This is a genomic window from Paraburkholderia sp. BR14312, from assembly GCF_040948675.1.
In the GTDB taxonomy this organism is placed as follows: domain Bacteria; phylum Pseudomonadota; class Gammaproteobacteria; order Burkholderiales; family Burkholderiaceae; genus Paraburkholderia; species Paraburkholderia nodosa_A.
Map to the genome: position 1 here is coordinate 1 of NZ_JBFPKI010000009.1, position 57,671 is coordinate 57,671.

A 57,671-nucleotide genomic window follows, 5' to 3' on the forward strand; every position below is an offset into this window, starting at 1 on the left:
TCATCAACGAACTGAAGGGCTCGCTCGAAACCTATAGCGATCGCCAGAAGAAAGGCGCTGGCGCGATCCTCGGTGTGAATCACCAGGGCGTGCTCGAGATCCACCGCGGCATGATCGCGCCACCCGATCCGAAGGCACAGAAGGCGAAGGAAAAGGAAACCGCGCGCGCGGCCGCCGTCGAGCGTGGCGAGCCCGAGCCGTCCGGCTTCAGCGAGGCGCTCATGCGCAAGCTGACGGCAAACCGCACCGCCGCCCTCGCCGCCCATCTGCTCGACTGCCCGCGCGTCGCTCTGGATCTGCTCTGCGCGCAGCTCGCAACACAACTGATCTACCGCGGCGGCTGGTACGGCGCCGCGGGCGTGCACATCAGTCCGACTTCGCAGTCCGCGACGCTGCTCAGCGCAGCCGGCGAGCAACTGGAAACGTCGAAGGCATGGCTCGCGATCGAAGCCAGGCGCGCAGAGCTCCTCAAGCGTCTGCCCGAGAACCCCGCGGACCTGTTCGGCTGGCTCTCCCAGCAGTCCGAGCTTGAGGTAATCGAGATCCTCTGCTTCTGCACAGCGACGTCTCTCAACGCCATCGTGGGAAGCGAGTCCGCCTCGCGCCCGCTCGCAGCCGTCGAGGATGCGATCGGCCTTGATCTGGCGGACTGGTGGCAACCGACGCGCGAGTCGTTCCTCAACCAGGTGCCGAAGGCCGTCACCGTCGCCGCACTGCAGGAAGCCGGCGCGAGTGCAGACGTCGTGAAGGCGGTGGGCGCGGCCAAGAAAACCGAGGCGGCAGAACTGGCCGAAGCGCAGCTGCGCGATTCCGGATGGCTTCCCGCACCGCTGCGCGGCCTGCACTACGCGATGAACACCGCGGCGCGCGCGAAGCGGTCCGCGAAGGAAGCGCCGGCCGCGAAGAAGCGTGCGTCGACGAAACAGCCGGCCACGGCGAAGCAAGGCCTGCCGAAGAAGCGAGCGGCAGTGCGCGTGGTCGCCAAGGCCGCGGCAGTCGGCAACGCGAAGCCGACGTCGAAGCGAAAGCCGCAGGCGACAGAGGCATGGCCCTTCCCGAACACAGGCCGTCCGTGAGCCAAGGTGACCACCATGCAGATCGAAGGTAACCGCAACCCCATAAACGTGAACCATGCAGCCGTCGGCACGACGCTCACCGTCAAGCCACACGAGACGACCTGCACGGTCGCCGGCGTGACGATTTTCGGGGCGGCCGACGACGTTGCCGCCGCGCGCGCTGCGCTCGAGGCCACGCCGCTGCCCGCCTATCCCGATGAACTCACGCCCGAGCTGCGCGAAGTACTCGGCTGGCCGAATTTTAGGTGCGCGCCGGTCGCGCACCTTCTTCAGGCTGCGGGATATCCAATCCCGCGGAGTTCCGAAGACGAGCAGGCGCACGTGCTGCACTGGTTCACGAAGCTCGCGCTGCGACACGGCACCCATTGGCGGAACGCCGTGGGCGAAGAGATCAGCGCGATCCACGAGCGCCTAAAGGCAGAACGCGCACCGCAAGGAAGCAACAATGGCTGAGAACTCAAAAATCGAATGGACCGATCACACGTTCAATCCGTTTATCGGTTGCACAAAGGTATCGCCCGGATGCGATCACTGCTATGCCGAAGCGATGATGGACACGCGCCTCGGTCTCACCCAATGGGGGCCACACGGCAAGCGCGTGCGCACATCCGCCAGCAACTGGCGCAAGCCCCTGCGGTGGAACAAGGCGCACGCTGACTTCTTTGCCGCGCACAACAGGCGCCAGCGCGTGTTCTGCGCGTCGCTCGCCGACGTGTTCGACAACGCTGTCGATCCGGCATGGCGCCGCGATCTGTTCAATCTTATCGAGCTCACGCCGAATCTGGACTGGTTGCTCCTCACGAAGCGCATCGGCAACGTGATGCGCCTGCTTCCCTCACACGACTGGTGTGCCGGCCGTGACAACGTCTGGGTGGGCGCGACGATCGTCAATCAGGAAGAGGCTCTCCGGGATGTGCCGAAGCTCATGCAGGTACCCGCGCGCCGACGGTTCCTGAGCGTCGAGCCGATGCTCGGCCCCATCGACCTCACGGATGTGAACTACACGCACAGCCCGGGCTATTTCGGTGATGCGTTTCAGTGGCATCACTTGCCGTACTGCAACCGTGCCGAGCGATATCCGTCGATCGACTGGGTGATCTGCGGCGGCGAGAGCGGCCCCGGCGCGCGCCCGATGCATCCTTCGTGGCCGCGCGCGCTGCGTGATCAGTGCGCCACCGCGGGAGTTCCCTTTTTCTACAAGCAGTGGGGCGAATGGACGGACAAAGACTGGGGCGAACGACCTGGCTATCAAGACACAGCAGGAGTATTGCCGTCGGGAGAGTTCCGGCTGCTGTCACAGGGATACGTGCCGCCATTCGACACGCACGATCGCCTGGTCGCCGCCGGGAACGTGCGACTCGATGGCCGAATGCTCATGCACCGCGTAGGCAAGGAGAACACCGGGAGGCTGCTCGACGGCCGCACGCACGACGAATTCCCGCCGGTCTGACAAAGAGGAAAGCGAAATGACCCCAGTTGCAATCATCTTTCCGGGTGCCTATACTGCGCGTGTTGCCGATACAAAGGCACACGGGTTTGGCGACCCGGAATCAAAAGGCGCACAGCAGCCGCGCCGTCATTCATTGACTCGCGGCTTTGTTGTTTGTGCGCGCTCGGCAGTTGCTCCTATGGGCGGCCCCGGGCGGGGAGACCTTCGGGTCTGCCGGTTTCCTTTTGGCCGGTTCGCCAACCCCGCTCGGTGGCTGCCCCCCGTTTGGCGACGGAGGGCGGTCAATCAGGCCGTCAAAAGGAGCCTCATCATGAGCAATGCCCAAGGCGCACTCGCGCTCGACCATTCCCGCAATCCGCTCGCCATCGACGCGTTCGAAATCCACGAACTCGACGGTCTTTTTTCGCTTACCGACTTGCACAAGGCCAGCGGCGGCGAGGCGAAGCACGAGCCCAACCGCTTCCTGCGCCTCGACCAAACCCAAGCGCTGATTGCCGAGCTCGGAAAATACCCAGAAATGGGGAATTTCGAGAAAGGTGCGAATTTGCACCTTTTCCTGAAAGTGGTGAGGGGCCGCAACGGCGGCACCTACGCCTGCCGCGAGCTGGTGATCGCCTACGCCGCGTGGATCAGCCCGGCATTCCACCTGAAGGTCATTCGCGTTTTTCTCGCAGTGTCCACGCCCGCGCCGTCTGCGGAAGCGGCCTGGGGGGCAGACTACATTCATATCTCACCGAACCCAGACGGCACGCACACCGTGCGCCGGCGCGGCTGCTTCAAGACGCACACTCAGGCGTGCGGCGTGATGGCGCTTGCCATCGCCGCGCTGGCGAAATACGACGATCCAGTGTCGATCGCAATGCGGCACAGCGCTGAGGCAGTCTATGCTCTCACGTACCCTGATGACGACAGGATGGAGAATCCCATCTTCGATCGGCCTGTCGAAACGCCGGTGGCCGATCCCTGCAGCCAACCGCCTTTCGTCACGACCGGGCCGCGGACCCAGAGCCACCTCGCGTTCTTCAACGAGCGCCGTCAGTTCGACAGCACTCCGGTACCCGATGACGCCGTTTTCGTGCGCCCAGGCCATCTGATCGACTTGCTGCACGCTCATGGGTATGGCGTCGTCAAGCTGGTTGATGTCCTGAACTTCGGGCCGGTGGCGCAAGCAGACGTCCACGCCCCTACCGCCCGCGACATTTAATCGAACCAGTAGAGCGGGTGCTATTCGCATCCCCGGATACGATAAGGACAACTATTGATGGATACGAAACAACTGACCGATGAACAGATCGATGCCTTCGCTAACGAAGGGCGTCGAAACCCGACGGGTGGCATCTATGCCACGCGTGTTCACGAATTCGCCCGAGCAATCGAGGCGGCGGTGCGCACTGCTCTCGCCTCTTCCGATGCAGCGCGAGCGTCTGCAGATGCTAATTTCTTCGCCGGCGTATGCACAGCGCTCCAGGTGATAGCGGTTCACGATCAGGGTGTTTTGTGGAAGGAGATCGTGCGCGCGTGTGGTGTCGACAAGCTGCTTCAATTCGCCTCCCATATCGAACCCGACGAATGGGAACTTGCTGGCTTCGCGAAGTACGCTCGCGGTGAGCTGGGCGCCAAGAAACCCTCGAAGCGTGCCGCTCCCGTCGCCCCTGCTGCGGCAGCCGCGAGCGATGATACGAGATTAGGCGGCACGCTGCTCGCAGTCGTTCGCCTTCTCGGAGAAGCGGGCTATCCGGCCGACACAGATATTCCTGACGCCGTGCGCGATTTGATCGCGAAGGCCAAGACGCCGGCGGCACAGCCCGACGAGCGCGCGGCGTTCGAGGCGTGGAACTTTCGCAATCTGTCAGACGGTCCGCGCGCCGCAGCAATCAAGGGCACGCGCCGTGGCGCCGGCTATCTGGAGGGTACATCGACTGCCTGCAGGTGGGAGGGCTGGCAAGCCCGTGCCGCGCACCCAGCCGAGCAGCGCATGAGCGACGAATTCCCGCGAGGTGCCCAATGAAGACGCACGACGTTCGAGCCGCTCTACGCGCTCGCTTCTGCGCTCCGGAGTGGGCACTCTTTTTCGAGGTCGGAGATGCAACCGGCGGTCGCCACAACCGCTGGGCGGATGCGGTCGCCATGAACCTCTACCCATCCCGCGGACTCGAGACACATGGCTTCGAGATCAAGGTATCGCGCAGCGACTGGCTGCGCGAACTCAAGAACCCGGAGAAGTCGGCACCCGTGCAGCAATATTGCGATCGCTGGTGGATTATCTGTCCGCCAGCAGTTATCGCGCCGGGCGAACTTCCGCCGACGTGGGGACATTACGAGATCCAAACGGCCAACAAGATCCGACAGGTAGCCGCCGCGCCGAAACTCACTGCGCAGCCGGTCACGCGCAACTTCGTTGCGGCGATGCTGCGCCGCGCCAGCGAGGTCGACGAAGGTCTAGTGGAAGCCGCCGTGGCGGCCGAGGTCCTGCGGCTGCGCGAGGGTGATGAGAAACGCATCGCGCGCGAGATCGCGTCGAAGACCTCGCACGCCACAGAACTGCATGAGCAGATCGAAGCAATCGAGCGCGCGAGCGGCGTCAAGATCAGCCGCTGGGGCACCAGCGAGCAAATCGGTAGAGCCGTTCGTGCGGTGATGGCCAGCGGTGTCCTGAACACCTATGGGGGCATGAATGCGGTGCGCGAGCATGCCGCCAGCATCGTGAAGCACTGCGACGAGGCACTAGCCGTTTTCGCGGTCCCGCCAGCACCGGATGAGCCTGGGGCGCCGTCCGTCGAAGAGCCAACCGGGGATCTCGCGTGACGCCCGCCCCGCTCATCTCCTCGCAGCGCTTCCTCGACCCGGCGACGGTCGCGGATAAGGCGGCGCGCTTCCGGATGTTCATCGTCCGGGTCGCGGAGCTCGAGCTGCGCTGCCGCCGCTACCGACTCATCGTCGACGGGCACCACAACCTGGCCGCCGCGCGCGCCGTCGGCGTCGAACCGACCTGGCGTGGTCCACCAGCGAAGTGGCAGCGCATCCAGCGCGCCACGCCGCCAGCCGACTTCGAACGCTTCCTGATCAACAACCTGACCGACTCGGACTACTACTTCGTCGACACCGGCGAGATCGTCACCGAACTTCTCACCTACGAGGGCAATAGCAAATGAGAACACCACTTCCGAGACTGCACCGCATCAAGACCGCCGCGCACATGCTGAGCGTGTCGAAGCCGACGATCTATCGCCTCGTTCGCGCAGGGGAATTGACGCTAGTGAAACTGGGCACGCGCGCATCGGCAATCACAGACGACAGTCTGACCGACTTCATCGCCGCGCGCACGCAACAGGTGGGGAATGGTAGCTAGGCTGGTAGCTGGAGGGGGAACTGCAGAGGGGAACGGTCGGAGAGCCTTATGCAGCAAGGCTCCCCGACTGCAATGCGCTTAACGCGACATCATGTTCATGCTGACGTTGTGCATGACCCACAGCGTACCGACGACCACGATCAGGACCGTCAATACCGTGAAGCCAAATGCCGTCACGTTCCAGCGCTGGCCCGACGACGTGTTCATGTGCAGGAAGAACACGAGGTGAACCAGGATCTGCACGACTGCCAGCACGGCGAGGCCGAGCAGCGCGGTTTCGCGCGAAAAGCCGCCATGCAGCACGAGCCAGAACGAAGCGGCCGTGAGCACCACCGCCAGGACGAAACCAACCAGGTAGCTGCCTACGCTGCCGTGGCTTTCTTCTTCATGGATAGGATGAGCACTCATTTAGATCACGCTCGCAAGATAGACAAAGGAGAACACGCAGATCCAGACGATGTCCAGAAAGTGCCAGAAAAGGCTCAGGCAGGTCAGGCGGCGAATTTCACGCTCGCCCAGAACCGGCGCCTTCAAGGCCTGAACCATCAGGACGACCATCCAGATCATGCCCATCGTCACGTGGATACCGTGGGTGGCAACCAGCGTGAAGAACGACGAGAGAAACGCGCTGCGTTGCGGACCGTTGCCCTCCGCGATCATGTTCGCGAATTCGTGCAGTTCGAAATACAGGAACGTTGCGCCGAGCAGGAAGGTGATCGCCAGCCAGACGAACACTTGACCCTTGCGCTGCTTGTGCGCGCCGATCATCGCGAAACCGTACGTGATGGACGACAGCAGCAGCACTGCCGTTTCCATGGCCACGCCCTGAATGTCGAACAGGTCCTTGCCCGTCGGGCCGCCTGCGAACTGGTTCTGCATCACGGCGAACACTGCGAACAGCGAGCCGAACAGAATACAGTCCGTCATCAGGTACAGCCAGAAGCCGAACACCGAGTGTGACGGCGGGTGATCGTGGTGATCGTGCTCCGCGTGTGCGGCCGCACTAGTATGCGTCGACATCAGTTGGCCTCCAGTGCTGCTTCAACCTTGCCATTGCGTTGCTTGTCGGCGAACGCCTTGACCAGTGCGCGCTCGCGCGCTTCTTCGTCTGCCCGAACCTTGGCGGCCGGGATGTAATAGCCTTCGTTCTTCTGGAAGCTGTAGCCAATAGCCGTCGCGAGAATGCCGACGAAGCCAGCGATCATGAGCCACCAGATGTGCCAGATGCCAGCGAAGCCGAGCACCAGGCTGAAGAGACCGATGAACAGACCCGCGCTCGTGTTCGAGGGCATGTGGATGTCGGTGTACTTCGTGTTCGCGACGTCCACGGTTTCGCGGCCGGTGTCCTTCAGGTGCTGGAACTCGTCGAGTTCGCTCACGTGCGGAATGATCGCGAAGTTATACGACGGCGGCGGCGACGAGATCGCCCACTCCAGCGTACGGCCACCCCACGGATCGCCCGTCAAGTCGCGGTTTTCCGGCAGGTTGCGGTCGCGGATCGAGACGTACAGCTGCAGCAGCTGATGTGCGATACCGATTGCCACGAGCACGGCGCCAACCCACGCGATGATCATCCACGGATGCCATGCCGGATTGTCGTAGTGGTTCAGACGGCGGGTTGCGCCCATGAAGCCCAGCACGTACAGCGGCGTGAAGGCGACATAGAAGCCCGAGAGCCAGAACCAGAACGCGCGCTTGCCGAGCTTTTCGTTGAGCTTGAAGCCGAACGCCTTCGGGAACCAGTAGTTCATGCCGGCGAGATACCCGAACACCACACCGCCGATGATCACGTTGTGGAAGTGCGCGATCAGGAACAGCGAGTTGTGGAGCACGAAGTCCGCACCCGGGATCGCCATCATCACGCCGGTCATGCCGCCGATGGTGAAGGTGACCATGAAGCCGATCGTCCACAGCACCGCCGAGTTGAACTCGAGGCGGCCGCGGTAGATCGTGAACAGCCAGTTGAAGATCTTCACGCCCGTCGGGATCGAAATGATCATCGTGGCGATACCGAAGAACGCGTTCACATCGGCGCCCGAACCCATCGTGAAGAAGTGGTGCAGCCACACGACGAACGCCAGAACCATGATCGCGCAGGTCGCGTAGACCATTGCCTTGTAGCCGAACAGCGGCTTCCTGGCATACGTCGCGACAACTTCCGAGAAGATACCGAACGCCGGCAGGATCAGGATGTACACCTCGGGGTGACCCCAGGCCCAGATCAGGTTCAGGTACAGCATGGCGTTGCCGCCGCCGTCATTCGTGAAGAAGTGCGTGCCGATGTAGCGGTCGAGGCCGAGCAGCGCGAGCGTGACGGTCAGGATCGGGAACGCGGCCATGATCAGCACGTTCGTGCACAGCGCCGTCCACGTGAACACCGGCATCTTCATCATCGTCATGCCGGGGGCACGCATCTTGATGATGGTGACGAAGAAGTTCACGCCGGTCAGCAGCGTGCCGACACCGGAGATCTGCAGCGCCCACAGGTAGTAATCCACCCCTACCCCCGGACTGTACGCAAGCTCCGAAAGCGGCGGATACGCGAGCCAACCCGTCATTGCGAACTCACCCACGACGAGCGAGATCATCAGCAGGATGGCGCCGACTGCGGTCATCCAGAACGACAGCGAGTTCAGGAACGGGAACGCGACGTCGCGTGCGCCGATCTGCAGCGGAACGATGATGTTCATCAGGCCAACCATGAAAGCCATGGCCATGAAGAAGATCATGATCACGCCGTGAGCCGTGAAGATCTGGTCGTAGTGGTGCGGCGGGAGGTAGCCCGGCGCGTTGTACGCAAGCGCAAGCTGGGTACGCATCATGATCGCGTCGGCGAAGCCGCGCAGCAGCATGATGAGGGCGAGCACGATGTACATCACGCCCAGACGCTTGTGGTCGACGCTCGTCAGCCACTCCGTCCACAGATATTTCCACTTACCGAGGTAAGTGATGCCACCGAGCACGAATGCGCCGATGACGGCCATACCGATCATCGTGCCGAGAATAATCGGCTCGTGATACGGAATGGCGTCCAGTGTAAGTTTTCCGAACATGCCTGGTTTACCCCTTGGTCACGCACGACGGGTCACTGAAATTCGTGACGTGGCCGTTGTTGTACTTCGCGATGATGTTGTTGAAGAGCTTCGGGTCGACTGTCGAGAAGTACTCCACCGGAGCCTTCTCGCTCGGCTGTGCGACCGTCGCGTATTGATCCATCGAAAGCTGCGTCTGCGACGCCTTCACCTTCTGGACCCACGCGTCGAAGTCTTGCTGGCTGGTGGCGAGGGTGCGGAACTTCATGTCCGAGAAGCCCTTGCCGCTGAAGTTCGCCGAGAGGCCGGCGTAGTCGCCAGCGTGGTCGGCGATCAGGTGCAGACGCGTCTGCATGCCGGCCATCGCGTAAACCTGGGTGCCAAGCTGCGGGATGAAGAACGAGTTCATCACCGAATCCGACGTGATGCTGAAGTTCACCGGCGTGCCAACGGGCACGGCCAGCTGGTTCACCGTCGCGATACCGAGATCGGGGTAGATGAACAGCCACTTCCAGTCGAGCGCGACAACTTCGACGTTGATCGGCTTGACGTTCGATTCGAGCGGCTTGTAGGGGTCGAGCTCGTGCGTGGTCTTCCACGTGAGCACGGCGAGGAACAGAATGATCAGTGTCGGAATGGTCCAGACGACGACTTCGATCGCCGTCGAGTGCGACCACTTCGGGTCGTACGTGGCGCTACGGTTCGACGCGCGGTAGCGGTACGCAAACCACAGCGTCAGGACGATCACGGGGATCACAACAATCAGCATGGCCCATGTGGAGGTCGCAATCAGCTGCTTTTCCGCCACGCCCACACTTCCCTTGGGGTCAAGGAGCTCCATGTTGCATCCGGAAAGACACAAGGCCAATCCGGCGCTGATGGGAAGCAGTAACCTTTGAAAGGTCGTTCTTTTCATCACGTTTGCCTGAAATTCATTCATTGAATAGTTCCGGACGCGTCCCCTGACATCCGACAAAGGAAGCGCGCCCGCATCATACAGCCGCTTTGATATTTCGCAATCAATGAATGTGGAAAATGACCTTTGTCAAAAGAAGATTGAGACACTTTGTCGCATGTGTTCGCGAGGTTTGTCGCGCCTCGGAAACACACGCACGTCGCGCCCTGCTCTGCCCTTGACAGCGGCCCGCCGCGGCTACTTCTCGAATCTCAAAATTCGAAAACCCTTGGACGCAACAACGCGCCGCAGCGCCCGGAGGCGATGCGGCGCGTTGGTTGCGCCGTCAATCTTCAGCGATCACGTCGGCGAGTGCTGAGCACGAACGTCCGTGCCAGCTCGCACTGCGTCAGCAGGCGCTGCTTCGTCGACGGGTTGCTTGTTGCGACCGGCCTGGGTGACGAGGTTCGCCGCCGACAGTTCGATCGCGTCGGTCATCGGCTTCGGGTAGAGGCCGATTGCCAGCACGAACGCTGCGAGCGAAGCGAAGATCAGCGTTTCGCGGCGGCCGATGTCGGCCAGCTTCGCAACGCCCTTGTTCGCCACAGCGCCGAAGATCACGCGCTTGTACATCCACAGGGTGTACGCCGCGCTCAGAATGACGGTCGTCGCGGCGATCGCGCCGACCCAGAAGTTCACGCGGATCGCGCCCATGATGACCATGAACTCGCCCACGAAGCCCGACGTGCCCGGCAGGCCGAGGTTGGCCATGCAGAACAGCATCATGAAGGTGGCGTAGCGCGGCATCACGTTGACGACGCCGCCGTAAGCCGAGATCGTGCGCGTTTTCGTGCGGTCGAACAGCACGCCAATCGAGAGCAGCATCGCGCCCGAAACGAAACCGTACGAGATCATCTGCACGATCGCGCCTTCGGTGCCGATCTGGTTGAAGAGGAAGAGGCCCAGCGTGACGAGACCCATGTGGGCGACCGTCGAGTACGCGAGCAGCTTGGTCATGTCGGTCTGCGCGAGCGCGAGCAGGCTCGAGTAGACCACGGCCACGAGCGAGAGCGTGATGATCGCCGGCGCGAAGAAGTGCGCAGCGTCGGGCGTGATCGGCAGCGTGAAACGCAGGAAGCCGTAGCCGCCGAGCTTCAGCATGGCCAGCATCACGGTCGCGCCGGTCGGCGCTTCGAGGTGGACGTCGGGCAGCCACGTGTGAAACGGCCACATCGGGACCTTCACCGCGAAGGCCGCGAAGAAGCCGATGAACACGAGGATCTGCGGGATGAAGCCGAGCGTGAGGTTGTGCCACACCGACATGTCGAAGGTGTGCGACTGGCTGTAGAGGTACAGCATCGACACCAGCATCAGCAGCGAGCCGGCGAGCGAGAAGAAGAAGAACTTGACCGCGGCGTAGGTCCGGCGGGCATTGCCCCACGTGCCGATCAACAGGTACAGCGGGATCAGCGTGGCTTCGAAGAACACGAAGAACAGCATGCCGTCGGTCGCGGCGAAGGTGCCGACCATCAGGCCCGAGAGAATCAGGAACGCGCCGAAGTACTGGGCGACGCGCACCGTGATCGATTCCCACGAAGCGATCACGATCACGAGCGTCGTGAACGCGGTGAGCACCACGAGCCACATCGAAATACCATCGATCCCGAGTCGCCACGCCACGCCGAACTCAGGCAGCCAGTCGCGGAATTCGACGAACTGCATGCCGGCCGCGTGGTTGTCGAAGCCGGCGATGAGCGGGAGGGTCAGCAGCAGACCGACGACGGCGCCAACCAGCGACAGCCAACGGGCACGCTGCGGATGACGATCCGACCCGAGGCGCAGCACGGCCACGCCGAACAGGATGGGAATCCAGATCGCCAGACTCAGGAATGGAACGGATTGCATTTCAACAGGACCTCAAAAATGCGGAGCAAATAGCTTCCACGGCGCACGTTCAGGTACGCAAGCAACTTGAAAGATTGACGCGGGGTGAAAATCGAACCAGGCTGGCTGTAATGTATTTGTCAGCGACGAGGCGAAATGCAACACACGTTCAAGGGTTAACGAGGGTAAACGGAATACGGAAGTTTTGCAGCGCAACAACACGGGCCGGATCTAAGATTGACGCAAGTCATTGTTTTTATTCAAGAACGTACTAAGAGAAAAAACAACAAACGGGCTGTTACCACCCATTTTTGATCGCGAAAGCAGCGCTTTCGACCTTCTGGGCGCCATGACGCGCGGCACGCTGTCACGCTGCGCGGCCGAAATAATACCTTACTTGTTTCTTTCGGTTCAATGACTTATGCATCGAAGTCAGGTCCCCGGCGCCCTCCACAACGCGTGCCAGGCCCGCCCCGCGCGCCCTTGCGCGATGCAAAAAAAAGCCCCGGCCTTCATGGGGCCGGGGCCAACTCTCACGTTGCGCCAGAACACTGGAACACGCATGGCCGGCACTTTAACGGCTTGTGTCCCCGCAATTAAGGGCGCTGGATGGAACAGTCCCTTACTGGGTGTGCGAGGCCGCCGTTGCGCAGCGGCTCATTTTTCCAAATGAGAATCATTTGCATTTAGCCACCATTTGTCCCAGAATACAGCCCATGCCGGACGACCCGGCACCACCCGAATGATTTGTGCGGGACCGGAGGCTCCATGAACTACACCACCCCTTTCGCGAGAAATGACACGCTGATCGACGACACCTTCGTCCATCATCCCGACACCGCCGAGCAGACCGTCCTGCGCGCCGTGCGCACCTGGCTGCGACCGCATTGCGACGCCTACGGCAAGGCCGAAAGCTGGCGCGGCGTGCTCGCCGACGCGGGGCTCGGCGGCGAAGGCTTCGGCTACTTCGATCTGCTGATGGGCACCCTGTGCCGCGCCTCGTGCCGTCCGCTCGATACGCGCTGCCGCTGCGCCTCCGAACTCGCGAAGGATGAAGGCTCGCTGCTGCAGGTGATCGCGCTCCTGCAGTCCACGCGCAGCGAGGCCGCCGTGCAACTGCTCAACGACTGGCTGCCGATGCCGAGCGTGAGCGGCATGCTCAAGACCGCGCGCTGGTTCGCCATCGCGCTGCTCGACGCGGGCGTGCGGTTGAGCGACCGCTCGCGCCGCGTCACCTACATGCACTGACACAGGCACTGACTGGGCCGCACGGCATGAATCAATCCCGCTTGCCTGAACGCTCACGCAGATAACGCCGCACGGCACGCGCCATCTTCGGATACTGCTCGCCGGGTACGGCGAACAGCACCAGCGCGCACAGCGCGAGCGCGCCGCAAACAAGAAACGTGCCGCGATAGCCGAACGCCTGCACGAGCATGCCGGAAAGCACGCCCGACAGTATCGAGCCGAGCCGCGACGCGTTGAAGAACAGCGCCGTTGCGCGCCCCGGCGACGACGGCATCAGATCCTGCACGAACGTCATGCCGAGACACGACGTAACGGCCACCACGAAGGCGTTGAGGATCTGCATCGGGATCAGCGCGTGCACGCCCGGCGCCAGCGACATCGCGACGAAGTAGACGGCATGCACCACGGCGCAGGCGGCCAGCCACCATGACTTGTCCAGCACCGAGGCGCGCGCGCCGAGCGCGAGCATCATCGGTATCTCCATGAGCGCGCCGAGGCCGAGCATGATCGACACGTCGATGCGCGTGCCCTGCAGGCCATGGACGATGTAGAGCGGCAGCACGATCATCGTCGCATTGGCGGCCAGGCCGATGAGTGTGAGCGCAACGATCGCGCGCATGATGTCTTTCTGCGAACCCTCGGCGGCGGGCACCGGCGCGCGCGCCGCTCTGACCTTCGCTTTTGCCGTTGCCTTAGCCGCCGGAAGCGTTGCGGGGTCGCGTGGCGCACCCGGCTGCACTTCGGCCTGCGTGAGCGGTTGGCCCTCGTACTGCGCCTCGCTCCGAGCATCGATCTCCTGCGCGACTTCGCCGGCGGTGGGACGCGCCATCAGATGCTGCGTGGCGTGTTCGTCATGGCGCGGCTCGCGCATGCGCCAGACGATCGTGCCGCAAGCCGCGAAGCTCGCCGCCGCGAACAGGAAGAGCCCGTAGAAGTTCGTGGCCGCCAGCACGAGCGCGCCGACCGCGGGCCCGAACACCCACGCGGCGGAAAGGATCGTGCGCAGCGTCGCGCTCGCGAAGGTCCGCTCGGCGTCGTCGCTCGCGGGCAGCGCCGCACGGCTGAACGAGAACACGAGCGAGAGCGCGCAGCCGCCCGCGCCGATGAACGCAATGCCCACGAGCAGCAGAAGCCGGTAATCGCGCACGACGCACAGGCAGAGATAGCCGAGCGTGGCCGCACACAGCGAGACGAGCAGCAGGGTTCGGTGCTTGCCGGTGGCGTCGCTCCAGCGGCCCGCCGCGGTGCTCGCGATCACGCCGCTCGTGGCAATCGCGGTCATGAACACACCGAGCCGGAACGGCGTCATGCCGGCGCGCTCGACGCCGAAGAGCGAGAGATAAGGCGCGGTGAAGGACATCGCCACGCCGAGCATCAGGGTGGCGCCGGCGAGTGGCAGAAAACCAGGAATACGCAGAAGACCGGCAAAGCGCGAGTTTTTGAGCACGGCGCGGCGGGTAGTGGCGAGGAGAGAGTTGCCCGTGCACGCGCGGTCACGCGACGGCCATATCGACGGCGATTATCGGGCCGAACTCCCACACTGTGCAAGGTTGAGCCCGCAGCGATCAACATCTGGGTGCGCTATCCACAACTTTGGGGGACAGCCTTGTGCGTAACCCTGGGACGACTGCACCAAGTGCTTGATGCGATTCGGATTGTGCGCAGCGTTGCCGTTTGTTGCAGCGGCGGCGTTTTGGGGGGAAACGCGCGGAGGGTTTTCCACAGATTTTGTTGAGAGCCCTGTTAGCAAGTTCTGGACATCCGCATCAAGTCCTTGAATGGAAACGGGAAGCTCGCAAACGACATGAAAAATGCATGTTTTTTGCGCAGCAAAGTTGTCCACAGTTTTTGGTGACAAACCTGTTGATAACCGCCTGGCGAGCGCGCCAACTCATTGATCGGATAGAGAGTTCGTCGCTTGTGTCGCGGATGCATCAAATTGCGTTCCGGATGGGCAACCCGGGGCGGCGGCGCAAACGTTTCGCGACGGCCGCCGCCCGTTCTCCCGCGATGCATCCGTGCGTGCAGCACTCAGGCCAAATCGAGTGCCGCCGTGAGATCGCCGGGCGGAGTCTGCTCCCGCGAGAGGAACGTCTGATCGCGCGCGGCCACGCCGTCGAGCGGCGCGAGGCCATGCACGCGGCTGATGAAGCGCAGGATCGAGACCGTGTCGTAGAACGTGTGATCGACATAGCCCTTCTTCGCGAACGGCGCGATCACGAGCGCCGGGATGCGCGAGCCCGGGCCCCAGCGGTCGCCCAAGGGCGGCGCGACCGGGTCCCACCAGCCGCCGTTCTCGTCGTGCGTCACGACGATCATCGTGTTCGCCCATTGCGGGCCGCGCTGGATGTGCTCGATCACGGTCGTGATGTGGCGGTCGCCCGACTCGACGTCCGCATAGCCGGCGTGCATGTTCAGGTTGCCCTGCGGCTTGTAGAACGTCACGGCAGGCAAGCGCCCTGCGTCGATGTCCGCGAGCAGACGGTTGGTCGACGGATCGTCGCCGAGGCCCGCATCGCGCAGGTGACGCGCGCGTGCGGACGTGCCCGGCGCGAAGTTGGCAAAGTAGTTGAACGGCTGGTGGTGATACTGGAAGTCGGGCACCGCGCCCGTGTCCTGATGGTCCAGCGCAAACTGCCAGGCGCCGCTATACCAGGCCCAGTCGACGCCCTTCGCCGATAGCCGGTCGCCGATCGTCGGGTACGTCTGCGGGCGCAGCACGCGCGGATTGGCCGGATCGGCGAGCGCCGGGTTGCCGTCTTCCGACGGGCGCACGTTGCTCGGCTGATACGGCGGCGCCATCGTGTTGACGGCGTAGCCGTCGGGCGTGAAGAGGCCGTCGTTCACGAACTTCGGCGGCCCGTCGAGCGCCGAGGCCGGCGAGTTCGGCGCGACCTTCAGGCGCGTACCGGTGGGATCGTCGCCCTCGACGACGGAGGCGAGATGCCTGGCGGCGCTCGTCTGGATATCGGCGTATTGCGGCACCTGCGCGGAGATCAGGAAGATGTGGTTGAGCCACGAGCCGCCGAACGCGGCCATGAAGAAGTTGTCGCAGAGCGTGTACTGCTGCGCGATATTCCAGAGCCGCAGCGTCTGCGCGGAGTTCTCGTAGAAGCCCATGACGAGGCCGCCCGAGTCGCCCCACGCGGCGAACTGGTCGTTGCGCCCCGCATTGATCTGCATCTGGTTCTGATAGAAGCGATGGATCAGGTCGCGCGTGATGATGCCGTTCGGCAACGGATTGCCGTGCGTATCCACAATCCGGAACGGACGGTTGGACAGACCCGTGAGTTGATGCTCCGCGATCATGTAGCGCTTGCCATCCAGCTCCTGCGCCTGGGGCACGAGGCCGCCCCAGATCTTCGGCAACTGCGGCAACGGCGTCTTGCCGTCGCGATCGAGCTGCGCGTAGCGCTCGGCGCTCACATTCGCGAGCGGCGTCTGCACGCCGGGATAGTTGCCGTACAAATTGACGAAGCTGCGGTTCTCCGCGTAGATCACGACGATCTGGCGCACCTGGTCGCGCAGCGCGGCATCGACGCGCGCGTCGGCAGCGCTGCGCGGCGCGCCCGCCGCACTCTGCGCCGGCGTCTCGCAGCCGCCCAGCGCGAGGCCCACGCCAACCGCCGCCAGCCCGCCGAGCACACGGCGGCGCGCGGGATCGTCCGGACCGGCGGGAATGGAAGGTTCTTCGGGACGCCCGTTCCTGGGTTCGTCGTTCTGCTTCATCAGCCTGCCTCCATTGTCGAGGGGACGCGCATTGCGCGCGGCGTACCGCGAATATTACGCAGCAGGATACCGGTTCCGCAGTTGGCCAGGCAAAATACGAAGCGCTCGAGCCGCCCTTTTAACCGTCGCGCGGCATACGCGGCGCGCTTGCGGCGCCTTGCGGCTGGGCTTGCGCGAGCGTTTGCGCGGGACGCGGTTCGCCCGCGTGCCCCTCATGCGCGGCGCGCGGGGCGCTGGGCAACGTCGCGCGCTCGTGGCGCGGCACATCGCCTTCGTCGGTCCAGAGCGGATCGGGAATCTCACCGAAGACCTGGCGCAGCCGCTCGCCCCACGTCGAATGGATCATCTGGAAATACGCATTCGACTGATCGAGCGACGCATATCGCGTGACACGGAGCGCGTCACGCTCGTACACGAGCAGGTCGAGCGGCAGGCCGACCGAGAGATTCGAGCGCAGCGTCGAGTCCATGGAGATGAGCGCGCACTTCGCGGCCTCGTCGAGCGGCGTGCCCGGCGTCAGCACGCGGTCGATGATCGGCTTGCCGTACTTCGACTCGCCGATCTGGAAATACGGATTGACGCTCGACGTCTCGATGAAATTGCCGGCCGCGTAGATCTGGAACAGCCGCATGGCATGGCCGCCGATCTGGCCGCCGAGAATGAAACTGCAGTTGAAGTCGACGTTGAAGGTCTTGAGCGCTTCCGCGTCGCGCCGGTGCACCTCGCGCACGGCTTCGCCCACCACGCGCGCGGCCTCGACCATGGTCGGGGCGTTCCAGAGCGTGGTGCGCCCCGCGTCCTGCGGTTCGGTCAGGACTTGCAGCGTGGCCTGCGTGATAGCCAGATTGCCCGCGACGAGCAGCACGAGCACGCGCTCGCCGGGCTCTTCGAACACGGCCATCTTGCGCGACGTGCTGACGTGATCGACACCCGCATTCGTGCGCGTGTCCGCGAGAAACACGATCCCCTCATCCACTGCCATTGCCACACAGTACGTCATGCGCCTCCCTGACCTCGCCGCTCTTTTTGTTATAGCGGCAAAACTATTGCTGCGACTGTTGCGCGCTCACGTGCACGCTGACATCGAGCGTTTCACCGGCGCCGCCCACGCGGCGGCCGCGAACCGGCGCGGCTGCGTCATAGTCGCGCCCCACCGCGATCCGGCAATATTTTTCGCTTGCGAAACATGCGTGCGTGACGTCCACCGTCACCCAGCCGTTGTCGAGCCACACGTCGACCCATGCATGGCTCGCCATTTCGGGCACGTCGCCGGGGTCGATATATCCGCTCACGTAGCGCGCCGGTACGCCGCGCGCGCGGCACACCGCCAGCATCACATGCGCATGGTCCTGACACACGCCACGGCCGAGCGCCAGCGCGTCCGCCGCGGTGTGTGTCACATCCGTGACGCCGGATTCGTAGCGCACGCGCTCCGTGATGCGCGACGCCGCGTCGAGTACAGCCGCGGTGTCGTCCAGCGACGGCAGGCTGAACGCGAATTCCGTGAGTGCCTCGTCGGCTTCGGTGAGGCGTGTCGGCGAAGTGAAATGGTGCATCGGCACCATGCCCTCGCCTTCGGGCAGCCGGCCATCGGGCAATGCCACGGTCTCGACTTCGCCGCGCACGCGCAGACGAATTTCCTTGTGCGGACGCGTGAGCACCAGCGTCATCAGCGCGTTGCCGTAGGCGTCGCGGCACGCATCGAGCTTGCCCGGCGCTTCGACCTGCCATTGCTTGACAATCTGCGTGGGCGTGGTGAGCGGCGACAGCCGCAACTGCTGGATCGAATAATGCACGGGCGCTTCGTAGCGGTACACCGTGTCGTGCCGGACCGCGAGTTGCATGACGTCAATCCTCCATCGAGGCGATTGGGAGTTCGATGAGCGCGGGATCGCGCTAACCGACCGGCAACATCAGATAGGTGCGCGCCACCTGATTGCCCAGCTCGTACACGCGCGCGAGAAACTGCGTAAGAAACGTATGCACGCCAAGGGAGAAGATCTGCCGCAGGTCCGCATAAAGCAGCTCGGCGCGCAGCTTGCCCGCAGTACGCTCCACTTCGCGAGAGCCATCGGTGCGCAGCATCGCGAGATTCGTGCAGACGCCATCCAGCGACGCCAGCAGCGAGCGCGGCATTTGCTGGTTGAGGATGAGCAGCTCCACCACGCGCGCGGGCGTCACCACGTCGCGGTAAACCTTGCGATAGATTTCGAGCGCGGAAACCGAGCCGAGAATCGAGGTCCAGTAGTAGAAGTCCTCGAGCTGACGCGCGGCCGAGCGCGAGTCGGCGTTTTCCACGTCGACGAAACGCACGTCGAGAATGCGGGCCGTGTTGTCCGCGCGCTCGAGGAATGTGCCGAGCTGCGTGAAGAAGAGCGCGTCGTCCTGCAGCGCCGTGCCAAGGCGCACGCCGCGCGACAGATGCGAGCGGAACTTCACCCACTCGAACAGCGCATCGGGACGCGCTTCCAGCTCACCGCCGCGCAACAGCTCGACGAATTGCAACCACGTGTCGTTGATTGTTTCCCACCATTCCGTGGTGAGCGTGCCGCGCACCGCGCGCGCGTTCTCGCGCGTCGCCTGCAGGCACGAGTAGATGCTCGACGGGTTCGTTGGGTCCGCAACGAGAAACTTGAGCACGTTGCTGCTGGTCGTTTCCTCGTGTCGCGCATCGAAGGCGGGCTCCAGTTCCGAGATCCGCAGCATCGCGCGATGCGTGCGCGCCTCGGCGTCCGCGCTGCCGGGCAGCAGGAGCGCCTTCAGATTGATGTCCAGCATGCGCGCGGTATTCTCCGCGCGCTCCATGTAGCGGGCCATCCAGAACAGATGATCGGCGGTGCGGCTCAGCATGGTCGAACCTCTTGGTGTGCGTGTGGTAGGGCCAGTGGAATCATTCGAGCACCCATGTGTCCTTGGTCCCGCCGCCCTGCGACGAGTTGACGACGAGCGAGCCCTCCTTGAGCGCCACGCGCGTGAGACCGCCGGCCGCCATCTGGATCGTCTTGCCGGAGAGCACGAAGGGCCGCAAATCGATATGGCGCGGCGCGATGCCCGCTTCGACGAAGGTTGGGCAAGCGGAGAGCGACAGCGTGGGCTGCGCGATGTAATTGCCAGGCCGCGCGAGCAGCCGGGTGCGAAACGCCTCGATCTCCTCGCGAGTGGATGCGGGACCGACCAGCATGCCGTAGCCGCCGGCGCCGTGCACCTCTTTCACGACGAGATCCGGCAGATGTTCGAGCGTCCAGGCGAGATCGTCGGGCCGGCGGCATTGCCACGTCGGCACGTTCTTCAGGATCGGCTTTTCGCCGAGATAGAACTCGATCATGTCGGGCACATACGGATAGATCGACTTGTCGTCTGCCACGCCCGTGCCCATCGCATTGGCGAGTACGACGCGGCCCGCGCGGTAGGCCGTGAGCAGCCCCGGCACGCCGAGCGCGGAGTCGGGGCGAAACGCCAGGGGATCGAGAAAATCGTCGTCCACACGCCGGTAGATCACGTCTACGCGACGCGGCCCTTGCGTCGTGCGCATGAATACGTAGTTATCCTCTACGAATAGATCCTTGCCCTCCACCAGCTCGACGCCCATTTGCTGCGCGAGAAACGTATGCTCGAAATACGCGGAGTTGTACATGCCGGGCGTGAGCAGCACGACGGTCGGATCGTCCACGCCTTCGGGGGCCACCGAGCGCAGCGTATCGAGCAGCAGATCGGGATAATGCGCGACCGGCGCCACCTTGTGCTGAACGAACAACTCAGGAAAGAGCCGCATCATCATCTTGCGGTTCTCGAGCATGTACGAGACGCCGGAGGGCACGCGCAAATTGTCTTCGAGCACGTAGAACGCGCCGTCGCGCCCATCGCGCACGATGTCGATGCCCGCGATATGCGCATACACGCCCAGCGGCAGGTCGATGCCCTGCATCTCCGGCCGGTACTGCGCATTGGTGTAGACCTGCTCGGCCGGAATCACGCCGGCGCGCACGATGTTGCGCTCGTGATAGACGTCGTGCAGGAACAGATTTAGCGCCTGCACGCGCTGGCGCAGTCCGCGCTCGAGCAGAACCCATTCGTCTGCGGGAATGATGCGTGGAATGAGGTCGAAGGGAATGAGCCGTTCGGTGCCGGAGAGGTCGCCGTTCACCGCGAACGTGATGCCGACCCGCCTGAACAACAGGTCCGCCTCGGCGCGCTTGCGCGCCATCGTCTCGCCAGTCTGCCTCTCCAGCCACTGCTGGAAGCGTTCGTAGTGCGGGCGCACCGCGCCCTCGTCGCGCATTTCGTCATGGACTTGCATCGGTTCGTTCTCGCGCGTGAGTGCAACTCGGTCAGCGGGCGCCGCCGCGTTTCGTCTCATGAATGAGGCGAGACGATGCGTTGCGCGCTGCGGTACAGGAAAAAGCAAGGCGTATGCCATCGGCCCTGGAGCGCGTTTCATGCGCTCGATTGGTGCAACGCGGGGCGGTTCGGCGGCGTCGAAACGGGGCATGCCAATGCGGCGCCGATTTTGCGCTTCAAGGTGGTGCAATGCGCTCGCGCGGCACGCTATATGCAGACGCGGCACGCAACTGGAGGGCCTTGAGTTCCAATGACCGAAGCGACCTGCGTGAACGAGCGTCGTACGAAAATTGCTGCGTGGCAAGCGCTTTGCGCAATCGTGCCCGCGCTCGCACTCGGCGCATGTACGAACATGGCCGGTCCCTTGCCCGCCGCGCTCGAACCGGCGGCCCGCGACGGCCCAACGCGCACGTCAGTTGCCGTCGTGCAGCGCGACTGGCATACCGATATCTGCCTGCGGGTGCGCGACGCCGATGCCTGGGTCGACACACTCGCGCGCGGCTTCGACGACGCAACCGTCCTGTGTTTCGGCTTTGGAGAGAGACAGTTCGTGGTGGAACGCCGCCACGATCCGCTGACGATGATCGGCGCACTCATACCGAGTCAGGCTACCGTCCTGATGACAGTACTGCGCGCGGCCCCGGAGGCGGCCTTCGGCCCGCAGAACGTCGTGGAGGTGCCGGTGGGCGACGCCGGACTTGCCAGCGTTCAGCGCTATCTGCGCACTTCGCTGGAAGCCGACGCGGATGGCGCGCCGCGCCGCCTCGCCGACGGACCCTATACGGGCAGCGTCTATTTCGCGGCGTCAGGGACTTACGATGCCTTGCATACCTGCAACACGTGGACCGCGCGAGCGTTGCGCTCGGCGGGTCTCGACGATGTACCGGACGTGCTGTTCGCGGGCAGCCTGATGCGCGAAGTGCGGCACGCGCTGGAGGCGAAAGCGCCGGACGGCGCAATGCACAACGCTGCCGCAGGTCAGTGAATCGATCAGCAAGGCGCAACACAAGCCGCACCCGGCGGGGGTGGCGGCGCCTCGGTGGCCGGCTGCTGCGGCACGACGACGGTACGCGGCGGTGGCGGGTTGGGATCGCTGCTGCTAAACGACAGGCAGCCTGAGAGTGCGAGCGGCAAGAGTAAAGCGAGGACGCTGATTCGATGCATTTGATTCTCCCTGACCGGTTAAAGGCCGGAACCGCGCGCGTGGCGCGGCCCTTTTAACCTGGGAGCAAGTCGAATGCCACGGAAATCAGATCATTGAGACGTCGCGCTCTCGCGGTTGCGCGCCGCCGCCAGCCCGGTGCGGCTCTGCACGCCCCACTTGCGCCGCCCGAGCAGGAAATGCAGCCATCCGAGCGCCGCGCCTCCGTGGCGCATCAACTGGAACGAAAACGGCTCGAAGATGGCGGCAAGAAACGCCATGCCGAAACTCGAGTGCGTGCGGTCGCCGCTCCAGCGCCGGTAAAGATGTACGGAGTACAAATGAAACGCGAGGTCGATCGCGATCTTGCCGACGATTACGCCCAGCACCGGCAGCACGATCGTAAAGCGGCCGTCGAACAAAAAGGCGATCAACAACGCGAACGCCGTCAGTCCATAAATGGGCTGCACGGTGTCGAACGCCTTCACGGGCAGCATCATGAGGCCGAGCTTGCCGTACTTGCGGTTGCCCGTCATGTCGCGATACCAGTACTGCGTTTGCAGGAAGCCCGCGAACCAGCGGCGGCGCTGACGCAGGAAGGTCGTCAGCGTACCGGGCGCATCGGTACGCGCGCGGGCGGTGCCCAGCACACGCACATCCCAGCCCAGGCCCTTGCGCGCCGAATAACGGCGCAAGCGGTGAATCAGTTCGTAGTCCTCCACGAGACAATCCACATCGAAGCCGCCCACGGCCATCACCGCATCGCGGCGAAAGCCCGCAAACGCGCCCGAGATTAGCAGCAGGCTGTCGGCGCGCATCCACGCGAAGCGCGAGATGAAATTGCGGATGTACTCGTAGGTCTGGAACCACTGGAAAAAACGGCCGCTCAACGTATGGTCGCAAACCGGCGTGAGCAGGCCCGCCGCCGCGACGAGGGCCGGCTCGCGGCCAAACGCGCTCGCCATCTCAGCGCATGCGTCGGGTTCGAGCAGCGTATCGGCGTCCACGGTCATGACCGTTTCCGTTGCGATCGCAAGCAAGGCCGCATTGAGCGCGCGCGCCTTGCCGCCGTGCGCGAGCTTCAGCCAGCGCAGATTCGGATACTGCGGCGAAGGCGCGCTCAGCTTGCCGACGCCTGGGTCGGCCAGGCCGTAGCGCTGCGCGAGCAAGGCAGCCGTGCCGTCGGTCGAGCCGTCGTCGGCAATTAAGATCTGCTGCGGCGCGCGGGTTTGCGCGAACAGCGCGTCGAGCGTGATCGGCAGCACGGCCGCTTCGTTGTGCGCGGCGACGATCACGCCGAGCGTCGGCAGCTTCGCCGCGCCTGCGTCCGCGGGTGCTGCCGCAGGCGCAAGCAGCACGCGCGCCTTCCAGGCGACGAACAGCAGCAACACCGTGTCGTAGACGACATAGGCAATGCCCGTGGACCACGCGACCACGCCTTGCAGGAAGAACGCGCGCGCGAACAGCACGAACCAGAGCGCCATGACACCGAGGTGGATGGCGATGCTCGCGAATGGCGTGGGAGGCGGCACGAGGCGCGGCGACGTGCGTGCGAGCGCATCTTCAAGCGTGTTTTTCAAGTCGTACCCTTACCTGTTGCTCACGGCATCATCCGGCGCAGCACCGAATGACGGTCGATCCATTGATGCTTGAGCGCGCCCGCAATATGCAGCGCGAGCACGCCATAAAGCGCATAGCTGCACGCCGTGTGCAGCGCACCGAACTGGCTGTGCAACTGTTCCTTCGTGGCCGGATCGAGATTCATGATGAAGCCCATGCGCGGCCATTGCACGAGGCCGAAGAGATACATCGGATGCGAGGCGGCGGCGACCCAGGCAGAGTCGTGCAGCCAGCCGGAAAGCGGCATCGCGAAGATCAGCACGTAGAGCGCAACGTGCGCTGCGTGCGCCGACGCGCGCTCCCAGCCCGGAAATTCGGCGGGCAGCGCCGGCGGGCGATGCGTAAGACGCCAAAGCACGCGCAGAATGGCCAGTCCGAGCACGGTAATGCCGATCGATTTGTGCGTATCGATCACGAAGCGGATGGCGGTGTCCGAAAGCGCGCCGTCGGGCAGCAGCGCGGCAGTCAGGCCGAGGGCGACGTTCGTGAGGATCAGTAGCGCGATCAACCAGTGCAATAGCACGGCAACGCGCGTGTATTTCTGCGCGCCGGCGTCGGCACCGACAAACGGGGATTCGGCGGAAAGGGAAGTTTTCACGTGGACTTGGCCGTTGCGGATCAGTAGGGATAACGCCCGGCGCGGCATTTTTATTCCCGCCGCACGCGGTCCGCCGGCGGGATTGCGCGATGCTGCCACACGGCGACTCGCGCATTATGCCCCGTCGTCCCTGACGCTGCAGAATCCACCAGATGGCGGTTCTGCCAGTTTGGCGGCGGCCGGCCGCCATGCGGCGCCTCGCAAACGGCCGCGCACAAAAGAAAAACCGGAACGGGCCGTGCAACCCGTTCCGGCTCTCTCGTGGCTTCGACGGCTTACTTGCCGCTGCCCGCCTGCTGTTCGATCTGCGAGCCCACTTCGGCGTCGATCTTCTTCCAGTAGTCGAACACGCGCTCGCGCACGGGGCTGCCCACGCCGCTCAGGCTCGCCACCACCTGCTGGATCACCGCCTCGCGCTGCTTGTCGTTGTACACGTTGCGCACGAGAGCGTGCGCCTGGCCGAAATCGTCGTCTTCCGCATGCAGCGAGTAGGCGCTGCGCACCATGTCGCCGTCGGCTTCCCAGCCGTCGTCCGCCGCGCCCGTCGTATCCGCCCACGGACGGCCGAAGCTGTTCGGCACGTAAGTCGGCGCGTTGCCGCTATGTTCGTAGGCCATGTTGCCGTCGAACATATAGGTCTGCACCGGAACCTTCGGACGATTCACCGGCAACTGATTGAAGTTCGTGCCGATACGCGCGCGCTGCGCGTCGTTATAGGCAAACGCGCGGCCCAGCAGCATCTTGTCCGGCGAGAGGCCGATGCCCGGCACCGTGTTGCCCGGCGAGAACGCGGCCTGCTCGATCTGCGCGAAGAAGTTCTCCGGGTTGCGGTTGAGCGTCATCGTGCCGACCTTGATGAGCGGATAGTCCTTGTGCGACCACGTCTTCGTGAGATCGAACGGATTGAAGCGGTACTTCTTCGCCTCCGCGTACGGCATGACCTGCACGGAGAGCGTCCACGACGGAAACTCGCCGCGCTTGATCGCATCGAACAGATCGCGCCGGTGGAAGTCGGCGTCCTCGCCCGCCATCGCCGCGGCTTCGGCGTTGGTGAAGAACTGCATGCCCTGGTTCGTATGGAAGTGATACTTGACCCAGAACTTCTCGCCCTTCGCGTTCACCCACATATAGGTGTGCGAGCCGTAGCCGTTCATGTGGCGCCACGTTTTCGGCAGGCCGCGCTCGCCCATCAGATAGGCGACCTGGTGCGCGGACTCGGGATTGTTGGTCCAGAAGTCCCACTGCATCTGGCCATTGCGCAGGCCCGAGTCGGGTAGACGCTTCTGGCTGCGGATGAAGTGCGGAAACTTCATCGGGTCGCGCACGAAGAAAACCGGCGTGTTGTTGCCGACGAGGTCGTAGTTGCCCTCGGTCGTGTAGAACTTCAGCGAAAAGCCGCGCACGTCGCGCCAGGTGTCGGGGCTACCCATTTCGCCCGCAACGGTCGAAAAGCGCGCCAGCATTTCCGTGGCCGCGCCCTTCTGGAACAGCGCGGCCTTCGTGTAGCGCGACACATCCTCGGTGGTCTTGAATTCGCCGAACGCGCCGGCGCCCTTCGCGTGCGGCTGGCGCTCGGGCACCTTCTCGCGGTTGAAATGCGCCATCTGCTCGAGGAAATGCACGTCGTGCAGCACGATCGGGCCGTCAGGACCGACCGTGAGCGAGTTACGGTCGCTGACAGCCGGCGCGCCCGTGCTCGTCGTGGAATGACCGGGAGACTTGTCGTTCGATGCACCCATTACCGCTCTCCTGATGGATTCGCGCATGGCGGCTGCGCGCACCGCGCCCGTTCGACTGCGAAAGCAGGTTCGAGCCGCAGTCGGGGCCGCCATTGCTAGATTGGGGGACCAACCCGGGCTGCGCGCCGGTGCCAGCCTTCGGCACCCCGCGCTCGCCCGAGGGAACGGCCATTTTGCGCGCAGACGCAAAGCGCTGCGCTCAAGCGGTTCACGCGCCGCGCAGCCCAGCTTAGGGGCCTCCCGCCATGTTGGAAATTTCCACCCAAAATCAGGCGTTTACATAATTGTTGCGACGCACAAAAAAGTTCTTGACACGTTTTATGGATGCGTTACCATGAACTCGATTGCTGCATCGCACAAAACTTTGTCTGCGCGAACCGGTGATCGAACCGAAAGTTTGTTTTCGTAACCGAAACCGACGCGTAGCGTCCCCAAAGGAAAGAGACATGAACCTGCCGACCCCCGAACAATTCGCCGCCAACCAGAAAGCCGGTCTCGAGGCCCTCTTCGGCCTGACGAGCAAGGCATTCGAAGGCGCGATCAAGCTCGCCGAACTCAACATCGAAACGGCCCGCTCGGCGTTCGCCGAAGGTCAGGAACAAGCTCAGCGCGCGCTCTCCGCCAAGGACCCGCAAGGCTTCTTCGCCGTGCAAGCCGGCTTCGCCCAGCCCGCCGCTGAAAAGGCGCTGGCCTATGGCCGCAGCGTCTACGGCATCGTTTCGACTACGCAAGCCGAATTCGCCACCGCCGCGCAGTCGCAGTACGAAACGCAGCAGCGCGCGCTCGAAACGCTCGTGGACAACGCCGTGAAGAACGCCCCGGCCGGCTCGGAAGCCGCTGTCGCCGCGATCAAGTCGGCGCTGAACGCCGCCAACAACGCGTACACGTCGGTGAACAAGGCTGCGAAGCAGGCTGTGGAATTCGCGGAAAGCAACTTCGACGCCGCCGGCAAGGCCGCGACGAAGGCCGTCGCGCAAGCTTCGGCGCGCGCCACCAAGCAGGCTGCCTAAGCGTTACGCTTTACTTTCCGCTGGCGGAGGCAACCGCTGCCGCCAGCCGGACTGAAGACGGGCGTGGATCTCGTGCAATGCGAGTTCCATGCCCGTTTGCCATTGGGGGGTCCGGCGCAACGCAGCGTGAGCCGTCAAGGCGCGCAGCCAGGCGTATCGAACATCGTCGCCAATGCGCAACTCGACGTGAGCATGCGTGCGCCGTCGTGTCCCACGCCGGGGACGATATGAAACGTCTGGTTCAGGCTATCCGGGTGGCGGGTTTGCAGGTAGCGGTAGAAGCCTTGCGCGCGGGCCACGCGCTGCGCGCCCTGCGCCCGTGCAGCACAACGCTTGTCGAGCGAGGCCGAGGCCGGGTCGTCGTCGTTACCGCCCGCCAGGTAGACGATGCGCCGCTTCACGTAGTCCGCTTCGAGCTGTGCGGGCGTGCGCCCGGCGATGGATGCCGGCCGGTTCTCCATCCCGTATTTCCAGTGGTCGAAATCTGCGCAGCGCGAGGCGTCGAATGGCGCCGGCGCGCCGTTCGCGCCGGGGCGCTGCGCGTCGAAATACGCGTACGACGACGGACTCGCCACCACGAAACGCACGTCGATTCCCGCGGCGGCGAGCGCATCCGTATGCGAAGCGATCGCGTAGCGCTGCAGCACCTGGGCGCCGCCCGAATGCCCCGCGAACACGATCGTTTTCAGATTGGGAAACAGACGCCGGTCGGCGAGATGCCGCGCAATGTCGTCGAGCACGGCGTATGAACTCACCGGCACGCCGCTCGCGGCGTCCGCGCCGCCCATCCACGCGTTGCCGCGCCAGCTCAGAAGGTCGCCCGGTGCGTGGTGCGCGCTCACGTCGGCGGTGGCGAGAAACTGTGGGGCGACGAGCAGCGTGGCCGCCGGATCGACGCCCGCCAGCTCGCGCGCATGCTGCGCGGTGCGAAAGTAGGTATCGGCGTTACGCAGCCGTCCGTGCACGATGACCACCGCGCGCTGGACGGCGGGCCGCGGCACGTTCCAGTCCGCGCTCACATAGAGCGGGAATTGTGCGTGGCCTTGCGGGGTATCGACGGTCATGCGCGCGTCGGCGATCACACTGACGGGTCGCACGGCGCGAGCCTGTGCGGGTGCCGGCGCAACGATCAGCGCGCTCGCCGCGATCGTCGCAGTCACAACAGCCAGCCGGCGCAGAACGTTTGAACCCATGAAGGCACACGCCGCGCAGGTGCGCTCAGGAGCCGAACATCCGGTTTACGGCGCTCTCGAGATGCGCGCGCATGGCGGTCGATGCGCGCTCGGGGTCGCGCGCCTGGATCGCTTCGAGCACTTCGAGGTGCTCCTGCTGCACGAGGCGCTGCCGCTCGATCGACTTCACGAGCGAGAGGTTGCGCGACAGGTTCATGCTGAACACCATCTGCTCCTGGATGCCCGAGAGCGCCGTGATGAAGAACTGGTTCTTCGAGGCGCGCGCCACGGCCATATGGAACGCGAAGTCGTCTTTCGCGCCGATGCCCGAAGTCTCGATGATGGTCTGCAGGTTGTCCCACTCGCGCTGGATCGCGGCGATGTCTTCATCTTCGGCCTTTTGCGCGGCGAGCGAGGCCGCCCCGGCTTCGACCACCACGCGGTATTCGTAGCAGCGGCGAATGTCCGACAGCGTTTCGAGCGGCGCGAAACGGCGCACGTCCGGGTCGGGACGCCGCATGACCGTCGTGCCCGAGCCGTGGCGCGTGGCGATGATGCCGTCTGCGCGCAGCTGGGCAAGCGCTTCGCGCACCGTGGGGCGCGAGGTCGCGAAGCGCTCCGCGAGCATGTGCTCGGTCGGCAGGCGCTCCCCTTCCTTGTATTCGCCCTCGATGATGCGATTGAGGATGTCGCTGTAAATCCGCGCCGGCATATTCGGCGCTTTCTGCTCAGACATGATCGGACGGTGCACTTTGGGTTGTCAGGAGTGTCGTCAATTGTAAGTCATATGGCACGCCGATAGCGTGCACCTGCCCCCGGCCAGCCCCCATTTTGCGGGTGTTTGCGCGCTTTCCGTCCCGCTTTACCAATTTGCAGCCAATTTACGGGCGCTTACGCTTTTGCGCTGTCCCGCTTTATCGCAGCGCACTCGCGCGGATGCGCAGTTGCGCTTTCTGCGTTTCTCCCGGCTCCAGCCAGCGCAGGCCGAGGCCGGTGTGAATCGCATCGGGCAGGCCGAGCCACGGTCCTGAAACGGCGGCATATCGTCAACGCGTTAAGGGCATAGGGCAAAGATCAGTCGGTCGCGCGCAGCGGACCCGCGAAAGCGGGCTCGGGCAGGCCACGCACACCGGCGTCGATGGCGAACACGAGGCCGTCCAGCTCGCCGGTCTGCGGCGGGCAGATCGTCGTGACGTAAAGCATGTCGAGGTTGGCTCCGCCGAACGCGCACATCGAAGGCTTGGCCACCGGCACCGCCACGCTGCGCTCGAGCCGCCCTGCGGGCGTGAAGCGCAGCAAGCGGCCCGCGTCGTTCGCGCAGGTCCAGTAGCAGCCGTCGGCGTCCACGGCCGCGCCGTCAGGGCGCCCCGTGTAGTCGTGCAGATCGGTGAACACGCGGCGATTCGTGGGCACGCCATCGTCGATGTCGTAGTCGAAGGCCCAGATCAGGCGGCTCGACGCATGTGAATCGGAGAGATACATAGTGCGGCCGTCCGGCGACCAGGCGAGGCCGTTCTGCGTGCACAACCCCTCGACCACGGGCGCCGACAAGCCGTCTTGCGCCGTGTAGCGATAGAGCTTGCCCGCCGGATCGGGCGCCGCCGCGTCCTGCACCATCGTGCCGGACCAGAAACGGCCCTGACGATCGCAGCGGCCGTCGTTGAACCGCATGCGCGCGGCCTCGTGCGCCACGCTCGCGAGCGGCCGCACACTTGCCTCGCCTGCCCGCGCGTTCGCGGCCGGTTCGTGCAGCGTCACGGCAAAAAGTCCCGTCTCCAGCGCCGCCAGCACACCGCCATCGCGCGCGAACGCGAAGCAGCCGATGCGCTCAGGCAGCGTCCACTCGGTGCGGCGCGCCGTATCGACCGCATAGCGAACGAGCGTTTGAGCGGGAATATCGACCCAGTAAAGCGCGCTTTCCTCAGCACGCCACACGGGGCACTCGCCGACCGACGAGCGCCGCGCAACGTGTGCCTCGAGCGGCCTCACAGGGGGCGTCGACACCGCATCGAGCGTCACGTCGTGCTGCGCGCTCAACGCTGCTCCTTCTTCCAGGCTTCGTACGCAGCGAGTGTTGCCTCGTTCGGCGGATAGGTGCCCGGCAGCGCCGCGCCCGCCTCGATGCGCTCGGTGATGAAGCGCTCGAGCGTTTCCTGCTCCGTGGCGTCGCGCGCGACTTCCTCGGCCAGATGACGCGGAATCACGACCACGCCATCCGCATCGCCGACGATGATGTCGCCCGGAAACACGGCCACGCCGCCGCAGCCGATCGGCACGTTCAGGTCGATCGTGTGGTGCCTGCAGAGATTGAGCGGCGCCGAAGCACCCGCGCAGAACACCGGAATGCCGAGCGCCGCGATGGTCGCGCTGTCGCGCACCGGGCCGTCCGAGACCATGCCCGCCACGCCGCGCACCTTCATGCGCGTGGCGAGGATCGAGCCCATCGAAGCGGCGTCAGTCACGCCGCGGCAGTCCTGCACGAGCACCGCGCCCGCGGGCACGGTCTCGACGCCCTTACGTTGCGGATGCTCGGGGTTCTGGAACGCGCTCAACTGGTCGAGGTCCTCGCGCGCCGGGATATTGCGCATCGTGAAGGCCGGACCGACCAGGTTGGGAGCGCCCGGCGCCGGTGCGGCGAGCGGCTTCACGCCCTGCAGGAAGACGTTGCGCAGGCCGCGTTTGAAAAGTTGCGTGGTGAGCGTGGCGTTGGAAACGTGGCGCAGTTGTTCGAGCGCGGCATCGCTCACGGGCATGGCGGGGGAAGTCATCGTGTCTCGTCCGTTGTCGTGTTTCGTGGTGCGCGTGGCGCGGGCGGTGGCTCGAAAAACTGTCGAGCGGATCAGTCGCATTGTTGTAATACAACACGAAAATTGTCAACCCGCCATTGCGCTGCGGGCCACCCCAGGATGTATGACGACCGGTCTTCGGACTGGCGCGAAATACCCGTGAGATCGGCGTGCGCGCTCCAGAAATGACGGTCAAAGTCAACAAATGGCCGTGCAGACGTCGCGCCGGTCGTCCGACCCCGGCCCTGCATCAGGGAAATCCCCATCACATCAATATTTGCTTTACAACTTTGCCGCAAATAGAATGATGTCTTACATGAAGGGCCCGATGCGAACAGCAGCGCCCTTGATCCCGGCCAGGCACAGCTTGGTGCCAGAGCCCGCCAACAGCAGGAGACGCGCAGTGCAACGCAAGACAATCAAGGGGGTGCGGTGGTGGATCATCGGCCTCGTCATGATCGGCACCATCTTCAACTACCTCGCGCGCAGCTCGCTCGCGGTAGCCGCACCGACGCTGACTGAAACGCTTCACATGACCACGCAGCAGTACTCGTACGTGGTCACGGCCTTCCAGGCCTGCTACGCCCTCGCGCAACCGATCGCGGGTTTCGTGCTCGACTCCGTGGGCATCAAGATCGGCTTCGCGATCTTCGCGTTCGGCTGGGCCGTCGCCAACATGCTGCACGGCCTGGCCGGCAGCTGGCCCGCGCTCGCGGCTTTCCGCGGCATGCTCGGCATGACCGAAGCCGCCATCTTCCCGGCCGGCATGAAGGCCATCAGCGCATGGTTCCCCGCGAAGGAGCGCTCGGTTGCGACCGGCTGGCTCAACACCGGCACCTCGATCGGCGCGATGCTCGCTCCGCCGCTCGTCGTGTGGTGCATTCTCAAGTTCAACTGGCAGTTCGCATTCGTGGTCACCGGCAGCGGCGCGCTGATCTGGGTGGCGCTGTGGCTCGTGTTCTTCAAGATGCCTGCGGAGCACCCGCGGCTCTCGCAGGAAGAGGCCGACTACATCCGCGCAGGCCAGACCGAAGCGCAGAAGTCGACCCGCGGCCGCCGCGCCTCGTTCAAGGAAGTGCTCAAGACGCGCCGCTTCTGGGGCATCGGCATTCCGCGCATGCTCGCGGAACCGGCATGGCAGACCTTCGGCGCGTGGATTCCGCTGTACATGGTCACCGTGCGTCACATGAACCTGAAGGAGATTGCGCTGTTCGCATGGATGCCGTTCCTCGCCGCCGACCTCGGCTGCCTCGTGGGCGGCTACCTCGCGCCGCTCTTCATCCGCTGGTTCGGCTGCTCGCTCATCACTTCGCGCAAGCTCGTCATCACGACCGGCGCGCTGCTGATGGTCGGTCCGGCCTGCGTGGGCCTCGTTGCGAGCCCCTACGCCGCGATCGCCCTCTTCTGTGTCGGCACCTTCGCACACCAGACGATTTCGGGCGCGCTGTTCACGCTGGCTTCGGACGTGTTCGGCCAGCACGAAGTCGCCACGGCCACGGGTCTCTCGGGCATGTTCGGCTACCTCGGCGCGACGGTGTTCTCGCTCATCGTCGGCGCAGTGGCCAGCACGATCGGTTATAACCCGTTGTTCGTGTGCCTGATGCTGTTCGACATCATCGGCGCCTGTGTGGCATGGCGACTGATCTCGAACGAGCAGAAGGACAACGCGGGCAGCCCTGCGCTCCAGCCCTCGCACAAAGTGCAGGCCTGATCGCCCTGTTCACCGGCCGGCGCCCGCGAGGGTGCCGGCTTTCGGCATTTCTACGTGAGGACAATCACAGTGAAGAAAGTTGCATTGACCGGTGCGGGCGGCCAGCTCGGCACCGTGTTGCGCAAGGGCCTGCTCGAACGCGGCGTGAACCTGCGTTCCGCGGCCGGCTCGAAGCCGCTCGAACCGCTCGTCGCGGGCGAAGACGTGATGCACGGCGACCTGCGCGACCCCGCCGTGGTCGACCGCCTGCTCGACGGCGTGGACGTGCTGATCCATATGGCCGGCACGAGCGTCGAGCGTCCCCTGCCCGAGATCATCGAGAACAACCTGCGCGGTCTCGTCGAAGTCTACGAGGGCATGCGCCGCCACGGCACGAAGCGCATGCTGTTCGCGAGCTCGAATCACGCGATCGGCATGTACCCCGTGGAAGAGAAGCTCACGCTCGACTGCGCGTTTCGCCCGGACGGCTTCTACGGTCTTTCCAAGGCATGGGGCGAATCGCTCGCGCGCCTGTACTGGGACAAGCATGGCATCGAAACCGTGAACGTGCGCATCGGCAGCTGCCTGCCGAGGCCCACCGAGTTCCGTCAATTGAGCACGTGGTTCGGCCACGAGGACCTGTTCCATCTCGTCGATCGTGTGATCAATGTGGATGAAATCGGCTTTGCCGTGGTGTGGGGCGTGTCGAACAACACGCGCAGCTACTGGATTCAGGAAGGCGCGCACGACGACGCGAAACGGCTTGGCTATGAGCCGAAGCAGAACTCGGAAGATTGGGCGGCTGAAATTCTGGCGCAAAAGAACCCGCTCGACGCGACGGCGCAGCGGTATCAGGGCGGCAGTTTCGCCAGCTTCGATTTCACGCCGGTGGAGCAGCGCGGGAAGCGGTCTTGATTCGCGGCTTTTCCGGTGTTTGCGTTTGGGCGCCCCTTGCGTCGGCAAGCCTGAACACCGCAACCGTACCCGTAAGACTCATTGCCTGCTCTTCGAGCGAATGCGCCGCTGCCGCGGCCTCTTCAACGAGCGCGGCGTTTTGCTGGGTCACGTCGTCCATCTGCATGACGGCCTGATTGACTTGCTCGATGCCGCGGCTCTGCTCTTCAGATGCCGCCGCAATTTCGCCCACGATGTCGGACACCTGCTTGATCGCCTGCTTGACCTCACCCATCGTCGCACCCACGTCGCCCGCCTGCTGTGCCCCGTCCCGAATCATCGCGACAGACGAACCGATCAGTTCCTTGATCTCCTTTGCAGCCGCCGCGGAGCGCTGTGCCAGGCTGCGAACCTCACTGGCGACCACCGCGAATCCCCGACCCTGTTCACCCGCCCGCGCTGCCTCCACTGCGGCATTGAGCGCGAGAATGTTGGTCTGAAACGCTATGCCCTCGATCACGCCGGTGATCTCCGAAATCTTCGTCGAACTGCCGCTGATCCGCTCGATCGTGCCGACCATACCCTGTACGGCTTCGTTCCCTGAATCGGCCATCTCGGTGGCTCGGGTTGCAAGCGCATTGGCTTGCCGGGCGTTCTCGGCGTTCTGCTTCACGGTTTCGGTCAACTCAGTCATGCTTGATGCTGTTTCTTCGAGCGACGCCGCCTGCTCTTCGGTGCGGGCCGACAGGTCCGTGTTGCCGGCGGCAATTTCCTGCGCTGCCACGGTGACCGACTCGGCGCCCGACTTGATGCCCCGCACGGTGTCGCTCAACTGCTGGTCCATTTTATTCAACGCTTCGAGCAGTTGGCCAAATTCGTCGCGTGTGCGCACCGTGATGCGGTTTTCGAGTTCGCCGATGGCGATCCGGTTCGCGATGCCCACCGCTTCGCCGAGCGGCTTCGTAACAGCCCGGGAAAGATAGAACATGGCTCCCGTGGCACCTACGAGACCGAGGCCAATCAGCGCAATGGATACCCAGCGAATCGTGCCAAAAGTGCCTTCGCTGTCGTCGACAGACTGCTTTGCCTGGCGCCGATTTTCGGCAACGTCGTCGTCGAGCGATTTGCTGGTCGCATTGGCCACTTCGCCATACTTGTCAACGAGTGTCGATACGGCGTCGTAGTTGCCAGCTTCCAGCGCCGAGACCTCCGCATCAATGCCTGCCTCGAACTGCGGCAACAAATTCTTGATGGTGTCGGCGAGTTCGCGCTCCTTGTCACTGGAGACGCGGTTTGGGTAGTAGTCGCTCCAGCCCTTGCTGAGGCGATCCTGAGCCGCGCGAATCCTGCCGATGCTGGCTTTCGTCTGTGCTACATCGTGAAGAGACTGGGCGCGACGAACCTGAAGGCGCATTTCGAGCAGTGCGGCTCGCGTGTCCTCGAGATCAAGAATCGGAAGCAGGTTCCCCTCATAGGAATCGCTTACATTCGAATTCAGCCGCGACAGCCCAAACTGACCAAAGGCACCCACTGCAGCGATGAGTACCAGACATACACTGAATGCAAGAACGATCTTGAATTTGATGCTTTGTGTGAAGCTGTGCATGCTGACTTCCTGATAGTTCGCGCGGCCGGCGCTCGCGTGCTTCGCCGTTGCGACTTGTTTCGTAGCCGGTGGTACCACCATGTTTACGGTGTTTCGCCGCAACGACTGAAACGGAACAGCTGTCAGGTTTTCCTGAATTTGCGGTAGGCAAATCGGGACTGCCCGCATGGCGTCGCGCGAAACGCACCTGCGTGCTCGTGATGCATTCCCCGCAGAAGCCAGCACGCACCGATCTGGTGAATATCCCCGACATCGAGCCAAAACCGGCGCAGTCATTTCATCTGCCTGGAGATCACGGGCGGATCACGGGCTTGGCGCGCCGGCATTGGCGCGGTCCTTGCTTGGAGCATGGCACGCTCGCGCTTGATACCCATGGCGAGCGGCAAATCTCCTCGGAAATCCAGCATGGAATACAAGTCCAATTCATTTCGCCGTCGCTGCTGGCTCGCTGCGCTGCTCGCAGTGCCAGCCTTGGCCCTCGTTACGGTACAGGCCGCCAACGCCGATGCGCTCGACGCCATCGCCAAGCGCGGCACGCTGCGTGTAGCCGTCCCGGAGGACTATCCTCCGTTTGGCGCTATCGGTCCCGACATGCAGCCGCAAGGCTATGACATCGACATGGCGGCACTGCTCGCAAAATCGATGAAGGTCAAGCTTCAACTCGTGCCCGTCAACAGCGCGAACCGGATTCCCTACCTGCAGACCGACAAGGTCGACCTCGTGATCTCCTCGCTCGGCAGAACGCCGGAGCGCGAGAAGGTCATCGATTTTTCGCAGGCCTATGCTCCGTACTTCCAGGGCGTTTTCGGGCCAGCCGACATCAAGGTCAACACAGCGGCGGACCTCACTGGCAAAACGGTTGGCGCTACGCGCGGTGCACTCGAAGAAGTCGCGCTCACCAACATGGCGCCCAACGCCACCATCCGACGCTTCGACGACAACAACGCGACCATCCAGGCATTTCTCTCGGGCCAGGTGCAGTTGATCGCGGCGGGCAACATCGTCGCCGCGGCGATCCTCGCAAAACACCCGCCGCGCGAACCGCAGATGAAGTTCGTCATCAAGGACTCGCCGTGTTTCGTGGGCCTCAACAAGAACGAGCCGCAACTGCTCACGAGGGTCAACACAACCATCGAGCAAGCGAAGAAAGACGGTTCACTTCAGGCGATGTCGAAAAAGTGGTTCGGTCAACCATTGCCCGCCAATCTGTGACGCCCGCGTTGCCACCACGCGCGGCTGGCAATTTCCGCTACGCAACCCTCATTTCCTCATGAGCTATCAGCTTCAGTTCGGCGACCTCGCCGCCTATGCCACCATGTTCGCGAGCGGCGCCGCAGTCACGCTTGCGCTCACGGCGAGTTCAACGCTGCTGGGCATCAGCCTCGGCGTTGCGGGCGCCGCCGCATATCAGAGCCCCCGCGCGACGCCGCGCGCAGTCGTTCACGCCTACGTGGAGGCGGTTCGCAACACGCCGTTTCTCGTCCAGCTTTTCTTCGTGTTCTTCGGTCTGCCCGCCCTCGGCGTGCACATCGGCGAATACACCGCGGCCGTGCTCGCCATGACGCTGAACCTCGGTGCGTATGCCGTGGAAATCCTGCGCGCAGGCATTGAAGCGGTGCCGCGCGGACATCACGAGGCCGCTGCGGCACTCGCGATGTCGCGCCGCGAAACGTTTGTGCACGTGCTGCTTCCACAAGCATTCGCGAAGGTGTTCCCGGCGCTGGCGAGCCAGATCGTCATCACGATGCTTGGCTCGGCCGTCGTCTCGCAGATCTCGGTCGCGGATCTCACGTATGCGGCTAGCTACGTGCAGTCGCGCAATTTCCGCGCTTTCGAAACGTATTTCCTCATCGCCGGGATCTATCTTGGGATGGCGCTACTCCTGCGCGCCGCGCTCACCGCCGCCGGCCGACGACTGTTCACGCGCAACATGCGAGGTGCGCGATGATCGAGTTCACATTCGCGCAGATCGTCGCAGGATTGCTCCTGGCCGCGCGATGGACTGTCCTGCTCTCACTCGTTTCGTTCGTTACCGGTGGCATGGTCGGTTTGCTGCTGCTCGTGATGCGCGTATCGAGCTCGCGCGTGCTGCGCGCTCTCGTGCGTGTCTATATCGAAGTGTTCCAGGGCACGCCGTTGCTGCTGCAACTGTTTATCGTGTACTTCGGCCTGCCGCTGCTAGGTGTCGACGTCTCGGCCTGGATGGCGGCCACGCTTGGCCTTACCTTCTTCACCAGTGCCTATCTGGCAGAAATCTGGCGCGGCTGCGTGGAGGCGGTGCCCAAAGGTCAATGGGAAGCATCCGCCAGTCTCGCCATGAACTATTTCGAGCAGTTACGTCACGTGATCCTGCCGCAAGCCGCGCGTATCGCCATCGGTCCCACCGTGGGTTTCGGTGTGCAGGCCATCAAGGATACGGCGCTCGTGTCGATTATCGGCTTTGCCGAACTCACGAAGGCTGGCACCCAAATTTCGAACGCGACGTTTCGCCCGTTTCTCGTCTACGGACTCGTTGCGCTGGTCTATTTCGCCCTTTGCTACCCGCTTACGCGGTATGCGCGGGCCCTGCAAAGGAAATGGCATGCCGCTTGTTAAGACCGAGGGCGTCGAAAAGCAGTTCGGCGCCCATCATGTACTGAAGGGAATCGACCTTACGGTCGAACGCGGCCAGGTCGTCAGCATCATTGGGCGCAGCGGCTCCGGCAAGAGCACATTGCTGCGGACGCTGAACGGGCTCGAAAGTATCGACGCGGGATCGATCGAAATCGACGGCGAACACGTCGATGCACGGCACGCGGACCTGCGGGCACTGCGGCTGAAGGTCGGCATGGTCTTCCAGCAATACAACCTGTTTCCGCATCTCACGGCCAGCGAAAACGTGATGCTTGCACAGACGGTTGTCAAGAAGGCGCCGCGCAAGGAAGCGCGCGCCAACGCGCATCAAATGCTGGAGCGCGTTGGTCTGGGCGACAAATTCGACGCATATCCCAATCAACTCTCGGGTGGACAGCAGCAGCGCGTCGCCATTGCGCGCGCACTCGCCATGAAGCCGAGCGTACTCCTCTGCGACGAAATCACATCCGCGCTCGACCCCGAACTGGTGGGCGAGGTGTTGGGCGTCGTGGAAAGCCTCGCGCGCGAGAACATGACTCTCATCATGGTTACCCACGAAATGCGCTTCGCGCGCGCGGTCAGTGACAACGTGGTGTTCATGCACGAAGGCCGCGTATGGGAAAGCGGACCGCCCGAGGACATCTTCGGCCGCCCGTCCACGGTAGAGCTACGACGTTTCATCCAGTGATGCCCAGACGCCGCCGTACTTCGCAACATCTTTTCTGTTGCCAACTTCAGGCCTGATCCAGCAATCAGGGCACCCATCGCCACGACTACCTCCTCCGATCTTCGAGCGGTGCCAGCGTCAAAGCGTTCGACCATGCAATGGACGCCGCCCCCTGCAATGCTCCCGCGTCTTCGCAGCCTGTAATGCATTTCCGAGCGCCAGCAGAGATATCTCTGCTGGCGATGACCACGGCGCGCATGACAGGCGATCGACATTCAATGGACTGCGATGCCCTCGAGGACTTCGTCGTGCTCCTGACGTTCCGCGAGATACGGCGAGCGGTAGCCCGAATTCACGCCCCAGTAATAGAACACCAGCGAGACCAGCGCGACGACCAGCATGTCCCAGCCGTACGGAAGCAGACCGGCGCCGCCGAACTGCTTGCTGCCGACGAGCGAGAGCAGCGCCATGATCGGCAGGTACGCGCACAGCCACCATGCGGCCTTCAGATCCTGGCCCCAGCCGTCAAAACCCTGCTTGCTCTGGAAGTAGAAGTACACCGGCAGCGCGACAACCATCAGCAGAATGATTTCGCCGGTCAGCGGCCACTTCGCCCAGTACAGGATCATCGATGCGCACACGAATGCGAACGGCGCGATCACTTTCATGAACGGCACGGAGAGCGGGCGCTCGATGTCCGTGGCGGCGCGCTTGAGCGCCATCAGGCTGATCGGACCCGTGAGGTACGAAATCACCGTCGCCACCGAGATCACCGCCGCGAGCGAACTCCAGCCGCGGAAGAAGAACATGAAGATGAACGACACGAGCAGGTTGAACCACATCGCGTTGCGCGGCACGCCGTAGAACGGGTGCACGTTGCCGAACATCTTCGGCATCGTGTTGTTGCGCTCCATCGCGTAGATCATGCGCGAGGTCGTCGCCATGTAGGTCGTACCGGTGCCGCTCGGGCTCACGAATGCATCGACGTAGAGCAGGATCGCGAGCCAGTTCAGGTTCAGCGCGATCGCGAGTTCCGCGAACGGCGACTTGAAGTTGAACGTGTTCCAGCCCTTCGCGACGTCGGCCGGATTGACCGCACCGATATAGGCGACCTGCAGCAGCACGTAGATCACGAGCGCGCAGAGGATCGAGCCGATGACTGCGAACGGCACGCTCTTCGCCGGATTGCGCGCTTCACCCGCGAGGTTGATCGGGCTCTGGAAGCCGTTGAATGCGAACACGATGCCGCTCGTGGCGACTGCCGTGAACACCGCCGACCAGCCGTACGGGGCGAACGAGGTCGTCTGGCCGAAGTTTTCCTGGTGGAAGCTACCCGCCATCAGGCCGATGATCGTCAGACCCGGGATGATGAACTTGAAGATCGTGATCGCGCTGTTGGCACGCGCGAACAGTTTCACGCCCCAATAGTTGAGCATGAAGTAGATGATCACGAGAATCGCGGAGAGCCCGAGCCCTGAATGCGTCAACGACCCGTCGACGAAGAGCGCGTGCGCCCAGGCATAGGGCCAGGTGCTCATGTACTGGATCGAGGCTTCGGCTTCGATCGGGATCACCGAGACAATGGCGATCCAGTTTGCCCACGCGCTGATGAAGCCCACCAGTGCGCCGTGCGAGTAGCGGGCGTAGCGGACCATACCGCCCGACTCCGGGAACATCGCACCGAGTTCGGCGTAGGTGAGCGCGATGGCCAGAATGACCACGGCGCCGATGATCCAGGCGCAAACCGCCGCCGGACCTGCAATTTTCGCCGCCTTCCACGCGCCGAACAGCCAGCCCGAACCGATGATCGACCCGAGGCCGGTGAACATCAGCGCGAACGGGCCGATGTTCCGTTGTATCGATTGCTTCACATTGTCTCCTACGTGATGGACAGCGCGAGCGAGCCATACCGGGAGTACGGCATCCATGTACCGTACCGAGCCTGTCTACACGGCCGGCCGGCCCTGATAACGCATGTCCTTGTTGTAATGCCTTGTGACCACTGGGATGTAGAGGCAACCGCAATTGCTGCGGAGACGCGATGATGAAGTGGCCCGACGTGCTCGTCTAATGCTGTGTCGGCATGGACATATGCAAACTTTGCATAAGGAGGGGCTGCGGCTTAGCGAAGATCCTGGACATTTCACCTTGTTGTTATGCCCGCCAGTTGCCGACGCTGGCCACCGTTCTCACGCTGACATTCGTACGTCGGCTCTCCACCAGGCAACGGACGTTCCGAAACCGTCAAGGCTTCGAAGGGCCTGACTACTGCGCGGGTGCCTGGTGAGGGTGATCCGTGGAGCGCCTCCGGGAAGCGTCTTCTGGTCTGGCATCAGCGGATCACCTGGCATCGACACTACTCCTTCACCTCGGCATTCTTTGTTTCATCTCCGGCCATGCCGTCATGGTTCATCGCATCTTCTTTCATCGCGTCTTTGGCCGCGCTGTCGGCGCTCATCGCGTCTGATTCTGTTGCGCTCTTTGCGGTTATTTCCAGACTCGGCGCGTCGTTGGCAGTCGCGTCGGTCGGTACACTATCATCGGCGAAGGCGCCCGCGGTCGCGAACGAGAAGCAGCTGGCGAGAATGGTGGCAGTGAGCTTGTTCATGATGTGATCCCTCAGCGAACCGACAGTGAGTCGGAATATCGATAGGACAGTAGCCCGATGGCGGGAGCCTGGTCTTGCCGCGAATCAGTGACGGGCATGACAACTTCACGGCCCCCCGTCGGCGACGGTCATGTCATTCTTGCGCGGATGGATATGACAGGAAGTCGGCAACCACTCCAAAGGGCATGGGTAAAGACCCGATATGCGTTAGCCGAATCTCTGGGGAATGGTTACAGATAAGGTGTGAAAGGCGTCTGGATGGTTCAACGATCGCAGCGTTATGGCAATGGCCGCTGTACCCTCGAGAAGGGTCTTCCACGCAGCAGATGATCGAACGACGGCAGTGGGTCGATCTCTGTTCACCTTCCCGAAGTAACAGCGAGCGACTTGACCGCGCTTACGCGACAAAGCCTTGCAGACCTTCAAGGACATAGGGCCGGAAACACATCGAACCCGTTTGCCACATCATGACCACAACAAGAAGCCTGGCGCTCATTCTGGCGTGCGTGTTTGCCTCTTCCCAGCAAGGTCACGCGCAATGTGTCGACCTGGTCGCCAGTCTTGATGACGGTCAGTTGATGCAGTCGCGGATTGCGCTGGTCGACCGTGCCACGCCTACCGAACAGATCCGCATCCTCGCCTACATCTTCGAAATCGATCAGACCGGCGGCCTGCTTTTGCGTCATCTGGTCGAGGCTGCGCGCCGAGGCGTGCCGGTCAAGCTGCTGATCGACGGCATCGGCCCCGAGCCGCACTACCCGTTCGAGGACGAACTCATCGTCGCCCTGCACGAAGTGGCGCCCGGCATTGAACTCCGAATCTTCCATCCACGATCCGATCTCGTCGAGATTTCGCATCGCATGCACGACAAACTGTTCCTGGTTGGCGACACGGCCGTGATCGGCAGTACCTCGATCTGGGATGAGAGCTTCCGCAACTGGCTCAGCGAGCGCGATTTGATGGTGTCGGGCGACGCCGGCCAGGAGGCTTCCTCCCTGCACGCCATGTACCAGCATTTCGCGTTGTTCTGGAATAGCCCGGAAGTGGTTCGCCCCGAGCCGGAAAAATTCCTCAACGTCGAAAGTCCTTATCGAGACTCGCAGGGTTATCCGACGCTGGACCCGGCTCGCATCCATTATTGGCGCGAATGGCTGCAGGCTCCGCTCGATGCTGCTGCCCTGGCGACAGACCTGGCCGCTACCGATACACCCACTGCCTCCGATACGCCCAATGATCCCGCCGCTCCGCCCGCTCGCGGGGCGTATTTTGATCCCGCCTGGATGCCGATCGCCTGCGAGCGACTGCACTATGTCCACGACTGGCCCGACAAGCGCTCGCCAGGCACGTTGCAGGACATGCTAGAAGCATTCGATAAGGCGCAGCACGAAATCCTGATCATCAACCCCTACGTGATCCTGGTGCCGGAACTGCGCGAGGCGCTTGAGCGCAGGCAGCGCGAAGGTGTCCACGTGATCCTGGTGAGCGCCTCGCTGGCGAGCATCACGCAGGAATTCCCCGCGGTCGGGCGCGCCTATGCCGACGATCTGCCCGGCCTGGTGAATGCAGGGATCGAGGTGCGCGAATATTCCGACCGAGAGAACCGCATGATGCACGCCAAGCTGGTCCTCATCGACGGCCATCGATATTATCTTGGCAGTTTCAATTTCGATTCGCTGTCGGCCCGCTTGAATACCGAAAACGGCCTGTGGATAGATATCCCTGAGGACGGGCTCGATCCCTTGCAAGACAGCGTGGCGTACTTCCTGAGCAACTCAAGTTCGGTGAGCGACGCCAATGGCCGCCTTCTGGCGGATCCCGATGCGCGCTGCCGGGCCGCCGGCTGCGGCGGTGCCTGGCGGTGGGTGACGATGCTAATCAGGAACTTCCTCTGAGCGCGGCGTGCCCTGTCGCTAAACTACGTGGCCAGTTCGGGTCGCCGTCCGCACCGTGTCGCGCAGCAGTCGGCCATCAAGAGCCAATGCTCTTTGCCCTCGATGGCCAATCAGCGTCGCGTTCCGGCCGTTCGGCGCTCAAGGTAGGCCCTCCCCGAGACACGAGGAATGACCGGTTCTGACACATCGGTCGACGTCACCTGTCAGCTTACCGGATTGCGTGCCATGACGATCCACGCCGCGCCGTTGATCATCACCGACCGCTCGCCGGGGAGGCCCGCGAAGACGGCACGAACTGCGGCCGAGGCGCGGGCGCGGATGTCGTCGGGCTGATCAGCGAGCGCACGCGACAACGGGCCGACCTCGAGTGTCATCTTCACCGCGTCGTCGATCGCAGCGTCCCGCGTCCCGCCCTCGCCGAACGGGACGGAAGCGTCGAAGGGGGCGATAGCAATATCGGTGAAGCCGGCCGCCGTCAGGATGCGTGCCACGCGCCCCCGGTCGCCGAACGAAAACGGGCCGGGCGCTTCGGGATCGGGCAGTGCGCTCGGCGGGACGATGCCCTTGAGCGCGCCCATCGGCAGGCGCACCCAATCGTTCTCGGCCGCGCCGCGCCAGCAGACAAAAGCGACCCGGCCGCCGGGCCGGAGCGCGCGTCGCATGTGGGCGAACGCCGCTATCGGATTGTCGAAGAACATCACACCGAAACGCGAGAACAGGATGTCGAACGCGCCCTCGGGCAGCTCTGCGCTGCTGGCGTCGGCCACCAGAAACAGGGCCGGCGTATCCCGTTGCGCAAGCGCGCGCGCCCGGCCGATCAGCGGTTCGGATATGTCCACGCCCAGCACTTGGCCCCCTGCGCCGACGCGGGCTGCGAGAGCCAGACTCGACGCACCCGCGCCGCAGCCGATGTCCAGTACGCGCTCACCCGTCGCGGGCGCGGCGGCTTCTATCGCGGCCTGGCCAAAGACCGCCACCATAGCGTCGAGCCGGGCCTGGTTCGCGACCCAGCGCTCCCCGCTTTGACCTTTCCAGTCACCGGCCTGATCGGCACTTTGCTCTGCCATGTCATCTCCTTGACTCGACGATCCGTCCTTCACCGCGCCGATCTACGCCGCCCTTTTCGAAGGCGACGACGCAACGGGAGAAAGGAATCTGTGCTCTCAAACAACCATCGACTGCTGGGCGAAGATACCCGCCATAGCGCCCTGCGATGATGCCTGGGTGACCGAGGGCAAGAAGGGCGTGGCGAGGTCGCCGGCGGCGTAGATGCCGGGCATGCTGGTTTGGCGGCGCTCGTCGACCTTTAGGACGATACCGGTGGGCGTATCGACCGTGGCGAGGCCCAGCGATTCATGCAGGCTTGCGGACGGCCTGTTGCGCGGTTGGGCGAACAGAATATCGACCGCGACATTGCGGCCGGTATCGAGAATGACGGTGGCGATATGGCCCATGTGATGGGCGATCTCGACGATCCGGCCATCGACGACAGGTATGTTGCGGCGCGCCAGATCGGCCTGGATATCGGCCGCAATGTCATGACCATCGGCGAAGACAGTCAACTTGTCAGTCCAATCGCGGAACAGCCTGGCAGACTGGTGCGATTGCGGGCTGGACCAGACGAGGCCCCAATGCTGGCCGGCGACTTCAAAGCCGTCGCAATAGGGGCAGGGCACGATGGACGTGCCCCAGCTTTCGGCAAAGCCCGGAACATCAGGCATCTGGTCGGCGACGCCATAGCTCAGGATCAGGCGTCGCGCCCTCAGGCTTTCGTGATCGTCAGTGACGACGCAGAAATCGTCGATGGCGCCAGACACGCTCTCGGCCCGCGCATCGACCAGCCTGATCGTTGGATAGCGCACCAGCTGCTGCCGCGCCTCGACCAGGATGTCCAGCGGCGGCTTGTGATCGTGGCCGAGCAGGCCATGCGAGTGGCCGGCAAAGCGATTGCGCGGCCTGCCGGTATCGAGAACGGTGACCTTGCGGCGGGCACGGCCGAGCTGCAGGGCGGCGGCGAGGCCGGCAAAGCTGCCGCCGATGATGATGACGTCATTCATGGTGTTGGGCTCCGTGTTGTGGATGGAGGGGTCGGCTGGGCGTGGTGTGCAATATCGGCGGGCGAGACGCGCTTGAGAGGGTCAGCGAGTAGGTGACCGGCCGGACAATGCCCCATTCGATGTCGCCGGGCGCCCCGGGGAACCCTGATTTGGACAACCGGTGAAATCACCCTTGGCTTGCACATTGCGATACTTAATGGTATCGTAATACACGAATTTGAATACTGTCAAGTACTGGAATTGACGTGACCGAAAACAGCCAGGGCCGGCGCGGCCGGCCCGCCAACGAGGCGCTTCGCCAAACGATCGTCGACGCCGCCTGCGAACTCTTTGTGGAATTGGGTTTTCAAGCGACGACCATGGACAAGGTCGCCCAGCGCGCGAAGATATCCAAGCTCAGCATCTATCGGCACTTCGAGAACAAGGAGGCGCTGTTCAGCGCGGCCATGGTGGCCCGCTGCGATCAGTTTGCACCGCAGGCCCTTTCGGAAGGCGTCGACGGTTCGGCCGAAGATCAGCTCATGGCGGTGGGATCATCCCTGCTTCGCACGCTGTTGAGCCCGGACGTCCGCAGTGTCGAAGCCATGGTGTTGGCCGACAAGACGAATCAACCGTCGTTAAGCAAGCTCCATTACGATGCCGGGCCCGCGCATGTCATCGCCCAAATCGAGGCCGTGTTGAGTCAGTTGCACGCGAAAGCGATTCTGAACGTACCCGACGCTCTCCAGTCGGCCCGCTTGTTTGCCGCGCTGTTCAAAGGATCCGATCTCCTGCTTATCGCCCGCTTCGACGAGGCGAGAGCAGAGGACGACAACGAAATCGAATCCTATTGCCGGTCGGCCGTCGCCATGTTCATCGCCGCGCACGGTGGCATCTAACGATGCCACCGCGGCCGATGAAGAACACGCAGAAGTTGCATCCGCTGTTCTAAGTGGAACGACAGAGAAGGGTCGAACCGAGCCTTAACCTGGCAATCTGCGAAGCGCTTTTTCGCGGACGGAACGCGCCGCCGTGCTGCATGTCCCACCGATCACTCACACGATCCACTCCCCATCACGCACGACGACACATCCATTCGCGACAACCAGCTTGCGCTTGGGCCGCGCGACGACGGCCTGCGCGACGCTCTCCGCCTCGACGACCACGAGGTCCGCACGCGCCCCAACCTGCAGACCGTAGTCGGCGAAACCGCAGCCACGCGCGGCGGCATCGCTCACGCAGTCGAATGCGACAGCGATATCGTCGTCGCGCCGCAAGTCGTAGCGCAAGCCGATCAACATGGCACGCTCGAGCATGTCGGGCACGCCATACGGCGACCACGTGTCGCGAATGCCGTCGTTGCCGCCAAACACCGTCACGCCCCTGTCGCGGCAGACCTTGAGCGGCGGAACCGGGCACGAAGGCGGCGCGCTCGTCAGCAGCGCCACGCGCAGTTGCGCAATCCGGTCGATCAATGCGTCGCGCACACGCTCCGGCAACGCGCCCAGACAAAACGCGTGACTCACGACCACCTGGCCTTGCATGCCGAGCGCCTGCACGCGATCGAGCAGCAGTTTCAGCGTGAACGCCCCGACCTCGCCGGGTTCGTGCAGATGAATATCGATCGGCTTGCGATGGCGCTCCGCCAGTGCGAACGTGGCATCGAGCGAGGCCACGGGATCGCCGTCGATCAGCGCCGGGTCGAGCGCGCCGAGCACGTCGGCGCCGGCCGCCAGTGCGCTGTCGAGCAGTTCGACCGTACCGGGCCGGATCAGCATGCCCGACTGCGGAAACGCGACGATCTGCAGGTCGAGGACATCGCGCAGCGTCTGCCGCGTGGCGAGCACGCCTTCGAGGTAGCGCAACCGCGCGTCGGTGTCGATGTCGACATGGGTTCGCAGGCGCGTCGTACCGGCCTGCACGAATGCACGCGCCAGCGCGAGCGACTGGGCGGCGGCATCGTGGCCCGAGGTCCTGCGCCATTCGCGCTCGTTGGCGATGCGGTCGGTGAGCAGCGGCCCTACCTCGTTGCGATACCACGGGCGGCCCCAGTTGCTCTTGTCGAGGTGCGTGTGGCCTTCGACGAATCCGGGCAGCAGCAGCCCTGCGCCGCCGTCGACGACTGGTACGCCCGGCTGTGCCGCGACGTGGGGTCCGATTGCCTCGATGCGGCCATCGGCGAGCGCGACGCCAACGCGCTGGCCGTCGGCCAGCCTGACGTTGGAGAGATGAAGCGCGGAAGTCGTGAATGTCATGCCGATTCTCCGTGAAACATCGCAGGATCTTATCGATTCGGCCGGATATTCGAAGATTAGATGTTCTACTACCTCTGCCCGCAAAAAAAACGGCGGCGCCGGTTGTCGACCCGGCACCGCCGAACATACTGCTTTCGGAGCGTGAAGACTTAGAAGCGGTGAATGATACCGATCGCGCCCGCCACCTGGCTGCGCGACGAGGACGGCGCGCTGTTCTGGCCATCGCCGATGTCGGCAGTCGCGTTGATGATGTTGCCCGCGCCGTTCGTGCCAAGCGTCTGACCGCCTGCGCGCTGGTACGCCTCGACGAAGTACAGACCCGTGCGCTTCGACAGCGTGTAGTACTGCGACAGGTTGTACTGTGCGTACGAAGCCGAGCTCTGGATGCCGTTGGCCTTGGTCGCGCGCGTGTAGGAGAACCCAGCCGCGAGGTCGAGCACGGTGATCGGCTTGTAGTGCAGCACGACGCCGCCCGTGTTCCAGATCTGCGTGTCGTGGAAGGACGAACCCGTGCCCGGAATGTACTGGACGTTCGAGTAAGCCACCGAAATGTCCCACTGCGAGGTGAACTGGTAGCCAGCTGTCACAGCCAGGCGCTGCTGCGACTGTGTCGTCTGGAAGCCGTTCGTGAGAGCCGACACGCCCGGCTCGCCATTGCTGTAAGCCGTCGAGTTCGCGCTCCATGCGCCGCCGTTAGGCGTCGCGTTGTGCAGGCGCTCGAAGCCTACGGCGATGCCAGCCGGACCGTGCAGGTATTGCGCGGCAAGGCTCCACGTCTGGCCTGCGCCGGTGCTGCCCGCCACGCCGCCCAGTGCATACATGCCGCTCACGGTCAGGCCCGCGATGTTCGGCGACGTATAGACCAGCGCGTTGTTGATGCGATAGATCGTGTCCATCGAGTCGATGTCGCCCGGGTGCGCGCCGTATGCGCCGGTCAGCCACGTGGTCGGGCTGTACGGCGAAAGCAGCGTGTAGTACGGGGCGTACTGGCGGCCGGCCGTCAGCGTGCCGTAGTTCGCGTTCGTGACACCCACGAACGCCTGGCGGCTGAACATCAGGTTCGTGGTTTGCTGTGCGCCCGTTGCCGAATTGAAGCCTTCTTCAAGGGTGAAGATCGCGCGCGTGCCGCCGCCCAGATCTTCGCCGCCCTTCAAGCCGAAGCGCGAACCGGCCCAGATGCCCTGCGCCATCTTGACGAGCGAACGTCCGCCAGAAGTCTTGCCCAGCGAGGTGGAGCTGCTTTGATAACCAATACCGTTATCGACGATACCGTACAGCGTGACGCTGCTTTGCGCGTGAGCGCCCAGCGCGGCGAGTCCAAGCGCGGAAGCGAGGATAGTCTTTTTCATCAGTCGTCCTATCTTTAGTCGTTGTGGTTTGATACTCGTTAAAACCCTGGTTGCTACATTGCCTCCTGTCCGGCAAGGAGCGCATCACCCCTGAAGCGCTCCCGGCCGAATTCGTCTCCTTAGTGAATCTCGGGTTCGCCGCCGGCGCTGGCGCACGAGCCGCCCACGCCGTCACGCTGCATGAAGTCGAACTCGCAGCCGTTGTTGGCCTGCATGACGTGCATCTGGTACATCGCGCCATATCCGCGCCTGAAGCGCAGTTCCGGTGCGACCCACGCGGCCTTGCGGCGCGCCATTTCCTCGTCCGAAATCAGCACGTTCAGGCGGCGCTCCGGCACGTTCAGCTCGATCAGGTCGCCGTCCTGCACGAGGGCGAGCGGACCGCCGATGAACGATTCCGGCGCCACGTGCAAAACGCATGCGCCGTAGCTCGTGCCGCTCATGCGCGCGTCGGAAATACGCAACATGTCGCGCACGCCCTTCTGCAGAATCTTTTGCGGAATCGGCAGCTGGCCCCACTCCGGCATGCCCGGCGCGCCGACAGGACCCGCGTGCTGGAGCACGATCACGCTGTTCTCGTCGCAGTCGAGCTCTTCACTGTCGATGCGCGCAGCCATGTCGTTGTAATCCTTGAACACTACGGCCTTGCCCGTGTGCACGTGCAGGCGCTTTTCCGCCGCACCGGGCTTGATGACGGCGCCGTCCGGTGCGAGATTGCCGCGCAGCACGGCGAGGCCCGTATCCGGCATGAGCGGCTTCGCGCGGCGATAGATTACCTCTTCGCTGTAGATTTGCGCGTCGGCGATGTTTTCGCCGAGCGTCTTGCCGTTCACGGTCATCTGCGTGCCGTCGATCAGCTCGCCGAGTTCCTTGAGCATCGCGCGCAGGCCGCCGGCGTAGTAGAAGTCCTCCATGAGGTACTTGCCGGTCGGGCGGATGTTCGCGAGCACCGGCGTGCGGCGCGCGATTTCATCGTACTGCGCGAGCGTGAGATCGACACCGGCGCGGCGCGCAAGCGCGATCATGTGGACGATCGCGTTGGTCGAGCCCGAAAGCGCGAGACACGTGGTCACGGCGTTGTCGACCGACTTGCGCGTGATGATGTCCGACGGCTTCAGGTCTTCCCACACCATCTCGACGATGCGCATGCCCGTCTTCGCCGACATCTGCGCGTGGCGCGAGTCCGGCGCGGGAATGGAGGCGAAGCCCGGCAGCGTGAAGCCCAAGGCTTCCGCGGCGCTCGTCATCGTCGATGCCGTGCCCATCGTCATGCAGTGGCCCGGCGAGCGTGCAATGCCGCCTTCCACGCCCTTCCAGTCCTCTTCGGTGATCTTGCCCGCGCGCAGGTCGGCCCAGTACTTCCAGGTGTCCGAACCCGAACCGAGCGTCACGCCGTTCCAGTTGCCGTTGAGCATCGGACCCGCGGGCAGGAAGATCGTGGGCAGATCCATCGAGATCGCGCCCATCAGCAGCGCGGGCGTGGTCTTGTCGCAGCCGCCCATCAGCACGACGCCGTCGGCCGGGTACGAACGGATCGTCTCTTCCGCCTCCATGGCGAGGAAGTTGCGATAGAGCATCGTGGTGGGCTTCTGGAACGGCTCGGAAAGCGTCTGCACCGGCAGTTCGATCGGGAAACCACCCGCCTGCCAGATGCCGCGCTTGACCTCTTCCACGCGCTGCTTGAAGTGCGTATGGCAAGGGTTGATCTCGCTCCACGTATTGAGGATGGCGATCACCGGTTTGCCCGCGTACTCCTCGCGGCTGTAGCCCATCTGCGCGGTGCGCGAGCGATGGCCGAACGACCGCAGGTCGTTCACGCCATACCAGCGGTGGCTGCGCAGTTCTTCGGGGGTCTTTCGCTTCTTGCTCATCTTGCGTTGCTCCAGGTGTTTCCAGTAAAGCCGCCGGCCCTAGCGCTGCTCCTTCACGCGCGACACGAGCTGTGTCGGGCTGACGAACTGCAGTGCCACCAGCACCCACGCGAGCGTGATGGCCATGTAGATCATGGCCATCGCGTCGATGGATTGCGGCGCACGCACGCCCGTCGAGAAGACGGCGTAGTACAGCGCAACCACCAGCGTCTGCGTGTCGGGCCCGGCGGTAAAGAAAGTGAGTTCGAACATGCCGATCGTGCGCACCAGCACGAGCAGCCCGGCCGCCAGCATCCCCGGCACGAGGAGCGGCAGCAATACATAACGGAAATAGCGGAACGTGTTCGCGCCGAAAATGCGCGCGGCCGACTCGAGGTTCGGATCGATCTGCTCGATGAACGGCGTCATCACGAGGATCACGAACGGCAGCGCGGGCACCAGGTTCGCGAGGATCACGCCGGGCAACGTGCCCGCGAGGCCGATCTGGTACATGGCGGTCGCCATCGGAATACCGTACGTGACGGGCGGCACCATGAGCGGCAGCAGGAACACGAGCATGGCAATGCGCTTGCCTGGGAACTGCGCGCGCGCTAGAGCGTAGGCCGCGGGCACGCCCAGCGCGATGGAGAGCAGCACGACCGAGCCGACCACTTCGAACGTCACCCACAGCACGCTCGAAAGCTGGAAGTCGCGCCACGCCTGCGCATACCAGTGCACCGTGAAGCCTTGCGGCAGCGGCGTGCCGAACCAGCGCGTGGCGATCGAGTTCACGCCCACCGTGGCGATCAGCAGCACAACATTGAGCAGGAAGAACACCACGCCGCCCCAGACGAACACTTTCCAGAGCACGTCGGGCAGGCGCGAAGCGGGCCTGGCCTGCTCGACGTTAGCGGCGGGAGCGCTGCGCTCCTCGCCCGCCTGCGCACCCGTGCCGAGGCCGGCCGCGTTACGTTGATGGGCGCTCATCAGCCTTTCCCCCCGCTCACCGGGCCCGAGTAGAAGAAGCGCTTGGCGCTCAACATCGCGGCCACGACGATCAACTGCACGAAGCCCATCACGATGGCGATGGTCGAGGCGAGCGAGTAGTCATAGCTCTCGAACGCCGCCTCCGCTGCCGCAATGGAGATCACGCGCGTGGGACCCGCGGGCGCACCGAGCAGCACCGCCGAAGGAAACACCGAATACGCCTGCACGAACGACAGGCACGCGGCCATCGTGAGACCGGGCGCGAGCAGCGGCAAATAGATTTGCCGGAACTGCTGCCACGGGCCTGCGCCAAGCGTGGCCGCCGCCCGCGCGAGCGTCGGGTCGATGCCGGTGACGTACGAGAGCGTGAGCAGAAACGCGAACGGGAAACCCGAAACGATCAGCGAAATCAGCACGCCCCAATAGTTGTGCGTGAGCCGGATCTCTTCGTTCGTATACAGATGCAGTGCGTGCAGCGCCTGCGGGAACCAGCCGTTCGGGCCGAAGTAGCTGAGCATGCCGTCGGCGATCAGCACAGTGCCGAGCGTGACGGGAATCACGAGCAGCGTGGTCACGAGCTTCTGGTACGGCGACTTGCGGCGCAGCGCGAAGGCCACCGGCAGGGAGAGCCCGACATTGATGATCGTCGCGGGCACCGCCAGCTTGAGCGTGACGAACACCGTGGGCCAGAGTGAAAGGTCGTGAACGAACTGCAGGTAATTCGCGAACATGCCCCCGCCGTTCATCGGCCTGAACGACAGGACGAGACCGTAGGCGAACGGATAGAGGAACATCGCGATGATGAAGCCGAGCGCGGGCGTGATGAGCCAGCCGCGAGAATCGCGCGGCGCCTTGACCAGCGACGGAAGGAGCGTGCTCATGACGCACGCTCCGCGTAGGCCAGCACGTGCGAAGGCGCGACGCGCAGCGTGGCGCGCTCGCCCGCTTCGAATTCGCCTTCCACGCGCGCCCACAGCTTGCCGAACGGCGCGTTGGCGAGCAGCAGCGAATCGCGGCCGCCGTATTCGACCATTTCCACTTCGACGTCGAAGGCGTTCGCATCGCCCGCGTTGGCGCGCTCGAAATCCTCGGGGCGCATGGCCACGGAAATTTCGCCGCCGTTCAGCTCGCCCATCGGCACGCCTGTGAGCGTGATGCCCGAAGACGACATCGCAACATGCGCGCCCTGCTCGCCCGTCATGGCGAACGGCAGCACATTGCGAAAGCCCATGAAGCGCGCAACGTGCAGATTCGAGGGGCGGCTATACACTTCCTTCGGCGTCGCGACCTGCTGCACGACGCCCTCTTTCATCACGACGATGCGGTCCGCCATCGAAAGCGCTTCGTCCTGATCGTGGGTCACGTAAATCGTGGCGCGTTCGAGCTGCCCGTGAATGCGGCGGATTTCCGCGCGCATTTCGATGCGCAGCTTGGTGTCGAGGTTAGAGAGCGGCTCGTCCATCAGCACGAGCGGCGGCTCGATGACGATGGCGCGGGCAATCGCCACGCGCTGCTGCTGGCCGCCCGAAAGCTGGCCCGGCAGCTTGTTTTCATGGCCGACGAGCTGCACGAGCTGCAGCGCCTCGCGCGCGCGGCGCTTCGCCTCTTCGCGCGGCACGCCCTGCATTTTCAGGCCGAAGCCGACGTTTTCCAGCACCGTCATGTGCGGGAACAACGCGTAATTCTGGAACACCATGCCGAAGCCGCGTTTCTCGGGCGGCAACACGTCGATGCGCTGGTCGTCAAGCCAGATGCTGCCGCTCGTGAGCGGCTGCAGACCGGCGATGCAATTGAGCGCCGTGGATTTGCCGCAGCCCGACGGCCCTAACAGCGCGATGAATTCGCCGCGGCGAATGTCGAGGTCGAGACCGCGCAGCGCGGCGAGCTGCGTCCCCTCTGCGCTAGTGAAGCTACGACACACCGAGTCGAGGCGCAGGCGATCGAAAGAATGCTTCATGACACGTTCCTGATCAACAAGATCAACTACGTACGAATGGAACGCGGACGGCACTCAACCCGAACGAGCGACTCGAATACCGTCCGTCCATTGCTGATTCTTCCTCTCGTTACTGCGACTTCTGCGAACCGACTTCGCGGTCCCATTTCTGGAACGCCGCGACCATCGCCTGCGCCGAAAGCGGCTGGACATGCGGATAGGCCGTGAGCCACTTCGCGTACTCGGGGCGGCCGTATTTCGCGATCACGTCCTGGCTTTCCTTCGGCGCCATCTGCAGCGTGACGTCCTTCACTGCCGGGCCCGGATAGAAGTAGCCGTCGTCATACGTCATGGCCTGCTGCTGCGGCTCGAGCATGAAGTTCATGAGCTTCAGCAGCACCGCGAGCTTCTCTTTCGAAACGCCCTTCGGCACGACCATATAGTGGGCGTCGTTCACCCACGTCATGTTGTTGAACGCTTGCACCTTGAAGTCCGCCGGCACGATGCCGAGCGCGCGCGGGTTGATGTCCCAGCCCGTCACCGTCACGGTCATGTCGCGCGTGCCTTCGCCCAATTCCTTCATCACCGCCGAGGTGCCGCCCGGGTAGTACGGCACGCACGAGTTCAGCTCCTTCAGGAACGCCCAGGTCTTGTCCCAGCCGTTGATCGGGTCTTGCGGGTTCTTGTCGCCGAGCAGGTAAGGCAGGCCCATCAGGAACGTGCGGCCCGGCCCCGAGTTGGCCGGACGCGCATAGATCAGCTTGCCGGGGTTCGCCTTGCACCACGTCAGCAGTTCCTGCGGCGTTTGCGGCGGCCTGGCGACCTTGGCCGGGTTGTATTCGATCAGCGGACCGGCCGGCATGTACGCCACTTCGAGGCCATAGCCTTGCGCCAGGTCCTGCATCTTGCGCGCGCCCGGCGCGTACTTGTCGAGCACGCCCGGCAGCGCGGCCTGCTGGTCGGGCAGCAGCTTCATCCAGAGATTCTGTTCGATGCCGGCGGCGAGCGCGTCGGTCCCCGTCAGCACGAGATCGATGTCGGCGCGACCGGCGGCCTGCATGGCCTTGATCTTGCCAGGCAACTGCGGTGCGGGCGCGTTGGTGTAAGTGATGTTGGAGACGAGATTCGGGTTTTTCGCCTTGAACGCTTCGAAAGCCTTCTGCGTGAGCTGCAGGTTACCGGCCACGTCGACTATGTTCAGCGAAACGGGATCGGCCTTTGCCGCGCTCATGCCGAGCGCCGCGGCGGCCGCCACACACACGGCCAGCACCCTGGCCTTCAAACGTCCATCGAACATCGCATCTCCTCACATCTCTGTTTATGGAATTTGTTCTACGCGACCCGTCGATTCTTCTATTTTCAAAGCCGGACACAGGATGCCGAACCACGCATCAAGTTGTCAAGCAACGTCAGGCTCTTTGTGAGACTACTGTGAGCCTCTTGTCGGGCTCCTTTTGGAGAAAGCGCCTGCAAGGCTTCTGCAGGCGCTTTTCTGACCGCTTTCGCGGGATTACTGCTTCACCAGCTCGCCGTCGCGCAAACGCCACAGCGCGAGCGGATTGTCGTTCTGCAGTGTGACCGGCAGCAGTTCGGCCGGCACGTCCTGGTAGCAGACCGGACGCAGGAAGCGCTCGATCGCCATCGCGCCCACCGAAGTCGAGCGCGCGTCCGAAGTGGCCGGGAACGGGCCGCCGTGAACCATCGCATACGAGACTTCGACACCCGTCGGGAAGCCGTTGGCGAGAATGCGGCCGGCCTTGCGCTCGAGAATCGGCAAGAGGCGCGCGGCCATCGCGTAGTCGTCGCGGTCAATGTGCAGCGTCGCCGTGAGCTGGCCTTCGAGGTGCTCCGCCACGCGCGCGAGTTCCGCTTCGTCGCGGCACGCCACGACGACCGAGGTCGGCCCGAAGATCTCGTCCGACAACGCGTGCTGGGCGAGGAACTGCTCGGCGCTCGCCTTGAAGAGGACCGGCAGCGCGTCGCAATGCGCTTCTGTCTTCGTGCCTTCGGCGAGATTCTCGATGCCCGGCAGCTGCTTGCGCGCCGCAATCGCTTCACCATACGTCGAGGCGATGCCGGGAGTCAGCATGCTTTGCGAGGGCTTCTGCGTGAGCGCGGCGCTTGCCGCCTTCACGAAGCGGTCGAGTTCCGCCGAGTCGATCGCGAATACGAGGCCCGGGTTCGTGCAGAACTGGCCCACGCCCAGCGTGAGCGAATCGACAAAGCCTTCCGCGAGCGCATCGCCGCGGGCGGCCAGCGCCGCGGGCAGCACGAACATCGGGTTGATGCTGCTCATTTCGGCGTAGACCGGAATCGGCTCGGGACGCGCGGCCGCGATGTGCGAAAGCGCGAGACCGCCGCGGCGCGAGCCCGTGAAGCCCACGGCCTTGATAGCCGCGTGCGCCACGAGCGTTTCGCCCGCTTCGTTGCCGCCGCCGAACACGAGCGAGAACACGCCTTCGGGCAGGCCGACGTCAGCCACGGCCTGCTGGATCGCGCGGCCCACGAGTTCCGAGGTGCCCGGATGCGCGAGGTGCGCCTTCACGACGACCGGGCAGCCGGCAGCCAGCGCCGAAGCCGTGTCGCCGCCCGCCACCGAAAACGCCAGCGGGAAGTTGCTCGCGCCGAACACGGCCACCGGGCCGAGCGGGATGCGATGCGCGCGCAGGTCCGAGCGCGGCAGCGGCTTGCGCTCGGGCAGCGCCGAGTCGAGCACGGCGCCGCACCAGCGGCCGTCGCGCACGAGCGACGCGAAAAGGCGCAGCTGCCCGACCGTGCGGCCGCGCTCGCCTTCGAGGCGCGCCTTGGGCAGCGCCGATTCGAGATGCGCGCGCTCGATCAGCGCGTCGCCGGTGCCGAGGATGCGCTCGGCGATCGCTTCGAGCAGGCGCGCACGCGTTTCGTGCGGCGCGGCGCGGAAGGCGTCGAACGCTTGCGCCGCGAGTTCACAGGCGCGCGCGACTTCGGCCTTGCCGCCGAGGCCGAACGACGGCTCGATCTCCTGGCCGAGCGCGGGCGCGAAGGCGCGCATCTCGCCCGCCTCGCCTCGCACCGCTTGCGCGCCCAACAACATGGCTCCAGTAATCTGCATGTTCGCTCCGTTCAAATGCTATCTGCCATTTATGCGCTGGCGGTCTGGGCCGTTGCGGCCAGCTTCTGCTCGAACGCGAGCAGCGCCCTGGCCGCGTCGCCGATCGCCGGCAGCGCCTCAGCGGGCGACTGCGAGAGCAGCGGCAGGATCGGACCCATGTCGGCAATGCCCGAGAGCGTCACGGCGTCATGCAGCACGCGGATGAGCGAGATGTTGTCGCGCAGCGTTTCGAGCGGCATGAAGGCATCGTAGAGGCGCTGGGCTTCTTCTGCACGGCCTTCCTTCGCGGCCTTCAGGAGCGCCATGATGGCGCTCGAAGCGATACAGCCCGAGCCCGTGGTCCAGGCAGCCAGACCGAAGTCGCGCACGTGGACCAGCGCCGGACGCTCACCCATTCCCGAGACGACCTTCGAGGCCGGCACGCTTTCCAGCAGGCGGCGCAGATACGGATCGTTCGCCGGGTCCTTGCGCACGATGGCGTACTTCACCGCAATGAGCGTGCCGCGGTCGATCAGGCGCACGAGCGTGTCGACGTCGACGTAGTCTTCGCTCTTGATATAGAGCGTGAGCGGAATACCGGCGGTGTCGGCGATACGCGCGAGACCGGCTTCGACGCCTGCGGGCGTGGTGAAGCCGGAGAGCGGCAGCACCATGGCCGTCTTGTATTGCGTTTGCGCGAGGATGCGCGCCTGGTCGAGCATCTTGCCGTAGTCGGGGCCGATGGCCGGAATCACGCGCGTTTCGGGCGCGGTGAGGCCGGCGAGCATGTCAAGCAACTCGCGGAATTCGCTCACGGCGACGTGGTACAGATTCGCATTGCCGCCGTACAGCAGCGTGCGAATACCGCCCGCTTCCATATGGCGGATCAGCTTGCGGTTCTGTTCGACGTCGAGGGAGAAGTCGGGGCGGCGTGCGAGCGGCGGCACTGCCATCACAGTCGAGGCGAATTCGCTCTCGACAATCGGGGACACGTTCATGAGGCCTCGTGCTGGGATGGTGGGTTGTCAATACCGGGCACAGTAGCACTGGCCCACCGTAGTTGTCAAACAACTTGTTGCATTTGTTGGGGTTTGTTCGGAGGGTATGACAACCGTGGTCCGCTCGCCCTTGCGCGGTCGGTACCGGCCCCG

General features: G+C 63.9%; 50 protein-coding genes and 2 pseudogenes. 19 read left to right on the forward strand and 33 right to left on the reverse strand.

Annotated features, from left to right (window positions below; all coding sequences use genetic code 11):
• The 8 genes and pseudogenes from AB3X98_RS24435 to AB3X98_RS24470 all read left to right on the forward strand — a co-directional run.
• Positions 1–1,076: pseudogene (locus AB3X98_RS24435) on the forward strand (hypothetical protein); the annotation flags it as partial.
• 15 nt (positions 1,077–1,091) lie between these two features.
• Positions 1,092–1,529, forward strand: a complete 438-nt coding sequence (locus AB3X98_RS24440; protein WP_368606782.1) for a hypothetical protein — start codon at positions 1,092–1,094, stop codon at positions 1,527–1,529.
• Positions 1,522–2,526, forward strand: a complete 1,005-nt coding sequence (locus AB3X98_RS24445; RefSeq protein WP_368606783.1) for a phage Gp37/Gp68 family protein — start codon at positions 1,522–1,524, stop codon at positions 2,524–2,526. The genes AB3X98_RS24440 and AB3X98_RS24445 overlap by 8 nt, the downstream gene beginning before the upstream one ends.
• 16 nt (positions 2,527–2,542) lie before the next feature.
• Positions 2,543–3,730, forward strand: a complete 1,188-nt coding sequence (locus AB3X98_RS24450; RefSeq protein WP_368606784.1) for a KilA-N domain-containing protein — start codon at positions 2,543–2,545, stop codon at positions 3,728–3,730.
• A 57-nt stretch (positions 3,731–3,787) separates the two neighbouring features.
• Positions 3,788–4,534, forward strand: coding sequence for a hypothetical protein (locus tag AB3X98_RS24455; RefSeq protein WP_368606785.1), 747 nt, complete (start codon positions 3,788–3,790; stop codon positions 4,532–4,534).
• Positions 4,531–5,331, forward strand: coding sequence for a hypothetical protein (locus AB3X98_RS24460; protein ID WP_368606786.1), 801 nt, complete (start codon positions 4,531–4,533; stop codon positions 5,329–5,331). Before AB3X98_RS24455 ends, AB3X98_RS24460 begins: the two co-directional genes overlap by 4 nt.
• Positions 5,328–5,678, forward strand: a complete 351-nt coding sequence (locus AB3X98_RS24465; protein WP_368606787.1) for a hypothetical protein — start codon at positions 5,328–5,330, stop codon at positions 5,676–5,678. The genes AB3X98_RS24460 and AB3X98_RS24465 overlap by 4 nt, the downstream gene beginning before the upstream one ends.
• Positions 5,675–5,875, forward strand: coding sequence for a helix-turn-helix transcriptional regulator (locus tag AB3X98_RS24470; RefSeq protein ID WP_368606788.1), 201 nt, complete (start codon positions 5,675–5,677; stop codon positions 5,873–5,875). Before AB3X98_RS24465 ends, AB3X98_RS24470 begins: the two co-directional genes overlap by 4 nt.
• A 78-nt stretch (positions 5,876–5,953) precedes the next feature.
• Here AB3X98_RS24470 and cyoD read toward each other — a convergent pair whose 3' ends face one another.
• The 5 genes from cyoD to AB3X98_RS24495 form a co-directional block, all read right to left on the reverse strand.
• On the reverse strand, positions 5,954–6,283 hold the full coding sequence (gene cyoD, locus AB3X98_RS24475; RefSeq protein ID WP_069267358.1) for a cytochrome o ubiquinol oxidase subunit IV: 330 nt from the start codon (positions 6,281–6,283) through the stop codon (positions 5,954–5,956).
• Entirely contained in the window at positions 6,284–6,895 is a 612-nt protein-coding gene (gene cyoC, locus AB3X98_RS24480) for a cytochrome o ubiquinol oxidase subunit III (protein ID WP_069267357.1), read from the reverse strand.
• Positions 6,895–8,928 carry a cytochrome o ubiquinol oxidase subunit I gene (gene cyoB, locus AB3X98_RS24485; protein ID WP_069267356.1) on the reverse strand — a complete coding sequence of 678 codons (2,034 nt, stop codon included), beginning with the start codon at positions 8,926–8,928 and terminating at the stop codon, positions 6,895–6,897. Before cyoB ends, cyoC begins: the two co-directional genes overlap by 1 nt.
• 7 nt (positions 8,929–8,935) lie before the next feature.
• Complete coding sequence (cyoA, locus tag AB3X98_RS24490) at positions 8,936–9,823, reverse strand: ubiquinol oxidase subunit II (protein WP_069267482.1); 888 nt, start codon at positions 9,821–9,823, stop codon at positions 8,936–8,938.
• A gap of 339 nt (positions 9,824–10,162) precedes the next feature.
• Positions 10,163–11,707 (reverse strand): NADH-quinone oxidoreductase subunit M, encoded by a 1,545-nt coding sequence (locus AB3X98_RS24495; RefSeq protein ID WP_069267355.1) that lies wholly within the window; start codon positions 11,705–11,707, stop codon positions 10,163–10,165.
• 747 nt (positions 11,708–12,454) lie between these two features.
• Here AB3X98_RS24495 and AB3X98_RS24500 point away from each other — a divergent pair.
• The gene (locus tag AB3X98_RS24500) at positions 12,455–12,934 is read left to right on the forward strand and encodes a hypothetical protein (RefSeq protein ID WP_069267354.1); all 480 of its coding nucleotides are present in this window, start codon (positions 12,455–12,457) and stop codon (positions 12,932–12,934) included.
• 31 nt (positions 12,935–12,965) lie between these two features.
• Here the strand turns inward: AB3X98_RS24500 and AB3X98_RS24505 are convergent, their stop codons facing one another.
• The 6 genes from AB3X98_RS24505 to AB3X98_RS24530 form a co-directional block, all read right to left on the reverse strand.
• Positions 12,966–14,381, reverse strand: a complete 1,416-nt coding sequence (locus AB3X98_RS24505) for a sugar efflux transporter (RefSeq protein WP_368606789.1) — start codon at positions 14,379–14,381, stop codon at positions 12,966–12,968.
• Positions 14,382–14,965: 584 nt separating this feature from the next.
• Positions 14,966–16,663 carry an acid phosphatase gene (locus tag AB3X98_RS24510; protein WP_368606790.1) on the reverse strand — a complete coding sequence of 566 codons (1,698 nt, stop codon included), beginning with the start codon at positions 16,661–16,663 and terminating at the stop codon, positions 14,966–14,968.
• A 118-nt stretch (positions 16,664–16,781) separates the two neighbouring features.
• The gene (locus AB3X98_RS24515) at positions 16,782–17,663 is read right to left on the reverse strand and encodes a peptidase (RefSeq protein WP_368606791.1); all 882 of its coding nucleotides are present in this window, start codon (positions 17,661–17,663) and stop codon (positions 16,782–16,784) included.
• Positions 17,664–17,706: 43 nt separating this feature from the next.
• Entirely contained in the window at positions 17,707–18,507 is an 801-nt protein-coding gene (locus tag AB3X98_RS24520) for a transglutaminase family protein (RefSeq protein WP_069267350.1), read from the reverse strand.
• Between the two features lie 52 nt (positions 18,508–18,559).
• A complete protein-coding gene (locus AB3X98_RS24525; protein WP_069267349.1) occupies positions 18,560–19,513 on the reverse strand; it encodes an alpha-E domain-containing protein in 954 nt (317 codons plus the stop codon).
• A 40-nt stretch (positions 19,514–19,553) separates the two neighbouring features.
• The gene (locus tag AB3X98_RS24530) at positions 19,554–20,960 is read right to left on the reverse strand and encodes a circularly permuted type 2 ATP-grasp protein (RefSeq protein WP_342946343.1); all 1,407 of its coding nucleotides are present in this window, start codon (positions 20,958–20,960) and stop codon (positions 19,554–19,556) included.
• Between the two features lie 291 nt (positions 20,961–21,251).
• Here AB3X98_RS24530 and AB3X98_RS24535 point away from each other — a divergent pair, with 291 nt between their 5' ends.
• Positions 21,252–21,986, forward strand: a complete 735-nt coding sequence (locus tag AB3X98_RS24535) for a DUF2459 domain-containing protein (protein WP_368606792.1) — start codon at positions 21,252–21,254, stop codon at positions 21,984–21,986.
• Positions 21,987–22,255: 269 nt separating this feature from the next.
• Here the strand turns inward: AB3X98_RS24535 and AB3X98_RS24540 are convergent, their stop codons facing one another.
• The 3 genes from AB3X98_RS24540 to AB3X98_RS24550 all read right to left on the reverse strand — a co-directional run bounded on the left by AB3X98_RS24540 (position 22,256) and on the right by AB3X98_RS24550 (position 26,099).
• Positions 22,256–23,722: a glycosyltransferase gene (locus AB3X98_RS24540; RefSeq protein WP_368606793.1), complete on the reverse strand. Its 1,467-nt coding sequence runs from the start codon at positions 23,720–23,722 to the stop codon at positions 22,256–22,258.
• A 20-nt stretch (positions 23,723–23,742) separates the two neighbouring features.
• Positions 23,743–24,360 (reverse strand): cytochrome b, encoded by a 618-nt coding sequence (locus tag AB3X98_RS24545; protein ID WP_368606794.1) that lies wholly within the window; start codon positions 24,358–24,360, stop codon positions 23,743–23,745.
• A gap of 275 nt (positions 24,361–24,635) precedes the next feature.
• Complete coding sequence (locus AB3X98_RS24550) at positions 24,636–26,099, reverse strand: catalase (RefSeq protein ID WP_069267346.1); 1,464 nt, start codon at positions 26,097–26,099, stop codon at positions 24,636–24,638.
• Between the two features lie 446 nt (positions 26,100–26,545).
• Between AB3X98_RS24550 and phaP the strand changes: the two genes are divergently transcribed.
• Positions 26,546–27,109, forward strand: a complete 564-nt coding sequence (gene phaP / locus AB3X98_RS24555; RefSeq protein ID WP_069267345.1) for a TIGR01841 family phasin — start codon at positions 26,546–26,548, stop codon at positions 27,107–27,109.
• A 134-nt stretch (positions 27,110–27,243) separates the two neighbouring features.
• Here phaP and AB3X98_RS24560 read toward each other — a convergent pair whose 3' ends face one another.
• The 5 genes and pseudogenes from AB3X98_RS24560 to AB3X98_RS24580 all read right to left on the reverse strand — a co-directional run bounded on the left by AB3X98_RS24560 (position 27,244) and on the right by AB3X98_RS24580 (position 31,049).
• The gene (locus tag AB3X98_RS24560; protein WP_368606795.1) at positions 27,244–28,302 is read right to left on the reverse strand and encodes an alpha/beta hydrolase; all 1,059 of its coding nucleotides are present in this window, start codon (positions 28,300–28,302) and stop codon (positions 27,244–27,246) included.
• Positions 28,303–28,327: 25 nt separating this feature from the next.
• Positions 28,328–29,017, reverse strand: a complete 690-nt coding sequence (locus AB3X98_RS24565; RefSeq protein ID WP_368606796.1) for a FadR/GntR family transcriptional regulator — start codon at positions 29,015–29,017, stop codon at positions 28,328–28,330.
• 178 nt (positions 29,018–29,195) lie between these two features.
• Positions 29,196–29,306, reverse strand: a pseudogene (locus AB3X98_RS24570) (aldose epimerase); the annotation flags it as partial.
• Between the two features lie 49 nt (positions 29,307–29,355).
• Complete coding sequence (locus AB3X98_RS24575) at positions 29,356–30,285, reverse strand: SMP-30/gluconolactonase/LRE family protein (RefSeq protein WP_368606800.1); 930 nt, start codon at positions 30,283–30,285, stop codon at positions 29,356–29,358.
• 29 nt (positions 30,286–30,314) lie between these two features.
• Positions 30,315–31,049 carry a ribonuclease activity regulator RraA gene (locus AB3X98_RS24580; RefSeq protein WP_368606797.1) on the reverse strand — a complete coding sequence of 245 codons (735 nt, stop codon included), beginning with the start codon at positions 31,047–31,049 and terminating at the stop codon, positions 30,315–30,317.
• 472 nt (positions 31,050–31,521) lie between these two features.
• On the opposite strand from AB3X98_RS24580, the gene AB3X98_RS24585 reads away from it, so the two are divergent.
• On the forward strand, positions 31,522–32,778 hold the full coding sequence (locus AB3X98_RS24585) for an MFS transporter (RefSeq protein WP_069267478.1): 1,257 nt from the start codon (positions 31,522–31,524) through the stop codon (positions 32,776–32,778).
• A 69-nt stretch (positions 32,779–32,847) separates the two neighbouring features.
• Positions 32,848–33,672 (forward strand): NAD(P)-dependent oxidoreductase, encoded by an 825-nt coding sequence (locus AB3X98_RS24590; protein ID WP_069267341.1) that lies wholly within the window; start codon positions 32,848–32,850, stop codon positions 33,670–33,672.
• Here the strand turns inward: AB3X98_RS24590 and AB3X98_RS24595 are convergent.
• Entirely contained in the window at positions 33,638–35,257 is a 1,620-nt protein-coding gene (locus tag AB3X98_RS24595) for a methyl-accepting chemotaxis protein (protein WP_368606798.1), read from the reverse strand. The two genes, AB3X98_RS24590 and AB3X98_RS24595, sit on opposite strands and share 35 nt — an antisense overlap.
• Positions 35,258–35,662: 405 nt before the next feature.
• Here AB3X98_RS24595 and AB3X98_RS24600 point away from each other — a divergent pair, with 405 nt between their 5' ends.
• The 4 genes from AB3X98_RS24600 to AB3X98_RS24615 are packed head-to-tail and all read left to right on the forward strand — an operon-like array spanning position 35,663 to position 38,558.
• Positions 35,663–36,469, forward strand: coding sequence for a transporter substrate-binding domain-containing protein (locus tag AB3X98_RS24600; RefSeq protein WP_342946643.1), 807 nt, complete (start codon positions 35,663–35,665; stop codon positions 36,467–36,469).
• 58 nt (positions 36,470–36,527) lie between these two features.
• Complete coding sequence (locus AB3X98_RS24605) at positions 36,528–37,205, forward strand: amino acid ABC transporter permease (protein ID WP_368606799.1); 678 nt, start codon at positions 36,528–36,530, stop codon at positions 37,203–37,205.
• Positions 37,202–37,852 carry an amino acid ABC transporter permease gene (locus tag AB3X98_RS24610; RefSeq protein WP_069267338.1) on the forward strand — a complete coding sequence of 217 codons (651 nt, stop codon included), beginning with the start codon at positions 37,202–37,204 and terminating at the stop codon, positions 37,850–37,852. The genes AB3X98_RS24605 and AB3X98_RS24610 overlap by 4 nt, the downstream gene beginning before the upstream one ends.
• Positions 37,839–38,558 (forward strand): amino acid ABC transporter ATP-binding protein, encoded by a 720-nt coding sequence (locus AB3X98_RS24615; RefSeq protein WP_069267337.1) that lies wholly within the window; start codon positions 37,839–37,841, stop codon positions 38,556–38,558. Before AB3X98_RS24610 ends, AB3X98_RS24615 begins: the two co-directional genes overlap by 14 nt.
• A 254-nt stretch (positions 38,559–38,812) precedes the next feature.
• Here AB3X98_RS24615 and AB3X98_RS24620 read toward each other — a convergent pair whose 3' ends face one another.
• Positions 38,813–40,408 carry an APC family permease gene (locus tag AB3X98_RS24620; protein WP_069267336.1) on the reverse strand — a complete coding sequence of 532 codons (1,596 nt, stop codon included), beginning with the start codon at positions 40,406–40,408 and terminating at the stop codon, positions 38,813–38,815.
• Between the two features lie 485 nt (positions 40,409–40,893).
• Entirely contained in the window at positions 40,894–41,145 is a 252-nt protein-coding gene (locus AB3X98_RS24625) for a pentapeptide MXKDX repeat protein (protein ID WP_368603052.1), read from the reverse strand.
• A gap of 467 nt (positions 41,146–41,612) precedes the next feature.
• On the opposite strand from AB3X98_RS24625, the gene AB3X98_RS24630 reads away from it, so the two are divergent.
• Positions 41,613–43,037 (forward strand): phosphatidylserine/phosphatidylglycerophosphate/cardiolipin synthase family protein, encoded by a 1,425-nt coding sequence (locus tag AB3X98_RS24630; RefSeq protein ID WP_368603051.1) that lies wholly within the window; start codon positions 41,613–41,615, stop codon positions 43,035–43,037.
• A gap of 203 nt (positions 43,038–43,240) precedes the next feature.
• On the opposite strand, the gene AB3X98_RS24635 is transcribed toward AB3X98_RS24630, so the two are convergent.
• Positions 43,241–44,104: a class I SAM-dependent methyltransferase gene (locus tag AB3X98_RS24635; RefSeq protein WP_368603050.1), complete on the reverse strand. Its 864-nt coding sequence runs from the start codon at positions 44,102–44,104 to the stop codon at positions 43,241–43,243.
• A gap of 96 nt (positions 44,105–44,200) precedes the next feature.
• Positions 44,201–45,094, reverse strand: a complete 894-nt coding sequence (locus AB3X98_RS24640) for an NAD(P)/FAD-dependent oxidoreductase (protein ID WP_368603049.1) — start codon at positions 45,092–45,094, stop codon at positions 44,201–44,203.
• Between the two features lie 245 nt (positions 45,095–45,339).
• Here AB3X98_RS24640 and AB3X98_RS24645 point away from each other — a divergent pair, with 245 nt between their 5' ends.
• Positions 45,340–45,972 carry a TetR/AcrR family transcriptional regulator gene (locus AB3X98_RS24645; RefSeq protein ID WP_342946355.1) on the forward strand — a complete coding sequence of 211 codons (633 nt, stop codon included), beginning with the start codon at positions 45,340–45,342 and terminating at the stop codon, positions 45,970–45,972.
• Between the two features lie 156 nt (positions 45,973–46,128).
• Here the strand turns inward: AB3X98_RS24645 and AB3X98_RS24650 are convergent, their stop codons facing one another.
• The 9 genes from AB3X98_RS24650 to AB3X98_RS24690 all read right to left on the reverse strand — a co-directional run bounded on the left by AB3X98_RS24650 (position 46,129) and on the right by AB3X98_RS24690 (position 57,518).
• Positions 46,129–47,328 carry an amidohydrolase family protein gene (locus AB3X98_RS24650; RefSeq protein ID WP_368603048.1) on the reverse strand — a complete coding sequence of 400 codons (1,200 nt, stop codon included), beginning with the start codon at positions 47,326–47,328 and terminating at the stop codon, positions 46,129–46,131.
• 149 nt (positions 47,329–47,477) lie between these two features.
• On the reverse strand, positions 47,478–48,677 hold the full coding sequence (locus AB3X98_RS24655; RefSeq protein WP_069267329.1) for a porin: 1,200 nt from the start codon (positions 48,675–48,677) through the stop codon (positions 47,478–47,480).
• Positions 48,678–48,796: 119 nt separating this feature from the next.
• Positions 48,797–50,548, reverse strand: a complete 1,752-nt coding sequence (araD, locus tag AB3X98_RS24660) for an L-arabinonate dehydratase (RefSeq protein WP_368603047.1) — start codon at positions 50,546–50,548, stop codon at positions 48,797–48,799.
• Between the two features lie 39 nt (positions 50,549–50,587).
• A complete protein-coding gene (locus AB3X98_RS24665; RefSeq protein ID WP_368603046.1) occupies positions 50,588–51,514 on the reverse strand; it encodes an ABC transporter permease in 927 nt (308 codons plus the stop codon).
• Positions 51,514–52,395 carry an ABC transporter permease gene (locus AB3X98_RS24670; RefSeq protein WP_368603045.1) on the reverse strand — a complete coding sequence of 294 codons (882 nt, stop codon included), beginning with the start codon at positions 52,393–52,395 and terminating at the stop codon, positions 51,514–51,516. The genes AB3X98_RS24665 and AB3X98_RS24670 overlap by 1 nt, the downstream gene beginning before the upstream one ends.
• Positions 52,392–53,471, reverse strand: a complete 1,080-nt coding sequence (locus tag AB3X98_RS24675; protein ID WP_069267326.1) for an ABC transporter ATP-binding protein — start codon at positions 53,469–53,471, stop codon at positions 52,392–52,394. Before AB3X98_RS24675 ends, AB3X98_RS24670 begins: the two co-directional genes overlap by 4 nt.
• 109 nt (positions 53,472–53,580) lie before the next feature.
• Positions 53,581–54,681 carry an ABC transporter substrate-binding protein gene (locus AB3X98_RS24680; RefSeq protein WP_368603067.1) on the reverse strand — a complete coding sequence of 367 codons (1,101 nt, stop codon included), beginning with the start codon at positions 54,679–54,681 and terminating at the stop codon, positions 53,581–53,583.
• Between the two features lie 279 nt (positions 54,682–54,960).
• A complete protein-coding gene (locus AB3X98_RS24685) occupies positions 54,961–56,541 on the reverse strand; it encodes an aldehyde dehydrogenase (NADP(+)) (RefSeq protein ID WP_368603044.1) in 1,581 nt (526 codons plus the stop codon).
• A 29-nt stretch (positions 56,542–56,570) separates the two neighbouring features.
• On the reverse strand, positions 56,571–57,518 hold the full coding sequence (locus tag AB3X98_RS24690) for a dihydrodipicolinate synthase family protein (RefSeq protein ID WP_368603043.1): 948 nt from the start codon (positions 57,516–57,518) through the stop codon (positions 56,571–56,573).
• Positions 57,519–57,671 lie beyond the last annotated feature (153 nt).

Coding starts and splice junctions, on each gene's coding strand:
- AB3X98_RS24440 (WP_368606782.1), top strand. CDS start 1,092: ATGCAGATCGAAGGTAACCGCAACCCCATAAACGTGAACCATGCAGCC.
- AB3X98_RS24445 (WP_368606783.1), top strand. CDS start 1,522: ATGGCTGAGAACTCAAAAATCGAATGGACCGATCACACGTTCAATCCG.
- AB3X98_RS24450 (WP_368606784.1), top strand. CDS start 2,543: ATGACCCCAGTTGCAATCATCTTTCCGGGTGCCTATACTGCGCGTGTT.
- AB3X98_RS24455 (WP_368606785.1), top strand. CDS start 3,788: ATGGATACGAAACAACTGACCGATGAACAGATCGATGCCTTCGCTAAC.
- AB3X98_RS24460 (WP_368606786.1), top strand. CDS start 4,531: ATGAAGACGCACGACGTTCGAGCCGCTCTACGCGCTCGCTTCTGCGCT.
- AB3X98_RS24470 (WP_368606788.1), top strand. CDS start 5,675: ATGAGAACACCACTTCCGAGACTGCACCGCATCAAGACCGCCGCGCAC.
- cyoD (WP_069267358.1), bottom strand. CDS start 6,283: ATGAGTGCTCATCCTATCCATGAAGAAGAAAGCCACGGCAGCGTAGGC.
- cyoC (WP_069267357.1), bottom strand. CDS start 6,895: ATGTCGACGCATACTAGTGCGGCCGCACACGCGGAGCACGATCACCAC.
- cyoB (WP_069267356.1), bottom strand. CDS start 8,928: ATGTTCGGAAAACTTACACTGGACGCCATTCCGTATCACGAGCCGATT.
- cyoA (WP_069267482.1), bottom strand. CDS start 9,823: ATGAAAAGAACGACCTTTCAAAGGTTACTGCTTCCCATCAGCGCCGGA.
- AB3X98_RS24495 (WP_069267355.1), bottom strand. CDS start 11,707: ATGCAATCCGTTCCATTCCTGAGTCTGGCGATCTGGATTCCCATCCTG.
- AB3X98_RS24500 (WP_069267354.1), top strand. CDS start 12,455: ATGAACTACACCACCCCTTTCGCGAGAAATGACACGCTGATCGACGAC.
- AB3X98_RS24510 (WP_368606790.1), bottom strand. CDS start 16,663: ATGAAGCAGAACGACGAACCCAGGAACGGGCGTCCCGAAGAACCTTCC.
- AB3X98_RS24515 (WP_368606791.1), bottom strand. CDS start 17,663: ATGACGTACTGTGTGGCAATGGCAGTGGATGAGGGGATCGTGTTTCTC.
- AB3X98_RS24520 (WP_069267350.1), bottom strand. CDS start 18,507: ATGCAACTCGCGGTCCGGCACGACACGGTGTACCGCTACGAAGCGCCC.
- AB3X98_RS24525 (WP_069267349.1), bottom strand. CDS start 19,513: ATGCTGAGCCGCACCGCCGATCATCTGTTCTGGATGGCCCGCTACATG.
- AB3X98_RS24530 (WP_342946343.1), bottom strand. CDS start 20,960: ATGCAAGTCCATGACGAAATGCGCGACGAGGGCGCGGTGCGCCCGCAC.
- AB3X98_RS24535 (WP_368606792.1), top strand. CDS start 21,252: ATGACCGAAGCGACCTGCGTGAACGAGCGTCGTACGAAAATTGCTGCG.
- AB3X98_RS24550 (WP_069267346.1), bottom strand. CDS start 26,099: ATGGGTGCATCGAACGACAAGTCTCCCGGTCATTCCACGACGAGCACG.
- phaP (WP_069267345.1), top strand. CDS start 26,546: ATGAACCTGCCGACCCCCGAACAATTCGCCGCCAACCAGAAAGCCGGT.
- AB3X98_RS24560 (WP_368606795.1), bottom strand. CDS start 28,302: ATGGGTTCAAACGTTCTGCGCCGGCTGGCTGTTGTGACTGCGACGATC.
- AB3X98_RS24565 (WP_368606796.1), bottom strand. CDS start 29,017: ATGTCTGAGCAGAAAGCGCCGAATATGCCGGCGCGGATTTACAGCGAC.
- AB3X98_RS24580 (WP_368606797.1), bottom strand. CDS start 31,049: ATGACTTCCCCCGCCATGCCCGTGAGCGATGCCGCGCTCGAACAACTG.
- AB3X98_RS24585 (WP_069267478.1), top strand. CDS start 31,522: ATGATCGGCACCATCTTCAACTACCTCGCGCGCAGCTCGCTCGCGGTA.
- AB3X98_RS24595 (WP_368606798.1), bottom strand. CDS start 35,257: ATGCACAGCTTCACACAAAGCATCAAATTCAAGATCGTTCTTGCATTC.
- AB3X98_RS24600 (WP_342946643.1), top strand. CDS start 35,663: ATGGAATACAAGTCCAATTCATTTCGCCGTCGCTGCTGGCTCGCTGCG.
- AB3X98_RS24605 (WP_368606799.1), top strand. CDS start 36,528: ATGAGCTATCAGCTTCAGTTCGGCGACCTCGCCGCCTATGCCACCATG.
- AB3X98_RS24610 (WP_069267338.1), top strand. CDS start 37,202: ATGATCGAGTTCACATTCGCGCAGATCGTCGCAGGATTGCTCCTGGCC.
- AB3X98_RS24615 (WP_069267337.1), top strand. CDS start 37,839: ATGCCGCTTGTTAAGACCGAGGGCGTCGAAAAGCAGTTCGGCGCCCAT.
- AB3X98_RS24625 (WP_368603052.1), bottom strand. CDS start 41,145: ATGAACAAGCTCACTGCCACCATTCTCGCCAGCTGCTTCTCGTTCGCG.
- AB3X98_RS24630 (WP_368603051.1), top strand. CDS start 41,613: ATGACCACAACAAGAAGCCTGGCGCTCATTCTGGCGTGCGTGTTTGCC.
- AB3X98_RS24635 (WP_368603050.1), bottom strand. CDS start 44,104: ATGGCAGAGCAAAGTGCCGATCAGGCCGGTGACTGGAAAGGTCAAAGC.
- AB3X98_RS24640 (WP_368603049.1), bottom strand. CDS start 45,094: ATGAATGACGTCATCATCATCGGCGGCAGCTTTGCCGGCCTCGCCGCC.
- AB3X98_RS24650 (WP_368603048.1), bottom strand. CDS start 47,328: ATGACATTCACGACTTCCGCGCTTCATCTCTCCAACGTCAGGCTGGCC.
- AB3X98_RS24655 (WP_069267329.1), bottom strand. CDS start 48,677: ATGAAAAAGACTATCCTCGCTTCCGCGCTTGGACTCGCCGCGCTGGGC.
- araD (WP_368603047.1), bottom strand. CDS start 50,548: ATGAGCAAGAAGCGAAAGACCCCCGAAGAACTGCGCAGCCACCGCTGG.
- AB3X98_RS24665 (WP_368603046.1), bottom strand. CDS start 51,514: ATGAGCGCCCATCAACGTAACGCGGCCGGCCTCGGCACGGGTGCGCAG.
- AB3X98_RS24670 (WP_368603045.1), bottom strand. CDS start 52,395: ATGAGCACGCTCCTTCCGTCGCTGGTCAAGGCGCCGCGCGATTCTCGC.
- AB3X98_RS24675 (WP_069267326.1), bottom strand. CDS start 53,471: ATGAAGCATTCTTTCGATCGCCTGCGCCTCGACTCGGTGTGTCGTAGC.
- AB3X98_RS24680 (WP_368603067.1), bottom strand. CDS start 54,681: ATGAGCGCGGCAAAGGCCGATCCCGTTTCGCTGAACATAGTCGACGTG.
- AB3X98_RS24685 (WP_368603044.1), bottom strand. CDS start 56,541: ATGCAGATTACTGGAGCCATGTTGTTGGGCGCGCAAGCGGTGCGAGGC.
- AB3X98_RS24690 (WP_368603043.1), bottom strand. CDS start 57,518: ATGAACGTGTCCCCGATTGTCGAGAGCGAATTCGCCTCGACTGTGATG.